Source organism: Streptomyces capparidis, assembly GCF_054782095.1.
In genome coordinates this window covers 1-54,924 of sequence record NZ_BAAGTD010000006.1, presented here as the reverse complement: position 1 = coordinate 54,924, position 54,924 = coordinate 1, and the positions used below count along the sequence as shown (strand labels likewise).

The following is a 54,924-nucleotide window of genomic DNA, read 5'->3' as shown; positions in this document are numbered from 1 at the left end:
CCCGTCCGACCGCGCCTCCGGACGGGAGGGGAGCAAGGGCGGTCCGTCCCGCTCCGCCGCGGACAAGCGGGAGAGGGACGAGCCCGCCGACCCCGGCCGCGGAGAGCGCCCGCGCGGCCGGGCGGACGCCCCCACCCCGTCGTCGCAGCCCCCCGCGCCCCGCCCGCCCGCCTCCTCCCCGAAGCCGCCGCCCCCGCCGCCCCCCAGCAGCGAGCCCCCGGCGCCCACGCCCGAGCCGACCCCCACCACCCCGGAGCCGACACCGACGGACTCCGCGGCGTCACCCTGAGCCGGGACGGCCGACGCGGAGGAGCCACGCAGCGTCACCGTCCGACCGCGCCGGGGCGGCCCGGCACCCGGCCCGGCGCCGGGTGTGACCACCCTCACCCCGAAACCGCCACCCCCGCGGCTTCAACAATTTGCCACTCGAACCAAACCCCGCGTACGATGAGAGATCGTTTGATCCCATCTGCCTGGCGCTGAAAGAACGCGCCCCTGGCCTGGCGCGTTCCGATCGTTCCGTGGCTGACCGCATCGAGGCGGTCTGTGCGAACTACGGGAGCTGGCGCGTGCCACTCTCCGGAAGGTTCTGCTTTCGCATGTCTGTAACCGCCGCTGACAGCTTCGTCATGCCCATCGACGAGCTGGCCGACGACGACACCCCCACCACCACCCCCGACACCCCCGCCGCCCTGGAGGAGACCCCCGCCGTCACCTTCGGCGACCTGGGCCTGCACGACGACATCGTGCGCGCCCTCGCCAAGCGCGGCGTGACCACCCCCTTCCCCATCCAGGCCGCCACCATCCCGGACGCCCTGGCCGGCAAGGACATCCTCGGCCGCGGCCGCACCGGCTCCGGCAAGACCCTCAGCTTCGGCCTGCCGCTGCTGACCCGGCTGGCCGACGGCGGCCGCACCCAGGCCAAGCGCCCCCGCGGCGTCATCCTGACCCCCACCCGCGAGCTGGCCATGCAGGTCTCCGACGCGCTCGAGCCCTACGGGGACGTGCTCGGCCTGGAGCTGAAGGTCGTCTGCGGCGGCACCTCGATGCCCCGTCAGATCTACGCGCTGGAGCGCGGTGTGGACATCCTCGTCGCCACCCCCGGCCGCCTGCGCGACCTGGTGGACCGCGGCGCCTGCTCCCTCGACCGGGTCGAGATCGCGGTGCTGGACGAGGCCGACCAGATGGCCGACATGGGCTTCCTGCCCGAGGTCACCGAGATCCTGGACCTGGTGCCGCCCGGCGGCCAGCGGATGCTCTTCTCCGCCACGCTGGAGAACGAGATCGACACGCTGGTCAAGCGGTACCTGTCCGAGCCGGTGACCCACGAGGTCGACCCGTCCGCGGGCGCGGTCACCACCATGACCCACCACGTCCTGGTGGTGAAGCCCAAGGACAAGGCCCCGGTCACCGCCGCGATCGCCGCCCGCAAGGGCCGCACGATCATCTTCGTGCGCACCCAGATGGGCGCCGACCGCGTGGCCGAGCAGTTGCGCGACGCCGGAGTGCGCGCCGACGCGCTGCACGGCGGCATGACCCAGGGCGCGCGCACCCGCACCCTGGCCGACTTCAAGGACGGCTACGTCAACGTCCTGGTCGCCACCGACGTCGCCGCGCGCGGCATCCACGTCGACGGCATCGACCTGGTGCTCAACGTGGACCCGGCCGGCGACCACAAGGACTACCTGCACCGCTCGGGCCGCACCGCCCGCGCGGGCCGCAGCGGCACGGTCGTCACCCTCGTCCTGCCCCACCAGCGCCGGTCCACCTTCCGGCTGCTGGAGGACGCGGGCGTGGAGGCGGCCCGGCACATCGTCGGCGGCGCGTTCGACGCGGAGCTGGCCCGGATCACCGGCGCCCGCTCGCTCACCGAGGTGCAGGCCGAGTCGGCGGCCAACGCCGCCAAGCAGGCCGAGCGCGAGGTCGAGGACCTGACCCGGCAACTGGAGAAGGTGCGCCGTCGCGCCGAGGAGCTGCGCGGGGACGCCGACCGCCTGGCGGCCCGGGCGGCCCGCGAGCGCGGCGACGACACCGAGGCCGGCGAGGCGCCGCAGGCCGCGGAGGAGCAGCAGGCGACCGAGCCGGAGGAGCCCCGCCGCGAGCGGGCCTACGACCGGCGGGACGAGCGCCGCGACGACCGGCGGGAAGACCGGCGCGACGAGCGCCGGGACGACCGCAGGGACGACCGGCGGGACGACCGTCCGCACCGCGGCGCCCACGACCGGGACCGGGAGCGCGGCGGGCGGCCCTACGGCCGCCGCGACGACCGGGGCGGCCGCCCCTACGAGCGCCGCGACGACCGCGGTGTCCGCAGCGGGCGCCCGTTCGACCGGGACCGCGCCCAGCGCCCGTACGACCGTCGCGAGACCGGCCGCTACGAGGACCGTCCGCACACCCGCGACCGCGGTGGGCGCCCGGGCGGCTTCGAGCGCCGTGACGACCGGGGCGGCCGGTCCTACGACCGTCCCTCGTACGACCGCCCCTCGTCGTCCTCCGACCGCCCCTCCTACGAGCGCCGCGAGCGCCCGACCGGCGTGGGCGAGCGCAAGCCGCGCTGGAAGCGCAACGGCTGAGCGAGTAGCGAGTAGTACGGCAGTCCCGAAGGGCCTGAAGTGAAGGGGCTGGGCGGCACCGAGACGGTGCCGCCCGGCCCCTTCGCCGTTCCCGCCGCCCCTCAGGCCAGCTTGAAGTCGTCGAAGTGGAAGCCCGGGGCCACCACGCAGGTCACCAGCACCGGCTCGTCCCCCGCGGGCTCCGCGGACTGCCACACCCCGCCGGGCACCAGCACCTGCGGCCGCTCCCCGCGCTCCACCGCCGCCCCCAGCAGCACCTCCTCCGCCTCCCCCGGCTCCTCCCCGCTTCCCCCGAGCCGCATCCGCAGCGGCCCGCCCCGGTGCCACAGCCACAGCTCGTCCGACCGGACCAGGTGCCAGCGCGACGCCTCACCGGGATGCAGCAGGAAGTAGATCCCGGTCGCGAACGCCCGCGGCCCCGGGTACCCCTCCGGCACGACCTCCCCCGGCGCCCGCCAGGTCTCCCGGTACCACCCGCCCTCGACATGCGGCTCGAGCCCGAGCAACTCCACCAGCTCAGAGGTATCACCCATGCCCCGCATCCTCGCGCAATGCCGTGGACGCCGCACCGGGTGGGACCGGTACTCTTGCCACGCGGGGCCGCTAGCTCAATTGGCAGAGCTGCGGACTTTTAATCCGTAGGTTCAGGGTTCGAGCCCCTGGCGGCCCACCCTTCTGCCCAGGTCAGGCAAGACGCTGACCTGGGCCTTCCGCTTTCCGCGGGGTGTGGTGCCCTGGCCCCGGACGCTCCGTCCGGTCCACGCCGGTCCAGGGGTGCGCGAGGCGAGCGCATCCGTGCGGCAACCGCCCAGGGGCGCGCGGCACTCCGGCCCGGTGCCCGTTCCGGCGGGCGCCCGGCCTTGTGGCGGTCCGACAACCACCGCCCCTTGGCCCGGTGGTGGGGCAGACGCGGCGGACACCGTGCTGGGCGCGGTGTCCGCGGAGCATTGGCGCATCGCGAAGACCGGGCACCTGCCGCGGATGGTCGACCCGGTCGGCGACATCATGTCGGTGACGGGCTCCTGACCCGCTCCGGCAGCTCGGCCCGGGTCCGGCCGTCGCGGTCGAAGAGGCTGCGTCGGCAGTAGTTCCTGCCCCGGTGCGGGTTCATGGCGCGCCGCACGGCAGCGGCATGGCCGCGGTGGGTGCGGGCGAGTCGGAGGATGGCGTGGCTCAATCGCCCCTCGGCCGCCGCGTTCGGCAGCTTCGACGAAGTGGGGGCGGACATCGCCGCTCCCTCGGCCACATGAGTGGGAGTGGTCGGTCAGTCGACGGTGAGGACGATCTTGCCGCGGTTGTGGCCGGCGTCGCTGGCCTGCTGCGCCCGGGCGGCTTGTGCCAGCGGGTAGGTGGCGCTGAGCGTGGTCACCAGGGTGCCGTCGGCCGCCTGCCGGGCGAGTTCGGCGAGGCGGGCGGCGGAGCGGCGCTGGGGCCCCTCGGCGAAGACGACGCCGAGTTCGCGGGCGCGGAAGTCGGCGGTGGTGACGATCCGGTCGGTGCCGCCGCGCAGGGTGATGGAGTCCTCCAGCGCGCCCTTGCCGGCGGCGTCGAAGACCGCGTCCACCCCTTCGGGGGCGAGCGCGCGGACCCGCTCGACGAGGTTGTCCCCGTAGGGCAGCGCGGTGGCGCCGAGCGAGGCGACGTAGTCCTGGTTGGCCGCTCCGGCGGTGCCGATGACACGGGCGCCGCGGGCGACGGCGAGCTGAACGGCGATGGTGCCGAGGGCGCCCGAGGCGCCGTGGATCAGCAGTGTCTCCCCCGCGCTGACGCCGAGCAGGTCCAGCACCCGTTCGGCGCCGTCGCTCGCCACGGGCAGTGCGGCGGCGTGCGTCCAGTCCAGACCGGCCGGCTTGGGAGCGAGGACCGCGGCCGAGGCCAAGGCGTACTGGGCGTAGGAGCCGGTGTCGGACCAGCCCAGCACCTCGTCGCCCACCTTCAGGTGGTCGACGCCCGCACCGAGCGCGTCGACCACGCCGGCGATCTCCCCGCCGGGCACGGCGGGCAGGGTGGTGGGGAATATGGCCTCCATGACACCGGAGCGGATCTTGCCGTCCACCGGGTTCACGCCGACGGCGTGAACCCGCACGCGGACCTGGCCGGGGCCGGGCCGGGGGGTCGCGACCTCCGCCTCGTGCAGGACCTCGGTGCCGCCGAACGTGTCGAAGACGATGGCCTTCATGACTGCTGTCTCCTCGAGTGGGGGTCGTCGCGCCGCCCACTTTTGTGGCCAGCCACATAAAAGTAGCAGCGATTCTGTGGCTGGCCAAGTAATTGCTTGGTGATGGCCCTCGCGAGTGATCCGTCCGCCGTCGAACGCCCCGTTCGCCGGCAGGCCGTCCGGGTGTCGGGGTGTCCGGGTGACCGGGTGTCCGGGGACACCGTGCGCCGCTCCGCGATGTTCCGCCTCGTGCGCGGCGGGCCGCTGTCCGCCATGGAGGTCTCGTCGTCCCCGGCCGGCGGCCGCCTAGCATGCCCCCTCATGGCGATGTTCGTGCACCTCACCTCCGCGGCGAACGCGGGGCGGATTCGGCGGTCCGGGATTCGGGCGGGTGGGCGGGGGGAGGGCGGGGCGCGAGGGGTGTACTGCTTTCCGGTGTTGGGGTCGTACACGTTGACGCATCAGTGGGTGCGGGAGCTGAGGCGGTTCGGGAGCCGGGGCGGGCTCGTGGCGGTTCATGTGCGGCTGGACGACGGTGAGCCGGTGCGGGTCGGGCGGTACATGGATCGGGCGCACGAGGTGCTGTCCGCGGCGGAGGCGGTGCGGCGGGTGGCGGGGCTCGAGGATCCGCGGGGGTGGGAGGTGTTCGTGCCGCGGGCGATCCCGCGGCGTGAGGTGCACCGGGTGCGGGTGGTGCCGCAGGTGGTGGGGTGGCGGTATCTGCCCGGGGCGCACGGGGTGCGGCCGTGCACCTGCTTCGGCTGCCGGGTGCGGGGCGGGTACGGGGCGCGGCGACTGCGTGAGCGGTTGCCGCATCCGCTGGACGGTCCGCCGCCGCCGGTGAGGGTGCTGCTCGCCCGGGTGGCGGCGGCCGGTGAGCCGGGGGACCCGGTGGTGCTGCGGGAGGTGCTGCACTGGTTCGGGATGCGGCGGCGGGGGCCGCTCGCCCAGGTGGGGCGGCTCGCCGCGCACCCGGATCCGGCGGTGCGGGAGGAGCTGGTGTGGGCGGTCGCGCGGTGGTCCACTCCCGGTGTGGCCGAGCTGCTGGACGGCCTCGCCGACGACCCGCATCCGGACGTGCGGGAGGCGGTGGAGGCGGTCCGGGAGGCGGAGTGACCGCCGTCTCGGGGCGGCGCGTCGCCGTGGCCGGAACGGGCGCGGCTCGCGGGGGGTGCGCGCGCCGCTGAGTGCCTCCGGTGCGGTGGGCTCACCACCGGCGGCGCACGGGCGTGTTCGGTGGGGGGCGCGCTCCCGCCGGGTGGGTGGGACGGGTGTGCGGGAGGTCGCCCCGGGGGTGGGGGTGGGGGGTGTGATGAGCTGCGCGGACGGCGCGGGGACGGCGTGCGGGTGGGCGGCGGGCTCTGGGGCGGGCTCCCCCGCGCCGGGGCGCCGCGTCTTGGCGGTTGGGCGGCGGAACGCGAGATTCGGCGGGGTCCGGCCGGTCCACGGCCGTCACGCGACATCGACCCGGGGAGGTCCCATGTCCGTCATACGCACCTGCGCCATCGCCGTCACGGCGTCCGCCGTGCTCGCCGGGGCGGGGGCGGTGGTCGCCGCTCCCGCCCAGGCCGCCGCCGCGGTCAGCCGGTTCGACGACGGCAGCTTCGAGACGCCCGTCGCCCCGGCCAACGCCTTCAACACCGTCACCGCCGGGCAGTCCATCGGCCCCTGGCAGGTCACCGCGGGGAACGTCGACCACATCGGCGCCGGCTTCTGGCAGGCCGCCGAGGGCGACCAGTCCGTGGACCTCAACGGCACCACCGCGGGGACGGTCGCCCAGACCTTCACCACCGTCCCGGGCCGCACCTACACGGTCACCTACTCGCTGGCCGGCAACGCGGGAGGCGGCGCGCCGGTCAAGACGGGCCGGGTCCTGGTGGACGGGCAGAACTTCCAGGACTTCTCCTTCGACATCACGGGGAAGACCTTCGCCGCCATGGGCTACGTGACCCGCCAGTTCACCTTCGTGGCCAGGAACCCCACCACGACCCTGGCGTTCGCCAGCACCACGCCCGCCAGCGCCCACGGACCGGTCGTCGACGACGTGCTGGTCCGGGACTGCCCGCCGGACCCCTGCTGCGGCTGACCCGGCACCCCGCCCCGGCCGTGCGGCCGGGGCGGGGCACTTCGCGCGGGGGGCGGGGGGCGGTCAGCGGGCCGGGTCGGGGATCCAGGAGCCGTGGATCATGGCGGGGACGCGGCGGGGGAGGTGGACGGTGGCGATCGGCGGGCGGGCCAGGTCGGAGGCGTCCAGGACGAGCAGCCGGGACGCGTCGGCGTTCAGGTCGCTGACGACGGTGAGCAGGTAACCGGCGTCCTCGTCGGCGGCGTCCTCGGCCGGGACGAAGACGGCCTCGCCGGGAAGCTGCCCGGTGCCGAAGGGCAGGCGGGTGCGGGCGCCGGTGGCGCGGTCGTACTTGACCAGGGTGTGGGTGCCGTCGCCGGGGGACTCGGGGAAGGACAGCGCGTACTGGTAGCGGTGCACGCGCCCGGTGAAGGCGTCGTTGATGGTGGGGAACTCCACGGTGAGGTCGTCGGTGCGCTCCTCGGTGACGCGGCCGGAGGCGGGGTCGACCGTCCAGCGGTGGCCGCGGGAGCCGGAGGCGGGCTCCGCGCCGCGGTCGGGGGCGCCGACCCACCAGTTCCAGGAGCGCTGCCAGCCGTCGCGGCCCACGGCGGGCCCCTCGACGACGATCCGGCCGAGGGCGTCCTCGTAGGCGTTGGCGATGTGCATGGCGAAGCCCGGCTCGACCTGGTGCCAGCGGACGTGGCGGGCGCCGCCGGCCGCGCGGGGCATGACACCGACGCGGGCGGGCGCCTCGTCGCTCCAGTTGTAGGGGATGCCGGAGTGCTCGGACGGGTCGAAGGCGACCGAGCCCTCGAGGAACACCACGTGGTGCCCGGTGATGGCGAAGTCGTGCTTGAGGGCGGCGCTCGCGCCGGGCACCTCCTGGCTCTCCAGGACCTCGCCGTCGGGGGAGGCGACGTGGTGGACCAGGAACGGCGGGAAGGGCGAGGACGAGAAGAAGTGCAGCTCGCCGGTGACCGGGTCCTGTTTGGGGTGCGCGGTCATGGCGGAGGTGAGCCGGCCGCCGAAGTCGTAGGGGCCCACGGTCTCCAGCTCGTCGGTCAGCTCGAACGGCAGGTTCGCCTCGCACAGCGCAAGCAGCCGCCCGCCGTGCTCGATGACATGGGTGCCCGCGGTGCTCGCGGTCAGGTCGGGGCCGTGCTCGGTCAGGTACGGGGCGCCGTCCAGGGCGGGGGTGCGGACCCAGCGGTTGCGGTACCACTCGGCGCGGCCGTCGCGCAGCCGGACACCGTGCACCATGCCGCTGCCCTTGAACCAGTGGGCGGGGGTGACGCCGGGCTTCGGGTTGTGGCCGTTGCGGATCAGCCGGCCCGTCAGCTCCGGCGGCAGGCTGCCCTCGACGGTGAGGCCGGTGGCGGTGATCTCGTCGGCGACGGGGGTGTAGTGGCCGGTGAGGTAGGGCTTGCGGGTCATGGGGGGCTCCTTCTGCGGGCTGGTGGGCGAGGGCTTGCGGGCTCGCGGGATCGGGGGGCGGGGCCGGGGTCAGCGGTTCTCGGCCGCGGACCTGAGGTGGGTGAGCCAGTCGGTGAGGGACCGCTCCAGGGCCTGCCGGAGCTCCTCGGGCCGGGCCTCGACCGGGGGGCCGCTCCAGGACTCCTCCGTGCGGACGGTCACACCGGTGCCGGTGGAGGTGAACGTCCACACGTGGATCCCGTCGATGCCGTGCGCCTCGCCGCCCCAGACGGTGCGCCGGCCGGGGAGGACCTGGTGGACGGTGGAGGTGATGTCCAGGCCGTGGGTGAGCCAGCGGAACGCGGCGCCCGGGGCGAACGGGCCGGTGGGCTCGGCCCGTTCGATGCCGGGGTTCCACCGGGGCCACGCGGCGACGTCGGTGTGCAGGGCCCAGACGCGGGCGAGGGGGGCGGCCACGGTGGTGGAGAGGCGGACGACGACGGGGGCGTCGCCGTCGACGGCGGTGATGCCGGGGACGGGGGCGGCGGCGGGGTGGGGCATGGCGGGGCTCCTTCCGGGGGTGGGTGGGTCAGGCGGAGGTGCGTTCGGGCGCGAGGTGCGCGGAGGGCGTGCGGCCGGTGGGCCGGCGGGTGAGGAGGGGGGTCAGGGCGGCGGCGGTGGCCAGGACGGCGGCGGAGGCGAGGAAGACGGCGCGGTGGCCTTCGGTGAGGGCCTCGGCGGAGGACGGCTCGTGCCCGGAGGCGGCCGTGGTGGTGGCGGCGAGGGTGCCCAGCAGGGCCAGGCCCACCGCGCCGCCGATCTGCCGGGTGGTGTTGACCAGGCCGCCGGCCAGCCCCGCGTCGGCGGGCCCGACCCCGGTGACGGCGGCGTCGGTGAGCCGGACGAACGCGGCGCCGAGCCCGAGGCCGATGACGACGGTGGGGCCGAGCAGGTCGCCGGTGAACGTGCCGTCGGCGGAGAGTCGGGCCAGCCACAGCAGCCCGACGGCCGTGGTGAGCAGGGCGGCGGCCAGGGTGACGCGCGGGCCCCGGGTGCGGGCCAGCCGCGGCGCGAGGGCGGCGCCGAGCATGTTGGCCGCCGCCAGCGGGAGCTGGGACAGGCCCGTCTCCAGCGGCCCGGCGCCCAGCACCCGCTGCTGGTGCAGGGGGAGGAAGAAGAACAGGGCCACCCACACCGAGCCGAGCAGCGCCATGAGGAGGTTGGCGGGCGCCACCAGTCCCGCGGTGAACAGGCGCGGCGGCATCAGGGGCGCGGAGCGGCGCCGCTCGACCAGCGGGAACAGCGTCAGCAGCACGGCCGCGGCGGCGAGCGGGCCCAGCACCGCCGGGTCCCCCCACCCGGCGCCGCGGGCCGAGGTGAGCCCGTGGACGAGGGCGACCAGGCCCGCGGTGACGGTGACCGTCCCCGCGATGTCCAGTCGCCCGGACGAGCCGTCGGGCGGCGCGGCGGGCACCAGGACCGCGGTCGCGGCCAGCACGGCGGCCGCGCCGAGCCCCGAGGCGTGGAAGACCCAGGGCCAGCCCATGGTCTGGGTGAGCAGCCCGCCCAGGAGCACCCCGGCGGCGCCGCCCGCCCCGGACACCGCGCCCCACACCCCGAGCGCCCTGCCGCGCCCGGGGCCGGGCGGGAACAGGTGCATGACCACGGCGAGCGCGGCGGGCGCCACCGCGGCGGCGCCGACGCCCTGGGCGGTGCGGGCGGTGATGAGCAGCCACGGGGACGTCGCCAGGCCCGCGGTGAACGAGGCGGCGGCGAACAGGCCGAGGCCCGCGAGCAGCACCCGGCGCCGTCCGGCGAGGTCGGCGGCCCGCCCGCCCAGCAGGAGCAGCGCGCCGAAGGCGAGGCCGTAGGCGTTGACGACCCACGCCGTGCCGCCGTCCGACAGGCCGACGCCGTCGCGGACCGCGGGCAGGGCGACGTTCACGACGGAGGTGCCGAGAGTGACGGTGAACTGCGCGCCCGCCAAGGCCGCCAGGGCGGCGCCGGCGCGCGCGGGCCGCGCGGCGCGGGGGCCCGCGGGGCGTCCGCCGGGGTGTGGGGACATCGTGATCCTCTTCTGTGCGGCGGTGACTGCGGTCGGGTTATGTGTGGTTGACCACTCACTAGGCGGTCCGGAAAAGAGGGGCGGCCTGGCCGTGAGGGCCGGAGGGCCGCCCCGCGCGGGTGCCCGGCTCAGTAGTGCCTGATGCCCGCGGTGAGCGTGCGCGTCCACGGGGCGTCCACCGACTCGGCGTCGACGGAGACCAGCAGGTGGCACAGCATGCCGACGGCGAAGAACTGCTGGACCTGCTGCTCGCTGCCGCCGGAGGCGCCGCGGACGTACTCCACGGTGCGGGCGTAGCCGGCCCGTACCGCCTGCCGGATCGCGGGCTCGGAGACCGCGGCGGCCTGGGCGTGCAACTGCACCAGCATCAGGTCGTTGTCGCTGATCAGGCGGGCGTAGGCGTCGCCCATCGCGGACAGGACCGCCTCCGGTGTGCTGCCCTCGGTCTCGGCGGCGCCCTCCTCCAGGGCCGCGCGCACCCGGACGAAGCAGTGCTCGACGACCGCGGTGAACAGGGCCTCCTTGTTCGGGAAGAGCCGGTACACGTACGCCTGGGAGATGCCGGCCGCCTTGGCCACCTCCGTGGTGGTGGTGCCGAAGTACCCCCGGGCGGCGAAGGCGCCGATGGCGGTGCGCAGCACCGTCTCCCGGCGCTCCTCGGCTGTGGACAGTTGGCGCTGCCGTTCCGCGTTCATGTGAGTACTTAACCACTCACACTTTGGGTCCGTCAACACCGGACGGGGAGGCGTTCGGTGAGGTCCGGTTGTCGCGGGGGCGGGCGGCGGGACGGGCCCCGCCCGGGGCGTACCCCGGGCGGGGTCCTCGCCGGTCAGCCCGCCAGGGCCAGCGGAGCCGGGCCGTGCGCCGTCTCCGCCTGGAGAAGCAGGGCCGTCATCTCCTCGCGGGCGCGCGCCACCCGCGAGCGCACCGTGCCGATCGGGCAGCCCAGGGCCGCCGCGGCCTCCGCGTACGGCAGCCCGCGGAGCTGGGTGAGCACGAACGCCTCGCGGCGCGGCGCGTCCAGGCGGCGCAGCAGGTCCACCAGGGCCACGCCCTCGTCGAAGCCGGGCAGGCCGCTGGGCTGGGCGCGCTCCGCCGTGGCCTGCCAGTCGGCGGTGTCGGCGATCCGGGGGCGGGCCGCGGCGGCGCGGTGCCGGTCGATGACCACGCGCCGGGCGATCGTCATCAGCCAGGTGCGGGCGCAGGACCGTCCCGCGAAGCGCGGCAGCGCGGTCACGGTGCGCAGATACGTTTCTTGCGTCAGGTCGTCCGCGCCGTGGTGGTCGCCGCAGAGGAAGGCGATGTAGCGGCGCACGTCGCCGCGGGTGGCGCGGACGAACTGGTCGAACGCCGCCTGGTCGCCGTCGCGTGCGGCCAGGGCCCACCGAGTGACCTGCGCGTCGTCGCGCGCGGTGGCGCGGACCCGCGGGGCGGGCGCCGGGGCGGTGGCCGGGGCGGGGGCCGGTATCAGGGCAGGGGACATCACAGGCTGTCCTTCGCGTGGGTGCGGACGGAAGGCGGCCCGCGGGCGGGCGCGTTCCGTCGGCGGAGGGCTCTCCCGGCGCCGCCCGGCGGGCGGCCGTCCGCGCCCGGCCGGGAGAGCCGGGGGATCCCCCGGCGGGGTCGGCACGGGCGGGGAGGGGCGCGGGAGGAGCCGCGGGATCGTGGGCCCGGCGCGGCCCGCCGCCGTACGGCGCGGACACGTGCCGGTGGTGCTGGTTCCCGGCGCCCGTGCGCGCCGTCCCCGGCCGGTCGGGGCGGGGGACGGGGCGGCGTCAGGCGCGGGCGGACGGCACCGGCGGACCCCGGCGCGTCAGGAGGTGGCGCAGCAGCAGGTCCCGCAGTCGCCGCGGCACGCGGACCGGTGGCCGCGGCGGGCGCGGCGGCCGGTGGACGGCCAGGCCGGTGAGGAACCGGCCCGCCAGTTCGAGGCGGGCGAGCAGGCAGGCGGCGAGCGCCCGCCCGAGGAGGAACACCGCGGCCTCGCCGCGCGCCAGCCACAGCCCGCACAGCAGCCCGGCCAGCACGTGCGCCAGCATCATCCCGGCGGACGAGCCCGGCTCCGTGGCGGTGTGCAGATGCCCGGACAGGGCGGCGGTGTGCGCCGCGTGGTGCGCGCCCGGCTCCGCGACGGCCGCCGCGGAGGCCGGGGCGGGCCCGGCGGGCGGCGCGGAGGCGGCGAACGCCGCGTGCAGCGTGAGCTGGGTGAGCACCGTCGCGGCCGTCACCGCGACGGGGCCGCGCTCCCGCCCGGTCAGCCACCAGGAGGCCGAGGCGACGGCCGCGAACGCGCCGCCGACGACCCAGCGCGGCACCGCGTCGTCGGACATCAGCGCGTGGCCGAGACCGGTCACCGCCACGCACACGGCCGCGAACACCGCGGAGCGCACGAGACGGAGGCCGGACCCGGTGGGCATGGCGTCATGGTGCCATCCGCCCCGCGGCGTGGACAGCGGCCGGTCGGGATCCGGGTGCCGGGAACCCGGCGGCGCTCCCGGCCGACTACCTGGTCACCGGCGCCACCGGTGGCGCCGCGGGAGCAGGGGAGTCGTCTCATGGCGGGAGTGGACCGCGGACGCCGCAGGCTGCTGCGGGCAGCGGCGGGCGGGATGGGCGCGGGTCTGGTGGCGGCCGGCGCCGCGGGGCCGGCGCGCGCCGAACAGCGGGAGCGCGCCGAGGAGCGGGGGGAGGAGCCGGGCCGGAAGGGCGCCACACGGGTCGCGCTGCTGCTGTACGACGGGTTCACCGCGCTGGACGCGGTCGGGCCCTACGAGATGCTGTGCCGGGTGCCCGGGGTCACCGTGACCACGGTGGCCGAGCGGGCCGGGCGGGTGCGCACCGACACCGGGGAGCTGTCGCTGATCGCCGAGCGCTCCCTGGGCGAGGTGGGCCGGGCCGAGGTGCTGCTGGTGCCCGGCGGCGGCAACCGGGGCACCACCGAGACGATGGCGAACACCGCGGTGCTGGAGTGGATCCGCCGCCTGCACCGGCACTCGGTGTGGACGGCGTCGGTGTGCACCGGCTCGCTGATCCTGGGCGCCGCGGGCCTGCTGCGCGGGCTGCCCGCCACCACGTACTGGGCGTCGCGGCCGTATCTGGCCGAGGTGGGCGCGGTCTGGACGCCGGGGCGGTTCGTCGTGTCGGGGAAGGTCGTCACCGCGGCCGGGGTGTCCGCGGGCATGGACATGGGGCTGTGGCTCGCCGGGCGCCTGTCGGACGAGCGGACCGCCCGGGCGATGCAGCTCGCCGTGGAGTACGACCCCGACCCGCCCTACGACACCGGCAGCCCGGAGAAGGCGGGGCCGGAACTCCAGGAACTGGCCCTGCGCCTGCTCGCGGACTCGGCCCGGTAGCGGCCCGCCGGCGCGCGACCCCACGCGGCGCCCCCCGGCCCGGGGCCTACGCCGGGTGGTCCTCCAGCGCGAAGGAGCCGTACTCGGGGCGGCCGGCGCGACGGTAGACGCAGTACTGGACGCCGGTGGAGGTGGTGCGGGCGCCCGCGAGGGCGAACGCGGCGGGCGTGGTGCCCTCGGCGAACAGCCGCTTGCCGGTGCCCAGCACCACCGGCTCGACCACCAGGCGGTACTCGTCCACCAGGTCGTGCCGCTGGAGGGTGCGGATCAGGTCGCTGCTGCCCTGGACGTTCAGCTCGCCGTCCAGGTCGCGCTTGAGGGCGGCGACGGCCTCGGGGACGTCGCCGGCGAGGAGCCGCGCGTTGTGCCACTCCACCGCGGTGAGGGTGCGGGAGGCCACGTACTTGGGCATGGCGTTGAGCCGGGTGGCGACGGGGTCGTCCTCGTCGGTGACCCGCGGCCAGTGCGCGGCGAAGATCTGGTAGGTCCTGCGGCCGAGCAGCAGCGCGTCGATGCCGGCGAACTGCTCCTCCATGATCCGGCCCAGGTCCTCGTCGAAGTACGGCACGGACCACCCGCCGTGCGGGAAGGCGCCGTCGCGGTCCTCGTCGGGCCCGCCGGGGGCCTGCATGACGCCGTCCAGGGTGACGAACGCGGAGACGACCAGCTTGCTCATGGGGTGCTCCTGTGGGGAGGGGGCGGACATCGTCGCCGCACCGGGGCGGACCCCGCGGAGGGCGGGACTCATCGGTGCCCGGAAGGAGGTGGCGGCAAAACGGGTTGCCGCTTTCGGGAACGGCGGGGTGCAATGGGCCCGTGAAGGACACCCCTCCGACAGACGCCGCCCCCCGGGGCCCCGGCTTGCGCGGCACCGCCTTGCGGGGCCCCGCCGCGCTGGACGCCGAGTGCCGGGACGGGGGCCGGGACGGGGGCGGGGCCGCGCCCGTGAGCCGGGTGCTCTCCGAGGTCGGGCCGCGGCTGAGGCGGCTGCGGACGAGCCGGGGCGTGACGCTGACGGCGCTCTCCGCGGCCACCGGCATCTCCAAGAGCACCCTGTCCCGGCTGGAGTCCGGGCAGCGGCGCCCCAGCCTGGAGCTGCTGCTGCCCATCGCGCAGGCCCACCAGGTGCCGCTGGACGAGCTGGTGGGCGCGCCCGAGGTGGGCGACCCCCGGGTGCGGATAGCGCCGATCCGGGCGAACGGCAGCACGGTGCTGCCGCTGACCCGGGTGCCGGGGCCGTTGCAGGCGTACAAGATGGTGATCCCGGCCGAGCGGAACACCCCGGACCCGTGCACCCACGAGGGGTACGAGTGGATGTACGTGCTGTCCGGGCGGCTGCGGCTGGTGCTGGCCGAGCACGACCTGGTGCTGGGGCCGGGCGAGGTGGCGGAGTTCGACACGCGGCTGCCGCACTGGTTCGGGACGGCCGGGGACGGGCCCGTGGAGATCCTCAGCCTGTTCGGGCGGCAGGGCGAGCGGATGCACGTGCGGGCCAGGCCCCGGCCCCGGGGCGGGTCAGGCGGTGACGGGTAGCGGGGTGCCCCCGGTGACGCGGCACAGCTCCTCGTAGGTGGTCGGGAAGATCGTGTGGGGGGTGCCGCCCGCGGCCCACAGGCGGGGGTGGTCGGCCAGGGCCACGTCGACGACCGTGCGCAGCGGCGCCGGGTGGCCGACGGGGGCGACGCCGCCGATGGCCTGTCCCGTGGCCTCGCGGACCTGCTCGGGGGTGGCGCGGCGCAGCGAGCCCACCCCGAGGCGGGCGGCCAGGGCGGCGGTGTCCACCCGGTGGCTGCCGCTGGTCATCACCAGTACGGGGCTGCCGTCGGCCATGAAGACCAGGCTGTTGGCGATCGCGCCGACCTCGCAGCCGAGCGCGGCGGCGGCCTCGGCCGCGGTGCGGGCGGACGTGGGCAGTTCGCGGATCTCGCCGGTGGCGCCCGCGGCGGCCAGGGCCTCGGCGACGGTGCGGCTGCGGGGCGGCAGGTGGGTGTGGGTCATGGCGGTGGGTCCTCGTGGCGTGGTGTCAGGTGCGGGCGGTGGCGGTGGCGCGTCCCCGGCCCGTGGCGGTGGCGGGGCCGGGGGAGGGGCCGCCGGGCCGACGGACCGGTGGGTCCGCCCGGCCGGGACGGCGCCGTCGGGCATGGGGGTGGTCTAGCAGGGACGGGGCGCGGGGCGCCACCGGATATGCGGGGGGCGGGCCGGCATGGCGCGGGGGCGGACGGGTACCCGGGGCCGTCCGAGGACGTGAAACCCCCAGGACACCGTGAGGTGGGGCCATGCAGTACGACCACTTCATCGGCCAGGTGCAGGCCAGGGCCAGGCTCGGCAGCCGCGGCGCGGCCGAGACGGCGACCCGGGCCAGCCTGGAGACGCTGGCCGAGCGCATTCCCGCCACGCTGGCGGAGAACCTCGCCGCGCAGTTGCCGCGAGAGGCGGGGGAGCACCTGCGCCGGGTGGCGCGGGCGCCCGACGAGCCGCACACCGGCCGGCGGATGAGCCGTCAGGAGTTCTTCCGGCACGTCGCCGAGCGGGCCCACGTCGATGTGCCGAAGGCCGTGCACGAGGCGCGCTGCGTGATGGAGGTGGTGGGGCAGGCCACGGAGGGCGGGCTGACCGACAAGGTCCGCAAGTCCATCGACGAGGAGCTGGCGAGCGTGCTGTTCGCGGGGAGCCAGGGGCACGTCTGAGTCCGGTGGGTCCGGCCCGCCCCGCCGTCACACGAACGGGTGCATTGGACCTCCCCCTCCCGGGGTACCCGCGAGGCGCGGTAGCCGCGGAACACGACGGAAAGGTCCCCGCCATGGCCGACGCCATCGAACTGATCACCTCCGACCATCGCGAGGTGGAACGGCTCTTCGAGCAGATGCAGAGCCGCAAGGACGACCGCGCCACCCTCGCCGAGGAGGTCGCGCACATGCTGATCGCCCACTCCCGGGCGGAGGAGGAGCAGGTCTACCCCGTCATCGCCCGGGAGGCGCCGGACGAGGAGGACCAGGTGCAGCACGGCGAGGAGGAGCACCAGCAGGCCGAGCGGTTGGCGCGCACGCTGAAGGACACCGACCCCGGGTCGGAGGAGTTCGACCGGGTGCTGGAGCAACTGGTGGAGGCCGTCACGCACCACGTCGAGACGGAGGAGAACGAGGTGCTGCCCGCCCTGCGGGAGGCGGTGGACGACAAGCGGCTGAACGAGCTCGGCGACGCGTTCTGGCGGAAGCGGCAGGAGGTGCTCACGGGCCTGGAGTCCGGCGGCGACATCGGCGACATGACCCGGGAGGAGCTGTACGAGAAGGCGAAGGAGGCGGACGTCCCCGGCCGGTCGGGGATGAAGAAGGACGAGCTCGTCGAGGCCCTGCGGGAGCAGGACCAAGGCGGTCGCTGACCCGCGGCCGCGGCGACCCGGCCCGGGCCCCCGCGCTCCCGTCGGCCGCCTGGACGGTGGGCGGCCGACGGGAGCGCGGGAAGCGGTGGACCGTGGCGCCCGGGCGGCGCGCACCCCCGTCGCCCCGCCCGGGTCGCTGCCACGGTGGTTCCAGGGTGGCCCGGGGTGGCGCACCGCGTCACGCGCCGGTCCGCTGAGCGGAACGGGCGGTGCGGTGGCGCAGCCCGGCGTCCACCGCGCGGCCCGCCCGGATCACCGCCTCCTCCACCCGCCGCAGCCGGGACGTCGCCGGGACCAGCGCCACCAGCGAGGCCACCGCCCGCCCGTCCCTGGCGTGCAGCGGCACGGCGACGCACATCACGCCCGGCACCACCTGCTGCGGGTCCACCGCGGCGCCGCGGTCCCTGATCGCCTCCGCCTCGCGCGGCCACTCGCCGGGCAGCGGGCCGAGCGGCAGCCCGGCGCCGTACGCCTCGGCCACCAGGATCTTGCCCGCCGCCGTGGTCCACGGCCACACCAGGCCCGCGTGGAACGGCGACAGCTCGTCCACCTCGCCCGGCACCCCGGTGACGGTCAGCGCGCCGCCCTCTCGCAGCACGCACACCGCCACGGTCGCCCCGGTGGCGCCGGCCAGGCCGCGCACCGGCCCCGAGGCGGCGGCCAGCAGCCCGGGGTGCGGCTGCCAGGCGCTGCCGAGCCGGAAGATCCGCGCCCCCACCCGGTACCGTCCGCCGCGCCGCTCCACGGCGCCGAGCGCCACGAGCTGGTCCAGCAGCCGGTGGGCGGTGGTCTTGGGCAGGCCGGTCGCGGCGGCCAGCCGGGTCAGGCCCGCCTCCCCGGCGCGTTCCACCGCGTCGAGCAGCGTGAAGGCGCCCTCCAGCACCCCCCGGCCGGAGTGCGGTCCGGCGGTCCTGCCCGCTGCGGGCGGTTGACCTGATTCCTCCATCGACGGCTCCCCGGGTGGGCCCAACTGGTCGACACGGGCCAGGACGGTCTGGTCCGACCGGTGCAACGAAGCGGTGGCCGTGGCCGGAACGGCCGTCCGGCCGGTCCCGAGGAGTGAGACCCGTCAAGGGGGGCACCAGGAACACAGGTACGAAATCCGCCGAGGAAGGACCATCGTGGAGATTTCCGGCATCATCAGTGCGCTGATCATCGGCATCATCATCGGTGCGCTAGGCCGCCTGGTGCTCCCCGGACGGCAGCGCATCGGCATCATCGCCACCATTCTGGTCGGCATCGTCGCCGCGTTCATCGGCTCGGCCATCGCGGCCGCGTTCGGGGTCGCGGACACCGACGGCGTGGACTGGATCGAATGGCTGTTCCAGATCGGCCTCGCCGCCCTCGGGGTGGCGGCCGTGCAGAAGGTCAAGGTCGCCAGGTAGCCCCTCGGCGGAAACGGGGACGCGGGACGGCGGGGACGCCGGGAGCGGGGCAGCAGCACCCGCGCCGGACGTCCCCGCCCGCGCGTCCGCGGCGGAGGGGTGGCTGTGCCCCGGCCGCCCGCCGCGCCCGCCCGGTCAGGCCGGCCCGGTCAGTCCCCGGGCACCTGCCGCCAGTACTGGCGCTTCTTCTCCTCGCGGACCACCACGCCGAGCGCGGCCAGCTCCCCGCGCAGTTCGGCCGCGTCGTCCTTGTCGCCCTTCTCCAGGGCCTTCTCCCTGGCCCGCAGCAGCGCGTCGGCGCCCGGCGGCAGGCCGTCGGCGCCGGGCACCCAGCGCCGGAACTCCGCCCGGTGCGGGTCGCCGTCCAGCCACCGGTAGCCGTGCGCGGCGAACGCGGGCCCCAGCTTGGCCGGGCCGTAGCCGGTCTTCTCCCTGAGCAGCTCCTCGGTGGCGTGGCCGAGCAGCACCAGCACCTCGCCCTCCGCGAACGCGGCGGCGATGTCGGAGCGCGGACAGGCGCGGGTCTCGCCCACCCGGCGCAGCGCCACCCCGTGACCCGAGACGGTGACGGTGACGTGCTCCAGCGCCCCGAGGCCGGCGAGCACCGCACCGGCGAGCGCGCCGACCGCCAGGCCGCCGACCGTGGACCACGGCTCGACGTCCGACACCTCGTCGATCGCCCGGAGCACACCGTCGAACGGCACGAACGGCACCTTCACCAGCCAGCCCGCCACGGCCTGGAGCAGCCAGCCGGCCCCGGCGCCGAGGAGCGGCAGGCCGATCCACATCGCGGCGAGCCAGCCGGGCGCGGACACCACCGTCTCGCCGTGGCGCGGCGACGCTGCCATTCCCGGGGTCCTCCTCGCGGTCACGTCCACCGTTCCTGTCCTGGTCGGTCCTTCTCGTCCCCGCACCGGGGCCTCACCAGGGGCGGGTGCGGTCCGCGGCGGTGGCCACGGCGCCACCGAGGACCGCGAGCACCAGGTTCGCGAAGACCTCGAGGCCCTCGGTGAAGGGCAGCAGATCGACGACGAAGAAACCGCCCCACAGGTGGTCCACCAGCCCGCCGACCCCCTGGAGGACGAGCGCGAACCCCGCCAGCTCGATCACTCTGCGCACCCGAAGAGGCTAGGCGCGGCGGCCCCGCGGCACGTCGGCCGACGGTCGGTGCCGGGTGCGACCAAAGTCGGTGCCGCGGCGGCCGCCCGGCCCCGGCGGGGCACCCCCGCCGGGGCCGGGCCCCGCGGCGCGGGGTCAGGCCGGGTCCTGCCGCGGGCCGGGGTCCGCCTCCGCCGCGGGCGCCGCCGCCTGCGCGGCCGCGGGCACCGCCGCCCCGTTCACGGCGGCGCCGCCCGCCCCGGCGCCGTTCGCCCTCCCGTCGCCGGACGTGCCGTTCGCGCCGTTCGCTGCCCCGCCGTTCATCGCCGACAGCAGGTGCCGGGCCAGGCCGAGGCCGGTGCCGCCCATGGTCAGCGCCTTGCCGAACAGGTCCGTCACGCCGTCGCCGCCGTTGAGCACCACCATGTTGTCGATGTTCCCCAGCGCCTGGGCGCCCGCGGAGACGATCTGCGGCCACTGCTCGGCGAGCTGCTGGGCGACGACCGCCTCCTGGTTCTCGGCCAGCGCCTGCGCCCTGGCCCGCAGCCCCTCGGCCTCCGCCAGGCCCTGCGCCCGCACCGCGTCCGCCTCGGCCAGGCCGCGCGCCCGGGTGGCCTCCGCCTCGGCCTCGCCGTTGACCCGGGTGGCCATCGCCTCGGCCGCGGCCCACAGCTCCCGCTCCTTGGCCCTGGCCTGTGCCGCCGAGATCTGCGCGTCCCGCTCCGCCTCACCGAGCGTGCGGGTCTCGTACGCCTTGGCGTCCGCGGGCTTGCGGATGTCCGCCTGGAGCTGCTGCTCGCGCCGCCGCGCCTCCAGTTCGGCGATGCGCGTCTCCTGGACGACGACCTCCTGGCGGGACTGCGCCTGCGCCAGCGGCCCGGCCTGGTCGGCCTGCGCCGAGGCCCGGTCGCGCTCGGCCTGGAAGCCGGCCTGGAGGATGGCGCTGTCCCGGGTCGCCTCGGCCATGCGGGCCGCGGCCTGCTGCTCGGCCTCGGTGGCGAGCCGGTCGGCCTCGGCCTGGGCGATCCGCGCGTCCCGCCGCACGGCCGCGGTGTGCGGGGCGGCGAGGTTCTTGATGTAGCCGGTCGGGTCGTCGATCTCCTGGATCTGCAACGAGTCGATGATCAGGCCGAGCTTCTCCATCTCGGTGCCGGAGGCCACCCGGGTCTGCCCGGTCAGCTTCTCCCGGTCCCGGATCATGTCCTCCACGGTCAGCCCGCCCACGATGGAGCGCAGATGGCCGGCGAAGACGTTGTGGACCCGCTCGGCCATGTGCTTCTGCTGGCCGAGGAAGCGCCGGGCCGCGTTCGCGATGGACACGTAGTCGTCGCCGACCTTGAAGATGACCACGCCCCGGACCTTGACCGGGATGCCCTGGTAGGTCACACAGTCCACGGAGAGCGCGGCCTCGTTCAGGTCCAGGGACAGCTTGCGCACGGCCTGCACGCCGGGCATGACGAGCGTTCCGCGGCCGGTGACGATGCGGAAGTTCATCCCCTCCTTCAGCCCGTCCGTGGCATGCCGCGACCCCGAGATGATCAGGGCCTCGTTCGGCTCGGCCACCCGCCACATCAGTTTGAAGACGATCAGCAGCACAAGGAACACGGCGAGGCCGATCCCCGCCAGCATGAGAACCATGGGCGCATCCCCCTTCACGGGGCCCCGCGGCCGCGGGCGCGGCGCGCGGGGCATGGGGCGATGGTCCGCCCGGGGCGAGGGGGGCGGGAGGTGCCGTGCGGGAGTTGCGACCGAGCCGGTGCGGTTCCATGGCGAAACGGTGACGGGCGGCGCGCCGCGGGGACCCGGGGGCGGTGGGCATGGGGGCGGGGGCGCCCGCCGGGTCAGCCGAAGGAGCGCGAGACGTACACCGTGCGCGGCGGCCGGTAGTCGACCACCACGATCATCGTGCCCACCTCGAAGACCTCGTCCGGCGACGACGGGTAGGCCAGGAACGCCTCCGCGCCCCCGCGCACCGAGACCATGACCTCGCCCACCAGACCGGGCCCCACCCTGCCGGTGACCCGGCCCTCGTTACCGACCATGGACGCGAGGCTAGCCCGGCACGGCCCGCCAGTCATGGCCGCGGGCGCGTTCACCGCGGCGGAGCCGTGCCCGGCGCCGTTCCGCCGGGCGGGACGGCCGGGACCGCGCGGCCGCCCCGGCAGGGGGTCACTCGCGGCGCATGGCGGTGCGCACGGCCGTCGGCTTCAGCGGGTCGTGGCCGAGCGACATCAGGCGGTGCCGCCACTCGGGGCGGCCCGCCCTGGGCTCGGACTCCGGGTCGGTCCGGCCGCGGACCGCCCGGACCACCTGCCGCATCACCTGCGCGTCCGCGGGCGTCAGGTCGCCCCGGCGCTTGCCGAGGATCTCCAGGACCCGGCGGCCCTCCGGGTCGCCCGCCCGGTCGGGGAACTCCTCGGCCCGCTCGCCCGCGTCGCGGGTGCGCAGCCAGTCCTCCAGCTCCCGCGAGGTCATGTTCACCACCTCGTGGAACTCCTGCCACAGCTCGTCGGGCACATGTGCTGTCATGGTGCTGCTCCTGGCCGTTCGGTACGTGGGCCCGCCCCCGCCCCCAGGATCGGCCCGGCGGCCGGGCCCCGCGACTCGGGGGAGCCGACGACAGGCCTCAGCGCCCGCCGTCCCCGGTCCCGGAGTTCCTCGGGCCCTGGTCGGGGCCGGTCGCTGCGGGCCCCGCCTGCGCCCGGTCCTTCGGCCTGCCGCCGTCGCCCGGCCCGGCGGAGCCGCCGGTCTCCCCGGCCCTCGGCTTGCCGCCGCCCGGCCGGGCGCCCTCGGGTCCGGGGTCCTTCGGCCCGGGCTTCCTCGCCCCCGGGTCCTTGGGCCGGGACTCCTTGGGCTGCGGGCCCTTGGGCCCGGGCCTCTCCGGGGCCCGTGGGCTGTCGGGGTCGGCGGCCCCGGGGCCGGGGCGGTCCGGCCCGGGGCGGTCCGATCCGGGGTCCGCGGGCCTCTGGCCCTGCTCCGCGCCCTCGCCCTTGCCGCCCTTGCCGTTCTGCTCCTTGTCCTTCCCGTTCTCCGAGTCCTTCCCGTTGTCCGGGTCCTTCCCCTTGCCGGGGCCCTTGCCGCCCTTCCCGTCACCGGGGGCGCGGTCGCCGGGCGCGGCACCGCCGCCCCGGTGCTCCTTCCCGCCGTCGCCGGGCGAAGCCTCGCCTTCGGCGGGCCGGGAGCGCCCGGAGTGGCCCCGCTCCGCGGGCGGCGAGCCGGGGCCGGGGCCGGGGGTGGCGGGCGCCGTGGTGCTGGTCGACGGCCTGACCGGGGCGCGGTCCTCGTCCCCGTCGGGTGACAGAAGCGGTCCCCCTCCGCCCGCCAGGGCCACCCCGCCGCCGAGCGCGCCCGCCACGAGCAGGGCGAGTGCGGTGGAGCGGGCCGCTCCCAGCCGCCCCACCACCCGGCCCACCAGCGAGCCGGGTCCCTGCTCCCGCGCGGCGTGGAACGCCGCGACGGCCCGTTCCTCCCCGCGGGGGTCGAGGCCGGCGGGGGGTCCTGCGGCGGCGGCGAGAAGCCGGGCCAGCTCTGCGGCCGCGCGCTCGTCCACCGGCGTGTCCCCGTCGTCCGCGCCGGCCAGTCGCCGCACCAGGTCGCCGTCGATCCTCTGCGGTCCCGCGGGCCCGCCGTCCGCGCCACGCGGGTCCGCTTCCCGGGGGCCCGTGCCCTCGGGTCCGCTGCTCCTGGGGTCCATCTCGTCGCTCACCTCCTCACCCCCGCCGATCCGGCGCGCCCGCGCCGTGACTCCCGCGGCGTTCCAGCGTCCGCGCGAGCTGCCGCAGCCCGCGGGACACCGCCATCCGCACCGCTCCCTGCCTCCTGCCCAGCACCGCGCTGGCGCCGGCCGCGTCCATCCCGAGCACCACCCGCAGCATCACCGCCTCGGCCTGCGCCCTCGGCAGGGTCGCTATGAACGCGATGGCCTGCTCGGTGGACAGGGCCTCCAGCACCGTCTCCGCCGCGTCCGCTCCCGTGTCCCTGGGCTCGGGCAGGTGCTCCGCCGGGAGCGTCACCTCCTCGCCCCTGGCCTTCCTGCGCCGCAGCAGGTCCCGCGCCCGGTCGCGGGTCTTCAGCAGCGCGAGGGAGCGGAAGGCCGCCCCGTCACCCCGGAACCGGGCGAGTTCCCTGGTGAGTTGCAGCCACGTCTCGGACACCACGTCCTCGGCGTCGTCGCCGACGATGACCCGGGCGTAGCGCACCAGCTCCGGATTGATCACGCGGTAGACGGTCCGGAAGCCCGTTTCGCTGCCGCGCTGCGCCTGGTGTAACGCGGCCGTGAGATCGTCCCCGGCAGCGCCCTGGCCCGGCGGGGCGGCAGCCCTGTCGTGATGCATACCGCGCATCCTGGCACGGATGATGATGACGCATCAGACCTCTCGGGGGTCGGCGACAACCACTGCCACGTAGAGCAGTTGGATGGAGTCCTCGATGCCGTTGGTGTACCGCCGCACCGCCCTGCCCAGCGGATTCCACGCCCGCCCGTCGGGAGTGCGCACCCCGAACGGCTGGCGGAACCAACTGCGCTGGGTGTCGTCGAAGTCCACCCACACGGCGTCCGCGTGCCGGACGAGGACCTCGCCCGCGTAGGCGCCGAAGCCCAGCAGGGTGTCCGCGACGGATTCGACAGGCGGCGACTCGTGGCGGATCCCCTCGATGATCCGGTCCACGATCGCCAGGCTCCTGACGGAGTAGTCGAGCTTGATCCCCGAGCGTTCCCAGACCATGGTGACGACATCGGCCGCGATCACCGGGCCGTTCGCCGCCACCAGCGGGTACTGACGCGTCTTCGGCGACGTCTGCACCGATTCTTCTCCTCCCCGGAGTGCCCAGCCGCACTCCTCGCCCACAGACCGCACGGCGCCGCGAAAGTGTCACTTCCGATCGCGCACCGGCCGGAAATCCGTCATCGCCGGGGCGGTTGCGGCGGCGCGGGACGGCGGGAGGGCGGGCTTAGGGTGTGGTCGCGCGGGAACGCGGGCGGGTCGGGCACGGCGACGGGAGCGGGCAGTGGCGGACGGCGGGCACGAGCACGGCGGGCACGGCCACGACGTGCTGGTGGTGGGCGGAGCCGGAGTGGACACCATCGTGCGGGTGGACGAACTGCGGGTCCCGGAGGGCGACTCCGCCGCGGTGCCGCCGGTGCGCGACCACGTGGGCCACACCGGCACCGGGGTGGCGCTGGGCTGCCACGCGCTGGGCCTGGCCGTGAAGTTCCTGGACTTCCTCGGCGACGACCTCCAGGGGCGGATGGTGCTGGAGGCGTTCGACCGCGCCGGTCTCGACTTCGCCCACCTGATCTCGCCCGCGGGGACGCCGCGCGGGGTGAACCTGGTGGACCGTCAGGGACGCAGGTTCTCCTTCTACGACGGGCGGCACCCCGCGGACCTGCGGCTGCCCCGCGAGTTCTGGCTGCCGTTCCTGGAGCGCTCCCGCCACGTCCACCTGTCGATCACCGGCCACAACCGGGAGATGTACGACGACATCGAGCGGCTCGGCCGGACCAGCTCCACCGACCTGCACGACTGGGACGGCCGCGCGGCGCACCACCTCACCTACGCGCTCCGCTCGGACCTGGTGTTCCTCAGCGACGCCGCCCTCGGGGAGCGCGCCGAGGAGGTGCTGCGCCGGATCCTCGACGAGGGGCGGGCCCGGGTGGTGGTGGCGATGGCGGGCGCCGCGGGGTGCCGGGTGCTGACCCGGGACGGCGGGCCGGTGCGGCGCTTTCCGGCGGTGCGGCCCCAGCGGCCGGTGGTGGACAGCAACGGCGCGGGCGACGCGTTCGTCTCCGGATTCCTGCACGCCTGGCTGCGGGGCCGGGACGTGGACGCGTGCGTGCGGGCGGGGGCCGTGGCCGGGGCGTACGCGTGCACGGGCGAGGGGACGCACACGGCGCTCATCGGCGCCGCGGAGCTGGCCGCCGAGTGTGCCGCGCTCGAAGGGGCCGGGGAGGCGGACCCGGCGGGCCGGTGACGACGCGGTCGGCTCCCATTCGGCCGAGTAGTCGGGTGAGGTGACGAGATGATCAGAAACATGGTCACTTTGTCCGCCAATAGGATGGGTTGCCTGGTCCGTTGGTGGTAAGAGGTGTGCTCGCTCCGTTTCCGGACGACCGCGAACGGTGACCGTTGGGGTCGAAAGACGAGGGCACGACGCCCCGTCGTTCAGCCTCGTAGCCCACCTCAGGGAGTCGGTTGCACATGTCCGCAAACAGAACCCTCAAGTCAGCCGCCGCCGTCAGCGTCGGTGCCCTCGCCCTCGGGGCGCTGGCCGCCACCTCAGCGACCGCTGCCGGGCCGGCCGAGCCGCGGCAGATGACCGCCCCGGCAGCGGAGCGCGACGGTGGCAACGGCCACAACGGCGGCAACGACCACAACGGCGGTGGCGGCAACGGCCGTGACGGCGGCAACGGTCACAACGGCGGCGGTGGCGGCAACGGCCACAACGGCGGCAGTGGCGGCAACGGCGAGGACCGGGGCCGGCACTACGACCCCAAGGGCAAGGTCGTCTCCGACATCGGCCTCAACGTGCGCGCCTACCCCTCCACCCGCGCCCAGAAGGTCGGCTTCGTGCCCAGCGGCAAGATCATCGAGCTGAAGTGCAAGAAGATCGGTGAGAACGTCCGCGGCAACAAGCGCTGGTACAAGCTCGACAAGCACGACGGCGGCTGGGTCGCGGCCCGGTACGTGAAGAACCTCGACCACGTGCCGTGGTGCTGAACAGACCGGCGACAGCCGCTTGAGGCTCCGCGCTGACGACGTCGTGACGGACGCCGCGACGGCCCGGGACACGGGTGCCCCCCGTGTTCCCGGGCCGTCCGGCGCGTGCGGGGCCCGCGACGGGCTCGGCGCGCGCGGTGCGGGACGGGCTCCTGGTGCGTGCCGGACGCCGGGTGCCGGGTGCCGCGCCAGGTCAGGGGTGGCCGGTCAGGGGGTGGCCGGGCCGGTGATCGGCCTGCCGTCCTCGTCGTACGGCCAGACGTTGGGCACACAGCCCTTCAGGCCCTTGATCTGCTGCATCATCACCGGCGCGGGGCGGCCCCGCCCGGGGCAGGACTCGTGGCCCCTGCCGAGGAAGTGCCCCACCTCGTGGTTGATGATCAGCGCCCGGTAGCCGGGAACGTCGTCGGTGTAGAACTCGGTGGCCAGCATCCACCGCTTGAGGTTGACCACCACCTCGCCGCCGACCCGGCAGTTCACCTCGCCGCCGGTGTCCAGGCCGTAGCGGCCGCAGATCTCGTCCACCGTGCCGGGCGTGGCCAGGCGGACCACGAAGTCGGGTTCGCCGCCGTCCACCCGCTGGAACGACCACTGCCCCCGCGCCGTCCAGCCGCGCTCGTGCCCGAGTATCCCCTCGACCTCCCGGGCGACCTCGTCGGCGGACAGGTCGATGCCGTCCTCCACGGTCACCTGGTACCGCATCAGCTCGCCGCCGTCGCCGCTCCTGGGGCCGCCGCCCGGCGCGACGGTGAAGGTGCCGGGGCCCGTCTCCGGTATGCCCGCGGCGTCGCCCCCGCGGTCCTTTCCGGCCGGGGGCGAGCCGTCGTCCGGCGAGCCGTCCCCGTCCCGGGCGGCGTCGTCCCGGGCGTCGGCATCCGCGGTGGAGGGGCTCGGGACGGCAACGCCGCGACCGGGGTCCTCCGCCGTGCGCTGCTGGAGCGCGACGGCCGCCGCGAGCACGGCGAGGCACACCAGCGCGGCGATCCCGAGGCTCAGGGACTGCCGGCGCGCCCGGCGCGCGCGCCGGGCCCGGGCACGGGCGCGGGTGCGGGAGCCCGAGGAGGCGGGACGGGGGGCTGTGCGGATCTGCGTGGGCACAAGCGCTCATCATGGGAGCGGAATGTGACCGGACGGTGATGGCGAGAGCCAGATCACAGACCCTTGGGGACTGTTTCGGTCACGCCGGTCACAGGCGTTTCGCCGGGATGGCGTGGGGTTGGGCGGCCCGGCGCGCGGACGCCGCAAGGGCGGGGGCGCCGCGGAAGGTGGGCGGGAAAAGGCTCCCGGCGGGGCGAGGGGCCGTCGGCCCGCCGCTCGGTGGCGGCGAGGGGCGGACGGCCCCGGCGAAGGCGCGGCGGCACCCGGCCCCGACCGGCCGTCAGGAGCCGTAGGGGCGCTTGGCGCGGGCCTCGCGCAGCGCGGTGCCCCACCACACCAACTGGTCGAGCATCACCTTGGCGGCGCCGTTCACCCGCTCCAGGTTCTTCGGCCCGCCGTCCTCGTCGAACTGCTCCCACGCCGCGTGGAAGCTCACCGTGTCCCGCATGGACACCGTGTGCGTCTCGGCGAAGACCTGCCGGAGCTGCTCCACCGCGCGCAGGCCCCCGGAGACCCCGCCGTAGGAGACGAAGCCCACGGCCTTGCCCTGCCAGCCGCCGTACACCGAGTCGATGGCGAGCTTCAGCGCGCCCGGGTACCCGTGGTTGTACTCCGGGGTGATGACGACGAACGCGTCGGCCCGCTCTATGCGCGCGGCGAACTCGTCCCCCACGGGCGTCTGCCGCATCGAGGCGGCCAGCGGCACGTCCGCGAGGTCGATCAGGTCCATCTCGATGTCGTCGTGCTGCTCCACCTGGGAGGCGAACCACTTGGCCACGGTCGGGGCGAAGCGGCCCTCGCGGACGCTGCCGACGATCACCGCGACGCGCAGGCGCCGGTCGGCCGCGTCGTCCCGTCCGGAGTCGTGGGCGGCGGTCTCGGCGGACTGGGTCACCTGGTCGCTGGACATGTCGGGTCCCTCTTCTCGGGTCGGTCGGGTCGGCCCCTTCGGCCGTGCCACAAGCTTGGAACCTCAACAAAACTTGAGGTCAAGCCCCGGCCCGAAACCCGCTCACTCCCGCGTCCAGCGGCCGTCCGTCCCGTACCCGTACCGCGGCAGTCCCGCCACGCCGCTGGTGCGGAACGGGCGGCCGCCGTCGTCGATCCGCACCGTGCCCGAGCGGCCCCCGCTGCTCCAGCCCAGCTCCAGGTACCAGTCGCAGTCACAGCCCGCCGTGCGCCCGGTGACCAGCAGCACCTCCGGGTCGCTCGCCGACACCCGGTAGGGGAACGACACCGCGGGGATGGGGTTCTCGCCGTCGTGGCCGGGCACCGCGCGCGCCACCGGGCGGGGGACGTCCAGGTCCACGTCGAACGAGCGCGGCGTCAGCGCGCCACCGCAGCCCGGGCTCATCAGGAAGACGTTGCCCCGCACCGGAGCGCGCCGCTCCACCACCCGCACCCGCAGCGACTCAAGCACCACCGCCCGGCCCGAGGTGCCCTGCACGGACACCTGCACATTGGTGTCGCCCCCGTGCACGGCGCCCAGCGAGCGCGCCCAGCTCCGCGCGTCCTGCTCCACGGGCGGCGGGGGGACCTCGTCGGCGGGACGGTCGATCACATAGGCGTGGTCGCAGCCGTTCTGCCACTCGTGGGAGCTGACCGTCCAGGCCAGCGGCACCGCGCCGCCGGTCCCGCCCGTGCGGTCGGGACCGGGGGAGGAGCTCCCGCCGGGCACCGATGCGTTGGGTGAGGCGGCCCCGGCGGGACGCGCGGAGGACGGACGGGCCTCCTTCCGCTTCGGCTTCGCCCGCGCGGACGGCGAGGAGGACGGGCTCGCGGCGGGCGGGCGGGACACGGCGGACGGCCCGGGGGAGGCGGCCCGCACCCGCTCGGCGCGCCCCGCCGCGGAGGGGTCGTCCCCGGAGTCCGGGGCGGCCCGGATGGCCACCAGGGTGGTCAGCGCCACGGCGGCGGCCGCCCCCGCGACCACCAGCGCCCGCGCCCGCCCGGCCGTCCCGGGACCCCGGCGGAGGGGACGGCGGGAGGGGGCGGGAGCGGGGGAGGCGGTGGGCCCGGCCGGGGCGGGGCGGTCGGCCGGGGTGGGGAGGGGGGCACTGGTCCGGGCCGCGCCGGGCTCGGCCCTGTCGGTCCCGGACCCGTGGGCCTCGACTGCGCCGGTCTCGACTGCGCCGGTCTCGGCCTCATCCGCCGCGCCTGCGTCAGCCTCAGCGGTTGCGCCCTCGGTCGCTCCGCTCTCGGCCGTCTCGTCACCGGCCGCCCGGGCCTCAACCGCTCCGCCCTCGCCCGCGGTCTCCCCGGCCGCCCCCTCTCCCGCCGCGCGCTCCCCCGCCGTGCCGCCCTCGCCCGCGGTCTCGCCGCCGCCCGCGGCCTGATCGCGACCCCCGTCACCCGCGGCGCCGCCCGCCGTCCCGTCCCCCGCCGTCTCCCGGCCCGGGATCCAGCGGGCCGCGTCGGCGGCGTTCCACGTCGTGTGCAGGGCGACCAGTTCCTCGGGGCCCGCCCCGCACAGGCGGGCGAAGCGCTCCAGCGGGGCGAACTCCACCGGCACCGTCTCGCCCGAGCAGTAGCGGTGCAGCGAGGACTGGCTGACGTTCAGCCGCCGCGCCAGCGCCGCGTACGAGCGCCCGGAGCGCTCCTTCAGCGCGCGCAGTCGCGCGGCGAGCTCCTCGACCTCGGCCTGCCTCGGCGCTCCCATGATCCTCCGTTGTCCTCGTCGTCCCGCTCCACCGGTGCCGGCCGGCCCGCCGCGGCGTTCCAGCCCTCCACGTCTTCCCACGTCAATGACCCTGGAACGGTTCCATGGCGGCCCGGCGTTGCGGGGCCCGGCCGCCGCCGTCCAGGCTGGTCCACATCGCCGCGGCGGCCGGTTCGGGGGTTCCGGCCGACGCGGCGCCATCAGCGGCACGGCCGCCCCCGGGACGCGGGTCCCGGGAGGCGGCGTGACCGCGCCGAGGGCTCCGCCGAACGCGGTGGAGCCGAACAGCCGACGAACCGCGGACCCGCCCGGCGGGCCCGGTTCCTGACACCCGGAACCCGGAATCACCCATTCCGGCCCAGGGGGGACACCACCATGTACCTGCGCAGGCGCCGCACCGCCGCCACCGGCCTGACCGCGCTCCTCGCCGCCGGCCTGACCGTCGCCGCCGCCTCGGCCGCCACGGCGCCGTCGTTCCTCGACCCGTCCGAGATGCCGCCGCACCCCTCCTCGTCCTGGCAGGCGGGCGAGGTGACCCAGGGGCTGCCCGACCCACTGCCGTTCTGCGTCGGCGAGGCGCTGCCCGCCGCGCAGACCAGCTACCGGCTGTACACGACTGAGCTGGACGCGGGCGGCGCCCAGTACGTCGTCGGCTCCGCGAACGAGGCGGAGGCCGAGCGGCTGGTGCGGGCGCTGCGCACCGCCGTCGAGAACTGCGCCGAGGAGTACGAGGCCGCCGACCCGGAGGCCGTCGCCGAGTACAAGTCGTTCGGCAAGGCGCTGGTGGCGGACGGCGCGTACGTCTACGGCGTGCACACCGCCCACCCCGAGGTCGGCTCGCAGGACATCGCGATGTTCGGCATCGGCAGGGACGGGCGGGACGTGACGGTCGTCCAGTGGGGGCAGATGGGCGACTTCGGCGACGCGCAGGTCGCCGACTTCAGGAAGACCACCAAGAGGGCGGTCGCCAAGCTGCGCTGACCGCCGTCCCAGTACGGGGCGGAGCCGCCACCCACCCGCGGCTCCGCCCTCCTCCTGTTCCCCGGGCGACCCGGGCGGGGCGACCCGGGCGGGGTGACCCGGTCCGGTGTCACCCGAGCCAGTGCACCGCCTGGCCGTGCGGCACCGTGAACGCGACCGGGCGCTCGTCCAGGGCCAGGGTGAGCAGGTGCGGGTCGTCCGGCACCGGGCCGCCCAGCCACGGCAGGACCGTGGGGTGCTCGTTCGACACCCAGTGCCCCGGCAGTCGGCGCACCGCCCTCGCGAAGCGCTCCCGCTCGGCGAGGGGCAGGTAGGTGAGCACGGCGGTGTGGAAGACCACGAGCGTGGCGTCGGGCGGGGCCTGGGCGGCGAGGCCGGGCAGCTCCGCTACGAGGTCGCCGCGCACGATCCGCGGCGGGGTGTCCCGGACGGTCTCGATCGCCGCCCGCAGCCGGTGGGTGCGCTCCGGGCGGCCCGGCCACACCAGCGCCTCCAGCCAGCGGCGGTCCTCCTCGTCGCGCACGTCCAGCGGGTTGAGGTCGATCCCGGCCCGCCACACCACCCGGGGGACCGCCTCCGGCACCGGGACGGGGCCCGACGTGCGGCACTCGAACACCACGCGGCTGTCGGACGGGCCGAACCCGCGCCCGCCGTCGTAGCGGTAGCGGTACCGGTCCGGGTGCAGGCAAAGGCCCGCGGAGGCGCCCACCTCCAGCAGGGCCAGGGGCTGCGGCAGGGCGGCGAGCAGCGGCAGCAGGACGGCGCAGCGGGCGGGCTCGTTGGTCTGGGTGTACCGGGCGAGCATGGTGGCCGCGACGTCGTCCCAGCGGTCGAGCACGAAGGAGCGGAACGCGGCGTAGTCGCCGTGCGGGCCGCCGAGGTGGCGGACGGCGGCGAACAGCAGGTTCGGCTGCCGCTTGTTGCCGCGGGGCAGCCGCGCGATCAGCGCCAGCACCGCGGGGTCGTCCGCGATGCCCTCGGCGAGCCGCTCGTACGCCTCGGACTGCCCTCGCGCGTGCTCGCGCGCGAAACTGCGGTAACTGCGCGCCAGGTCCTCCACCGGTGCCCCTTCCGTCACACGTGGCACTCAGTGCCCCGACGCCCGACGATACGTTCACGGCACGGGCCGGACCAGGGGGGAACGCGCACCGCCGCGCCGACGGCCCCGCCGACTCCCTCCTCCCCCCCCCCGCGGCGGCCCCCCGCCGCCCCGCCCCCGGGCCCCGCCCCCGGTGAAGAACCGGATGATAATCACCCCTCGAGCAATCATCATTCCCCAGTTTTTTCCTTTTTCCGTCCCGCCGCCACCCATCCACTACTCCCGTAATGCCGACCTCACTTTCCGTGCGAGCGCGAGGGTGGAATTCCCGCCCGGCCCACCCGTGAAAGATGCGCCGAGTAACGCCCGGGGCGGCACCCCCGGCATGGCGGCCGGAATTGTCCCGGTCGGGGTGCCACCCCCCGTGGCCTTTCACGACACCGGCACCGGCAGCACATTGCTCCCCTACAGAACGGGGGGCGTGCGTGCGCGGAAACAGGCCGCCCCGCCCCACGAAGATTCCCCCACATCGGCGGTTTCGCAGGAAATTCACTTTTCCAAGCCGAGGGATCCTTAAAGTGGTTCGGGTATTGGCGATCGTCGTGGTCGAGAAACGAGGTATCCATGCCCGTCACAGATCACCCAGCGATCCGCCGGGCCGCCGGCCGCCTTCCGGACGACCCCGCGGTCGCCGCCGCCCGCGTCCTGCGGGCGGCCGAGGCGGACGCGGCACGCCTGGCCGGCCACCTGCTGGCCCGGGGCCGGGAGTCCGCGGTGGACGCCCTGGCCGGGGCGATGTCCGCCGACAGGGCGTACGCCGCCGCGGTGGTGGACGCCATCGCCGCCCAGGCGCCCCCGCTCACCGGCGCCGAGACGGTGGCCGTGGTGCTGGCCGCCGCCGGCACCACCACCGTCTTCGGCTACCCGGGCACCAGCGAGCTGGCCCTGTGCGACGCGCTGGACCGCACCGCGGGCGTCGAGATGGTCAACGGCCGCGGGGACAAGGAGTCGGCGTTCCTGGCGGCCGGCGCCTGCCTGCTCGAACCGGGGCGCGGCGCCGCCGTCCTGCACGGCGCGCGGGGCCTGACCAACGCGACCGGCGCCATCGCGGACGCGCTGCGCAACGAGATCGGCGCGCTCTGCGTCGCCGGGCTGCCCACCACCGCGTCGGCGCCGTTCCTGCCGCCGCACGGCGAGGCCGGGCTGCTGCCCGCGGTGGGCGCGTTCACCGGCTGGTGGTGGCAGGCCCCCGCGGTGCCGGACGGCGCGGAGGCGGCGGCGGTGGCCGCGTCGGAGTTCGTGGCGCGGGTGCGCGAGGCCTGCCGCCGGGTGCGCGAGGCGCCGTACCGCCCGGTGCTGCTCGGCGTCCCGCAGGACGTGGCCGAGGCCCGCTGGGTGCCCGCCTCCGCGCTGCTGCCCGCCCCGGCGCCGCCCGCGACCCTGCGGGCGGGCTCCGCCGCGCTCGCCGCCGCCGCGGACGCGCTGCGGGCCGCGCGGCGGCCGGTGCTGCTGGTGGACGACTACGCGCTGCGCTTCGACGTCCGCCCCGGCCTGGACCTGATCGGCCGGGTGCTGGGCGCCGCCGTGCTCCAGATCCGCTACCGGCGCGGCCCGATGCTGTTCGAGCGGCTGCGGTTCGAGGAGGTCACCGGGTTCGCCGGCTGGCTCAACCCCTACAGCCACGCCCACGCCGAGCTGCTGGCCGGCTGCGACCTGCTCGTCACCGTCGAGGACCGCAACATGTACCCGCGGGTCACCGGGCCGCTGCCCGCCTGCCCCAAGGTGGTGATCGGCACCGACCCGGTCAAGGCCGCCAAGAACGGCTATCTGCGCCCCGGCGACCTGGTCGTGGCCGGGGACCCGGGCGCGGCCCTGCGCGAGGTGGCCGGGCTGCTGGAGCGGGACGCGCCCCGCCACGAGCCGTGGTTCGGCCCCGAGGTGGCCAAGGGCGCCGACGTGGGCCCCGAGCCGCCACCCGACCGGATCGTGCGGGCCCGCGGCGAGGTCGCGGCGGCGGTGGCCGGGCTGCTGGCCCGCTGGGAGCACCCGGTGCTGGTGGACGACAGCCAGATGTTCGGCGGCCTGCTCGCCGAGAGCTACGACGCCTTCCCCGCCGGGCTGCGGGTCTTCGGCGGGCACGGCGGCTTCGTCGGCGCCGGGCTGCCGCTGGCCACCGGCCTCGCCCTGGCCGAACCCGCCCGGCGGGTGCTGTGCACACTCGGCGACCAGGCGTTCACCAACTCCTTCCAGGGGCTGGTCGCCGCCGTGCAGCAGCGGGCGCGGGTGACATACCTGGTGTGCAACAACGGCCGCTCGGTGTCGCTGGCCAAGCAGGCCGCCGCCGGCGGACCCGAGTGGTTCGACCGGGGCCGCCGCCCGCTGCTGCGCAACGCCGACGGGCTCGACTACTGCGCCGTGGCGCGCGCCCTCGGCGTCCCGGCCGCCTCCGTCGGCGTGCCCGTGGGCGCCGCGCCCACCGAGGTGTCGGCGGCCGTCGGCGCCCTGGCGAAGGAGCTGGAGGCGGCGGCGGGCGCGGACGGGCCCGCGCTGGTGGAGCTGCGGCTGCCCGACGACCCGGTGGCCTGGCGGGGCATCTGGGTCACCCGGGGCTTCGACGAGCAGCGGGCGGTGGCCTCGTGACCGCCGCGGGAGCCGGGATCACCCGGCCCAGGAGCACCCTGCTGGTGGACACCGCGGACGCGGACGAGGCGGCCCTCGCCGTCGAGCTCGGCCTGGCGCGCGGCGTCACCACCAACCCGTCGCTGCTGCGCGCGGTGACCGACAAGCCGCTCGACCAGCTCGCGGTGCTGCTCGGCCTGCCGCTCACCGAGGTGTACTACCAGCCCACCGGCGCCTACGGCCGCGACCTGGAGGCCGAGGCGGAACGGGCCTTCCGGATGGCGCCGGGACGCGTGGTGGTCAAGGCCATGGCCACCCCGGAGGGCACCGCGCTCGCCCGCACCCTGGCCCGCCGCGGCATCCCCGTCGCCCTCACCGCCGCGCAGGCCCCGCAGGCCATGGTGGTGGGCATGGCCCTGGGCTGCCGGGCCGTCATCCCCTACCACGACCGGGGCCTGCGGGACCCGGACGTCTCCGACACGCTGGTCGCCGACCTCGTCGCCGTGCGCGGCACCCGCCCCGTCCCCCAGGTGCTGGCCGCCTCCGTCAAGAGCGTGGAGCAGGTGGTGGAGGTGCTGAAGCTGGGCGCGGACAGCGTCACCGCGCCGGTGTCCGTGCTGCGCGCCCTCACCGCGCACCCGTCGGCGCTGGCCGCGGAGCGGGAGTTCCTGGCCCGCTACGGCGACTGGCCGGGGCAGGCCGACGAGCAGGGCGGCGACCGGGCCGATCCGGCCCCACCGGGCGGGCCGTCCCCCGCGGGCCCGCCCGCACCCCCCGGCCGCACCCCCGCCGGCCTGCCCCGCCGCGCCACCCCGGCCGCCCCCGCCCCCACCGCCCCGCAGGACCCCCGCGTCCCCGCCGACCCCCGCGTCCCCCTCGCCCGCCGCGACCGGCCCACCCCCCGCCCGGGAAGCGCGGACCCCCAGCCGCGGGACCCGGCGTGAACCACGCCGCCCGCACCAAGGTGCTCGCCCCGCACGGCCTCGCCGGTGAGTACGCGGCGGTGCTGCTCGACCTCGACGGCACCCTCGTCGACTCCCGGGCGTCCGTGGACCGCGCCTGGCGCTCCTGGTGCGGGCGCTACGACGTCGAACCCCGTGAACTCACCCCCCACGTGCACGGGCGCACCGCCGCCGACGTCATCCGCAGGATCCGGCCGTCCTGGCCCGACGACCTCGTCGCCGCGGCGGCCAGGTTTCAGTTGCGAGTGCAGGAGCGGGACGACGAGCCGGGCACCGCCGCCCCCGGCGCCCGCGACCTGCTCGGCGCCCTGGCCGACGGCCACCGCTGGGCCGTGGTGACGGCCTGCTCGGCCCGGCTCGCCCGGCACCGCCTCACAAGGGCGGGGCTGCCCGGCCCCCCGGTGCTGGTCGCCGCGGAGGACACCGTCCGCGGCAAGCCCGACCCCCAGCCCTACCTGGCCGCGGCCCGCCGCCTGGCCGCCGACCCGGCCGACTGCCTCGCCGTCGAGGACGCCCCCGCCGGGGTGCGGTCGGCCAGGGCCGCCGGGTGCGCGGTGGCCGCGGTGGCCACCACGCACCCCGCCGACGACCTGCCGGACGCCACGGCCGTCGTCGAGGACCTGACCCGCCTCGTCCTCGCCCGCCGCCACCGCCCGTGACGCCTCCGGGCCCTCCCCCACCGGGCCCGGACCGGCCCCCGGGCCGAGTGGTGCGCGGCGGCACCCGGCACGAGGCGGCACCGCCCGGCGCGCCGGGCGGAGCACCAGGACCGGCGCGGACGCGCCCCGCGCCGGTCTCCCCCCACAGCACAGGAGAGCGCACATGGACTCGACCGGAACGGAACCGCACGCCGCGGCCCCTGTCGTCGTCACCGACCGGACCCGGCTGAAACGGGCCCGCTACGCCATCACCCTCACCTCGTTCCTGCACTCCGCCGTCTACACCACCTGGGTGCCGCGCATCCCGCAGGTCCAGGAGGACCTCGGCCTGGACACCGGCGACCTGACCCTGGCCTTCACCGGCGTCGCGGTCGGGCCGCTGCTGGCCATCCCGTTCGTCGGCCGGGCGTGCTGGCGCCACGGCAGCCGCCCGCCGGTGCGGCTCTCGCTCCTGGTGTACTGCCTGAGCCTGGCGCTGCCCGCGTTCGCCCCGGGGCTGCTCGGCCTCTTCCTGGCCATGGTGGTGCTCAGCGCCGCCAACGCCGGTCTCGCCGCCGCGATGAACGCGCACGGCGTCACCGTGCAGGCCCACTACGACCGGCCGATGTTCGCCTCCATCCACGCCGCCAACAGCTTCGGCGGCCTGGTCGGCTCCGGCTGCGGGGCGCTGGCCGTGGCCACCGGCGTGCCGACCCCGGTGCACCTGGGGCTGGCCGCGCTCACCGCCGCGGCGATCGGGGTGGTGGTGAGCAGGTGGCTGCTGCCCGCGTCCGCCGACCGTCGGCTGAGCGGCCAGCCGTGCCGCCCCGGCACCGCCCGCTGGAGCCTGCCGCCGTCCCTGGTCGGGCTCGGCGTGCTGGCGCTGTGCATCTTCCTCACCGAGAGCGCCGTCACCAACTGGATCACCGTGTACTTCCGGGACGCGCTGGACGCCCCGGCCGGGGTCGCCAGCGCGGTGTTCACCGTGTTCGCCGCCACCATGGGCATCGGGCGGCTGGCCGCCGACCCGCTGGCGTCCCGGTTCGGCATGGTCGCCACCGTGCGGGCGGGGACGCTGCTGGCCGCGGCGGGCTTCCTGCTGTCGGCGGCGTTCCACAGCATCCCCGTCGGCATCCTCGGCCTGGCCATGCTCGGCGCGGGCCTGGCCGCCGCGGTCCCGGCCGCGCTGTGCGCCGCGGGCGAGAACCCGGCGGTGCCCCGCGCCACCGGCGTCGCCGCGATCTGCGCCGTCGGCTACATCGGGTTCCTCGCCGGGCCCGCCGGGTTCGGGGCGCTCGCCGGGATGGTCGGCCTGTCCACCGCGTTCGGGTCGCTGGCCGTGCTCGCCGTGACCGCGGCCGCGTTCGCCGGGGCCGTCGCGCCCAGGGCCAGGCCCACCACCGTGGTCACCGTCGGCCAGGCGCCCGCCGCGCCCGGCGGGCAGGCCCCGATCGACAAGGAGACGCCGTGAGAAGCGTGCCCCTGGCCGAGCGCCCGCTGCGCACCCTGCTCCCGGTCCTCGGCGCGGAACGCTTCCACACCCTGGCCACCGCCGCCGACCGCGCCCGGCGGGCGCTCGGCGCCCGCACCGTGTGGCAGGTCAACACCACCGCGGCGGGCGGGGGAGTGGCCGAGCTGTCCCACGCCCTGCTGCCGTACGCCAGGGCGTCCGGGTTCGACGTGCGCTGGCTGGTGCTCGCCGGCGACGCCCGGTACGTGGGCATCGCCAAGCGGCTGTGCCTGCTGCTGTACGGGCACCGGGAGGTGCCCGACCCCCGGGAGGACGACTGGGCGCACTACACCGAGGTGTGCTCCGGCGCGGCGGCGCGGATGGCCGCGCGGCTGCGCCCCGGCGACGTGGTCGTGCTGCACGACCCGCAGGCCCTGGGCCTGGCCGCGCCGCTGCGGCGGTCCGGGGCCACGGTCGTGTGGCGCTGCCACATCGGCGCCGACACCCCCACGGCGGCGGCCGAGCGCACCTGGTACCGCCTGCTGCCGCATCTGGAGGCGGCCTCGCTGCTGGTGTTCTCCACCGCCCGCCACATCCCGCCCCCGTGCCGCCGCTGGTACCCGCCGGCCGCGGGGGAGGAGGACGGCGCGGAGGCGGACGCGGACACCGGCGCGGACAGGAGCGCCGCCGCGGCGCGGGCCGCCGCCGGCGCGCAGGCCGGGGCGCAGGCCGGGGCGCAGGCCGGGGCGGGCCTGCGGACGGCGGCGGTCCCGCGGCCCGGCGCCGGGTCGCCGGAGCGGGCCGGGCCCGGCGGCTCGCCCCTCGTCCGCGTCATCGCGCCCTGCATCGACCCGCTGTCCCCCAAGAACCGCGAGCTCGGCCTCGGCTCGGCCCGGGACCTGCTGGGCCTGGCCGGGGCGCTCGCCCCCGGCGCCCCGCGACCGGTCGCCGTCCCGCCGCCGCGGGTGCACCGGGTCTCCGAGGGGCCCCCGCCGCCCACCGACGCCCCGCTGGTCACCCAGGTCTCCCGGTGGGACGTGCTCAAGGACATGCGCGGCGTCATGGCGGCCTTCGCCGACCACGCCGCCGTCCTGGACGGCGCCCACCTGGTGCTCGCGGGCCCCGACGTCACCGGGGTCGCCGACGACCCCGGCGGCTCCAGGGTGCTGCGGGAGTGCCACGACGCCTGGCGGCGGCTGCCCGCCCGGGCGCGGGCACGGATCCACCTGTTCTCCCTGCCCATGTCCGACCTGACGGCGAACGCCCAGCTCACCGCCGCGTTCCAGCGCTACGCCACCGTGGTGGTGCAGAAGAGCCTCGCCGAGGGCTTCGGCCTGACCGTCACGGAGGCGATGTGGAAGTCCCGCCCGGTGATCGCCAGCGCCGTCGGCGGGATCACCGACCAGATCAGGCACGGGCAGGACGGCCTGCTGCTGCCGGACCCCCGGGACCGCGAGTCCCTCGGCCGCCACCTGGCCCGCCTGCTGTCCGACCCGTCCCTGGCCCGCCGCCTGGGCGCCGGCGCCCGGGAGCGGGTGCGCCGCGACTTCCTCCCCGACCGCCACCTCGTCCAGTGGGCCGACGCCCTGGCCCATCTGACGGCCTGACCCGCCGCCCCCCCCGGACCGCGCCCGCCTCCACCACCCACCCCACACCACGGAGGCGGGCGCACCCCGCCCTCGAGGCGCCCGCCCGCTGCTCCGGCCGGGTGAGCGGCCGCCTCCTCCCCGCCACCTGGCCCACACCCGCCCCCGCCCGGTCCCCCGCCCCCGCGCCCACTCCCGCGTCGCTTCCCGCGCACTGCCAACCGATTGCCCGTTTACGGGAGTTGATCTTCGGGTACTCGCAGACCACCCCGAAAGGGCGACAACCGGGACACATCATCATCGGGCGAACGGAGCCGGACATGACGACGCTCGGCGAGGCGGACGCAGGAACGGGTACCGGTGCTGGACGCACCGGCGGGGGCAGCACGGACGCGATCGGCCCCGAGCCCGGCGCCGCCGACGCCCGCGGCGCCGCCGCCGACGGGGGCACCGTCGCCACCACTGACGTCCCCGCCCGCCTGGACCGGCTCCCCTGGTCGCGCTGGCACTGGATGATCGTCATAGGGCTCGGCACCGTCTGGATCCTGGACGGGCTCGAGGTGACCGTCGTCGGCAACATCGCCAGCCGCCTGTCCGAGGAGGGCAGCGGCCTGCCCATCTCCGGCGCCCAGGTCACCGGCATGGCCGCCGCGCTCTATGTCGCCGGGGCCTGCTGCGGCGCGCTGTTCTTCGGCTGGCTCACCGACCGCTTCGGCCGCAAGAAGCTGTTCCTGATCACCCTGGCGGTCTACCTGGCCGCCACCGCCCTGACCGCGGTGTCGTTCTCCACCTGGTGGTTCTTCCTCTTCCGCTTCCTGACCGGCTTCGGCATCGGCGGCGAGTACGCGGCCATCAACTCCGCGATCGACGAGCTGATCCCCAGCGCCTACCGCGGCCGGGTGGACCTGATCATCAACGGCAGCTTCTGGCTCGGCGCGATGGGCGGCTCGCTGCTGTCCGTGCTGATGCTGAACACCGACATCTTCCCGGCGAACGTCGGCTGGCGGCTCACCTTCGCCCTCGGCGTGGTGCTGGGTCTGGCGATCCTGCTGGTGCGGCGGCACGTGCCGGAGAGTCCACGCTGGATGTTCATGCACGGCCGGGGCGAGGAGGCCGAGGCGCTGGTCGCCGACGTGGAGCGCGGCGTCGAGGCCGAGACCGGCAAGCCGCTGCCGGAGCCGCGCAGCCGCATCACCATCCGGCAGCGGGGCGCCGTGGGATTCGTCACCATCGGCCGCACCCTGTTCCGCTCCTATCCCCGGCGCGCGGTGCTGGGGCTCGCCCTGTTCATCGGCCAGGCGTTCCTCTACAACGCGATCACTTTCGGCTTCGGCTCGATCCTGCACACGTTCTACGACGTCCCGACCGGCAGCACCGGCTACTACTTCGTCGTCATCGCCTTCGGCAATTTCATGGGCCCCCTGCTACTCGGAAAGATGTTCGATACGTGGGGCCGCAGGCCGATGATCAGCGGCACCTACATCCTGTCCGGGCTGCTGCTCTTCGTCACCGCGTGGATGTTCGGCAATGGCTGGCTGAACGCGTTCACCCTCACCGCGTCCTGGTGCGTGGTGCTGTTCTTCGCCTCGGCCGGCGCCAGCTCCGCCTACCTCACCGTCAGCGAGATCTTCCCGATGGAGACCCGCGCGATGGCCATCGCGTTCTTCTACGCGATCGGCACGGCGGCGGGCGGCATCAGCGGCCCGCTGCTGTTCGCCGAGCTGACGGAGAGCGGTGTGGTGGCCGACACCGTGCTCGCCTTCCGGATCGGCGCCGCCCTGATGGTGGCCGCCGGGATCGTCGCCGCGGTGTTCGCGGTCAAGGCCGAGCGCCGCTCCCTGGAGGACATCGCCACCCCGCTGTCCTCGGAGGCCGTGGAACTGACGAACTGAGGGCGGCCCGGCGGGGGCCCGAACCCCGGCCCCGCGGGCCACGAAGAGGGCAACGGCACCCGCCGTTGCCCTCTTCGCCGTCACGGACCGTGTCCGACACACCCGCCTCCGTATAAACCACCGATACCGAGCCGAGTCCGTTTCGCAACCTGAGAGCCCTCTTCACCCCCAGAAAACACCGGCAACGCCCGATTGGTACCTAAAAATCCTTGGTCTCAATTCCCCGTTCCGCTTGGATTCTGAGCGGCCGTTCTATTAACGTCTGATAACGCAGCGCGGTCGGTAAGCCGTAGCCAACGGCACCGTGCGGCCATCGCTTAATCCCGAAGCGCCCCCAGCCGGGCGCCGAGGGAGCCGGGGAACCACCACCCTGCCTCGGCAGGGACCTGGGGTGAATCGGGCGCCGTCAGCCCGTAGGAGACCTTCCTGCTCCGAACCCGTCAGCTAACCCGGTAGGCGAGAAGGAAGGAAAGGAGTCCGCCGGTCGTGGCGCTCAATCAGCCTGCCCCGAGTTCCGCCGTGCCCGCCTGGAACCCCACGGAGGACGACCTCGCCCCCGTGCGCGGACGGCACCGCCTCCCCAAGTCGCGGACGGTGGGCCGGGGCTCGACCGTCCTCGGCGTCGCCACGATGGCGGCCATGGGCGTCGGCGGTGTGGCCACGGCCCAGGGCAAGAGCCCCGTCCCGATATCGATGCCGGACAGCCTGCCCGGCATCACCGAGGCCCCCGGCGCCGGCACCTCCTCGGCCGCGGACGAGGCGGCCGCGCCCTCCGCCGGGACCAAGGTCGCCCAGGTCGCCAACGCCGGCGAGCTGCTGCGCACCCGCATACTCGCCCAGGCCGAGCAGCAGCAGGCGTCCGCGCTCGACGCCGACCGGGCCACCGCCGAGAAGGAGGCGGCCGAGGCCGCCGCCAAGGAGGCCGCGGCCCGCAAGGTCCGCGAGGCCGCGGCGAAGAAGGCCGAGGAGAAGAAGGCCGCCGCCGAGAAGGCGGAGGCCGAGCGGAAGGCCAAGGAGGCGGCGGCGCGCGAGGCGGCCCGCAACAGCTTCGTGGTGCCGACCTCCAACTACACGATCACCGCCAGCTACGGCCAGGCGGGCGACCGCTGGTCCGCCAACCACACTGGCACGGACTTCGCCGCCCCCTCGGGCACCGCGGTCCGCGCCGCGGGCGCCGGCGAGATCACCTCCGCCGGCTGGGCGGGCGCCTACGGCTACCGCGTCATCGTCACCCACGAGGACGGCACCCAGACCTGGTACTGCCACCTGTCCTCCATGGTGCAGACCTCCGGCACCGTCGCCGCGGGCGACACCATCGGCCGGGTGGGCGCCACCGGCAACGTGACCGGCCCGCACCTGCACTTCGAGGTCCATGTCGGGGGCTCCCCGGTGGACCCGGCCGCCTGGCTGAACAGCAAGGGCGTCACCGTCTGACCGGGACCGCAGACCCCGGCGGTCCTGGTGGCTCACCCCCCGACATCAGGGCCGCCGGCCCTCCCCTGCCCGCACGCCGCCACCCCCGCTCCCGCTTCCGGTGGGGAACGGGGGATTCCGCGCGCCCGGGCAAGTATTGAATTGAGCGTTCCAAAACGTGTACCGTGCCGCCATGGCCCGACCGCGGAAGTTCGACGAGGAGCGGGCCCTGGACGCGGTAATGCGGGTCTTCTGGCGGCAGGGGTACGACGCCACCTCCACCCAGGACCTGTGCGACGCCACCGGTCTGGGGCGCAGCAGCATCTACAACACCTTCAGCAGCAAGCACGAGCTGTTCGTGCGGGCGCTGGCGCGCTACATCCAGGGAATGACGACACGTCAGGTGCAGATCCTGGAGGACGGCACCCTGACCGCCGCCGAGCGGATCGGGGCCCTGTTCGTCAGCGTCCTCGAAGGCGACCTGCGGGACCGCTGGGAGGGGCGCAGCGTCGGCTGCCTGACCGTCAACAGCACCGTTGAGCTGGCCGGCCGCGACCCCGAGGTGGCCAGGATGCTGCGGCTCGACCTGGAGCGGCGCCTGGACTCCCTGCGGGCCGTGGTGTCCGCCGGACGCCGGGACGGCACCATCACCTCCCCGCGGGACGACGCGGCCCTCGCCCGCTTCCTCAACGCCGTGATCGCCGGCCTGCGGGTGTCCGCGCAGGGCGGCGCCGGCCGCGCGGAACTCGAGGCCGTCGCGGCCACGGCGATGGACGCCCTGACGGGCGGCCCGCCGGACGGGACGGCGGAAGGACCGCCGGGCGGGGCGCCCGGCGGGGTGGCGGCGCGGGGGGTGGCGACGTGATGCCGCCGGTTCGCTGACCGGCCGGCGGGGGCGGGCGGGTCCGATGGCCCGGCGGTTCGGCGGCCCGGCGGCCCGGCGGCCTGACGGCTTGGCGGCCCGGCGGCCCGGCGGCCTGACGGCTTGGCGGCCTGACGGCTTGGTGGCTTGGTGGCGTGGCGGTCCGGCTGATGGCTCGGCGGTCCGGCTGATGGCCTGACGGCCTGATGGCCGCCGGCCGACGGCCCGCTGACTCGAGGGACTGGCGGCCTGAGGCCCCGAAGGCCCGAAGTCCCGAAGTCCCGCACGGTCCGGCGACTTGGCGGCCCGGCCCGCCGCGGGCGGGGCCCTTGGGGTGAGTCCGGGGGGTGCCGGGATACAGCCGCCCTGCTCCGGCCGGACTTCCGGGCCGCCGGCCTCCGGCCGAGGGCTCTCCGGCCTGGGTGTTCCCGGCCGTCCGGCCGCCCGCCTGCCCGGCCCTCCGCCTGCCCCAGTCCTCCCGCTGCCCGGTCCTCGGGCTTCCGGCCGGAGCCGTTGCCCGCCTCGGGGTCTCCCGCCCCGGCCTCCGGCTCCCAGTCCCCGGCCTCTCCGCTTCCCGCGTCCGAATTCGTAGGTTCTCCGGCCTCCGGGCGACCGCCCGGGCCCTCTCACGCCCTAGTTTTGGAATGGACGGTACATAATCGTGATCGAGACCACCGCACCCACCCCCACCGACGGAGAGGCGGCCACCGTGCCACGCGCCGTCCACATCCTGGCGATGGGCATCTTCGCCATGGTGACCAGCGAGTTCGTCGTCGCCGGGCTGATGCCCCAACTGGCCGAGGGGCTGGACGTCAGCCTCTCCCGGGTGGGCTACCTGATCACCGCGTTCTCGGTGGCCATGGCCGTGGGCGGTCCGCTGCTGACCGTGGCCGTCGTGCGCATCCCGCCGCGGACCGCGCTGATGCTGCTGTTCGCGGTCTTCCTCGCGGGGAACGTGCTCGCCGCCGTCGCGACCGGCTACGGGGCGATGCTGGTGGCCCGCATCGTCAGCGGCACCGCCTCGCAGGCGTTCTTCGGCGTCGCCATCTCGCTGTGCGTCCGCCTCACCGCCCCGGCCGTGCGGGGGCGGGCCATCGCCGTCGTCATGAACGGGCTGATGCTCGGCACGCTGCTCGGGCTGCCGCTGTCCACGCTGGTCGGCGAGCGCTGGGGGTGGCGCGCCGCGTTCTGGGCCATCTCCGCGCTGACGCTGCTCGCCGCGCTCGCCTCCCTCGCCGGGGTGCCGCGGATCGCCCCCGAGCCGGGCGGCGGCGACCTGCGCCGGCAGGTGCGGGTGTTCACCCGGCCCCGGCTGTGGCTGGCCATGGCCACCAGCACCCTGATCATCGGGGCGACGTTCTCCGCGTTCAGCTACCTCAACCCGATCCTCACCGACCTGTCCGGGTTCGGCAGCGGCACCGTCCCGCTGCTGCTCATCGCCTACGGCGCGGCCACGGTGGTGGGCAACACCGTGGTGGGGCGCCTCGCGGACCGGCACACCGTCGCCGTGCTGGCGTGGGGTCTCGCGCTGAACGCCGCCTTCCTCGCCGGGTTCGCGCTGCTGGCCCACCTGAGCGTGCCCGCGGTGGCGTTCATGCTGGGCATCGGCCTGGTGGGGGTGACGATGAACCCGGCAATGGTCACCCGGGTGCAGCGCGCGGGCAACGCCGGGCCGCTGGTGAACACCGTGCACTCGTCCTTCATCACCACCGGGGTCGTCATCGGCTCCGCCGCGGGCGGGCTGGCCGTGGACCACTTCGGGCTGCGCTCCCCGCTGTGGCTCGGGGCCGCCCTGGCCGTGGCCGGGCTGCTGACGGTGCTGCCCGAGCTGACGCGCGGGTCCGCCGGCTGGGCCGGGGCGGGCGACGCGGAGCCGTCCGGCGCCGGGGCGGGCCCCGAGGCGGCGCCCGCGCTCGCCCGCGACGGCGGCCGGGCCGGGTGACGGCGCCCGGCGCCGGGTGAACCGCGGGCCGGACCGGACGGGACCGCTACGGGTTCCCGTCCGGCCCGGCCCCGGTCTCGCCCGCCATCGTGTAGGCGCCGCCCTCCAGGCGGGCGATCAGGCCGCGGGTCCACTCGGCGCCGCTCTCCGCGGTGTGCACCCAGAAGTTCATGACCTCGCCGATGTGCCCGACGTCGTCCCCCGGCGTCCAGTGGCGGCCGATCTCGCGGTGCCAGCCCTCCAGCGCGGCCACCCGCCGCCGCAGCAGGGCCACCGCCTCCTCGCGGGACAGGGCGACCAGGAAGCCCAGGCCCGCGGTGAGCATGTCCTGCCGCTCGTCGATCGCAGTGAGCGCGTGGCGCAGCAGCCGCATGAACTCCGCCTCGCCCGCCTCGGTGAGCTCGTACTCGGTGCGCGGCGGCCCGCCGGCCGGGCTCGGGGCCGTGTCGTGGGCGCGCAGCAGCCCCTGCCCGGTCATCTGCTTCAGCGCGTGGTAGACGGACCCGGGCTTGGCGGTGGACCACTCGTGGGCGCCCCAGGACTCCAGGTCACCGCGGACCACGTAGCCGTGCGCGCGCCCGTGGTCGCGCACCGCGCCGAGGACCAGCAGCCGGATCGCCGACATCGTCGCCTTCCGTGCGTCGTACGGATGTGGGGCCGGGGAGTGGGGGCCGGGGTGGGGCCGAGCCTAACGGGACCGCCGCCGGAGCCATCCGCCCCGGGGTCGCTAATCAAATTTGACTAGTGGTCTCCCGCGGCCTAGCGTCGGAGCATGGGTGAACAGGCGATACCGATCCTTCCGTGCCCTTCCGTCCCCGAGGTGCTGCGCTTCTACAACGCGCTCGGCTTCGAGACGACCTTCGAGCAGACCCGCCCCAACCCCTTCGCCTCGCTGCGGTACGGCGAGGTCGACCTCCAGTTCTTCGGCCACCGCGCGGTGGTCCCCGAGGAGTCGTGGAGCACCTGCTACCTGGTCACCGACCGGGTGGACGAGCTGTACGCGGCGTTCCGGGCGGGGCTGAAGGCGGCGTACGGCCGCGTCCCCACCCGCGGCATCCCGCGCGTCGGGCAGATCAGGGACACCTCCTACGGGATGCGGCAGTTCGTGGTGACCGACCCCGGCGGCAACTGCCTCCGGGTCGGGCAGGCCATCGGGGACGACATGCGCCACGGGCCCGTGCCGAAGGCGAGGTTCGCCCGGGCGCTGCACAACGCCTGGTTGCAGGGCATCTCCAAACAGGAGCCCGCCCGCGGGGCGCGGATCCTCGACCACGCGCTGGCGCACGAGACCCCGGCGACGCCCGTCGAGCGGATCAGGGCGCTGGTGCTCCGCGCCGACCTGGCCGACCAACTGGGGGAGGACGGCCTCGCCGTCCGCCTGCTCGCCGAGGCGCGGGCCGCGGCGCCCGGGCTCGGCGCGGCCGACCGGGAGGCGCTGCGGGACGACCTGCTGCGGGCGGCGGACCTGGAGCAGTCCCTGCGCGAGGAGTGAGCCGGGGCGTCGCCGTCCTGGCCGGGGCGGCGAGATCCTCGTTGACGCCCCTCGGCGGGCCGGGGGAGGATCGGGCGGCCGGAGCATGATCACCGATGTGAAGGGCAGCCGCGCATGTCACCCACCGCAGTCGTCACCGGAGCCAGCAGCGGGATCGGCGCGGCCACCGCGCGCCGCCTCGCCGAGCAGGGGTACCGCGTGGTGCTGGCCGCCCGCCGCGCGGAGCGGATCGAGGCGCTCGCCGCCGAGCTCACCGGGCGCGGCCTGGACGCCGTCGCGCGGCCGCTCGACGTCACCGACCGGGCCGCCGTGGACTCCTTCGCCGCCGGGCTCGACCGCTGCGACGTGCTGGTGAACAACGCGGGCGGCGCGTTCGGCACCGAGCCGGTGGCCACCGCCGACCCGGCCGACTGGACGGCGATGTACGAGATCAACGTCCTGGGCACGCTGCACGTCACCCAGGCGCTGCTGCCCGCGCTGCGGGCCGGCGGCGACGGGACGATCGTGGTGCTGTCGTCCACCGCGGGCTTCGTCGCCTACGAGGGCGGCGGCGGGTACGTGGCCGCCAAGCACGCCGAGCACGCGATGGCGGCCACGCTGCGCCTGGAGCTGTGCGGCGAGCCGGTCCGGGTGATCGAGGTGGCGCCGGGCATGGTCCGCACCGACGAGTTCGCGGTCAAGCGGTTCCGCGGCGACGCGGAGGCGGCGGCAGCGGTGTACCAGGGCGTCGCCGAGCCGCTGACCGCCGACGACGTGGCCGACACGGTGGCGTGGGCGGTCACCCGGCCGAGCCACGTCAACATCGACCTGCTGGTGGTCCGCCCGCGCGCCCAGGCCGCGCAGCACAAGGTGCACCGCGAGACGACCACCGACTAGCCGGACGCCCGTTTCCCGGTGTGCGTCCGTTTCGTCCGGTATTCGTCGGGGCAGGCGTGTGCTCGCGGACGAATCAGTCGCATCCGACACCGGAAGGGACGGTAACCGATCGTGGAGTACACGCTTCAGGGCAAGAAGATCGCCTTCGTCACGGCTCCCGAGGGTGTCGAGCAGGTCGAGCTGACCGACCCGTGGAACGCCGTGCAGGAGGCCGGCGGCACCCCGCGGCTGCTGTCCACCAAGGAGGGCCGCGTCCAGGGCTTCAACCACCTGGACAAGGCGGACACCTTCCCGGTGGACGGGACCGTGCGGGACGCGCGGGTCGAGGACTACGACGCGCTGGTGCTGCCGGGCGGCGTGGCGAACCCGGACTTCCTGCGCATGGACGCCGACGCCGTCGCGTTCGTGAAGGGCTTCTTCGACGCGGGCAAGCCGGTCGCCGCGATCTGCCACGGGCCGTGGACGCTGGTGGAGGCGGACGTGGTCCGCGGCCGGACCCTCACCTCCTGGCCGAGCCTGCGCACCGACCTGGTCAACGCGGGCGCCAACTGGGTGGACGAGCAGGTCAGGGTGGACGACAGCGGGCCGAACACGCTGATCACCAGCCGCAAGCCGGACGACCTCAAGGCGTTCGAGGAGGCGCTGGTGACCCAGTTCTCCAAGCGGCGGGAGGCCGTCCACCGCCGGTGAGCCGGCCCCGCGGCGCCACGGCCCCCGGCGGGTGGGCGACCCCCCGCCGGGGGCCGCGGCCTGTCCGCGTATCTCCTGGTCAGCGCGTGGTTGCGGGAAGACTGCGGGGGCGGTAAAAGCGGTTCCGGCAGCCATGCGAAACTTTTCACATGAGTCAGACGCGCGCCCACCGCAGCCCCACGTCACGAGCCGTGGCCATGGCCGGAGCCGCGGCGCTCGCCGCGGCCGTCCTGGCCGGATGCGGCGACTCGGGCAACTCGGACGGGGGCGGCGGACAGGGCTTCATCGGCGGCAAGGCCGGCTCCGCCGGGGTCGACTCCTACGCGCGCGGCGACCGCAAGGCCGCCCCCGACCTGTCCGGCGAGACCCTCCAGGGCGAGAAGCTGAAGCTGGCCGACTACCGCGGCAGCGTCGTCGTGCTCAACGTGTGGGGCTCGTGGTGCCCGCCGTGCCGCGCCGAGGCCAAGCACCTGGAGAAGGTCGCCAAGGACACCAAGGCCCAGGGCGTGCGGTTCCTCGGCATCAACACCCGCGACCTGGACCCGTCCAACGCCAGGGCCTTCGAGCGCAAGTACGGCGTGACGTACCCGAGCCTGTACGACCCGGCGGGCAAGCTCCTGGCCCGATTCCACGGCTCGGTGCCGCCGCAGACCATCCCCACCACCCTCGTCCTGGACCGTGAGGGGAAGATCGCCGTGCGGGCGCTGAAGCCGCTCGGCGAGGAGGACCTCCGCGAGATGCTCGACCCGGTGATCGCGGAGAAGGCGTGAACGAGACGGTCCTGAACGGAGCCCTGCTCCTGGCCGCGCCGGTGGCGCTGCTGGGCGGCCTGGTGTCGTTCTTCTCACCGTGCGTACTGCCGCTGGTGCCCGGCTACCTCTCCTATGTGACCGGTGTCACCGGCACCGACCTGGCCGGCGCCAGGCGGGGGCGGATGGTCGCGGGGGCGGCGCTGTTCGTCCTCGGATTCTCCGCCGTGTTCATCTCCGGAGGGGCGTTCTTCGGCGGGTTCGGCTCCCGGCTCATCGAGCACCAGGACGTCATCACCCGGGTGCTGGGCGCCCTGACCATCGTGCTCGGGCTGTCCTTCATGGGGCTGCTCGGCGTGCTGTCCGGGGTGCTCCAGCGGGAGGTGCGCTGGCACCGGCGGCCCACGGCCGGCCTGGCCGGGGCGCCGATGCTCGGGGTGCTGTTCGGCCTCGGCTGGGTGCCGTGCACCGGGCCCACCCTGGCCGCCGTCAACACCCTGGCGTACACCGAGGCCAGCGCGGGGCGCGGCGCGTTCCTCACCGCCGTGTACTGCCTGGGCCTCGGGCTGCCGTTCATCGTCGCCGCCGTCGCCTTCCGGCGTACGCTCGGCGCGTTCGCGTTCGTCAAGAAACACTACGCGTGGGTCATGCGCATCGGCGGCGGCATGCTGGTCGCCGTCGGCGTTCTGCTGGTCACCGGCGTCTGGAACGAGATCGTCGGCGAGATGCAAGCGTGGTCCCTCGACTACACGGTGGGAATCTGAGCCATGGCCGAGACGACCCGCACCGACCGCACCGCCACGGCCGCGCCCGGAGCGGCCGCGACCGCGCCCGCCCCGGAGGCCGACGACCTCACGCTCGCCGAGGCCGAGCGGCTGAGCAGCGCGCCCCGGGAGGAGGACGCCCCGGACGGGGACGGCGAAGGGCCCGTCGGCATCGGGCTGCTCGGCTGGCTGCGCTGGTTCTGGCGGCAGTTGACCTCGATGCGGGTGGCGCTGCTCCTGCTGTTCCTGCTGTCGATCGCCGCGATCCCCGGCTCGCTGGTGCCGCAGGAGGCGCAGAGCCCGGTCAAGGTGGAGGACTTCCGCGCCGAGCACGAGACGCTGGGACCGCTGTACGACAAGCTGGGCCTGTTCGACGTCTACAGCTCGGTGTGGTTCTCCGCGATCTACATCCTGCTGTTCATCTCCCTCGCGGGCTGCATCCTGCCGCGCAGTTGGCAGTTCGTGGGCGCGCTGCGCGGCCGCCCCCCGGCCGCCCCCCGCAACTTCACCCGGCTGCCCGTCCACACCGCGTGGACCACCGGCGCCGACCGCGACCAGGTCCTCACCGCCGCCCAGCGGGTGCTGCGGCGCCGCCGCTTCCGCGCCCACCTCGCCGGCGACGCCGTCGCCTCCGAGAAGGGCTATCTGCGCGAGGCCGGGAACCTGGTGTTCCACATCTCCCTGTTCGGGCTGCTGGTCGCGGTGGCCTGGGGGCACCTGTACACGGCGTCCGGCGGCAAGCTGGTCGTGGAGGGCGACGGCTTCTCCAACAGCCTCACCCAGTACGACGACTTCAAGGCCGGGCCGCTGTTCGACACCGAGAAGGACCTGGACGGGTTCGGCTTCACCCTGGACGACTTCAGGGCCACCTTCGACCGGTCCGGCAGCCAGCGCGGCACCGCCCGCGTCTTCGAGGCGCACATCACCTACTGGACCGGCGACGGCACCCGCACCGAGAAGACCACCATCAAGCCCAACGAGCCGCTGAAGGTCGGCGGCACCAAGGTCTACCTCAACGGCCACGGCTACGCGCCGGAGGTCCTGCTGCGGGACGGCAAGGGCGAGGTCGCCTACCGCGGCGCGGTGCCGTGCCTGCCGCAGGACGGCTTCCTCACCTCCACCTGCGTCATCAAGGTGCCCGACGCGCTGGACGAGGACGGGAAGCCGGACCAGCTCGGCTTCACCGGCAGCTTCGTGCCCACCTTCGGCGGCGCCACCGAGCAGGGCATGATCTCGCAGTTCCCCGCGCTGGACTTCCCGGCGCTGTTCCTCACCGCCTACCACGGCGACCTCGGCATCGACTCCGGACTGCCGCAGAACGTCTACCAGCTCAAGACCGACAACATGGAGCAGTTCAAGAAGCCCAACGGCGACCCGTTCGCCGAGTACCTGCGGCCCGGGGAGAAGATGACCCTGCCGGACGGCGCGGGCACCCTGGAGTTCACCGGCATCAAGCAGTGGGCCCAGTTCGAGGTGTCCGAGCGGCCCGGCAAGCCGCTGGCGCTGGGCAGCGCGGTGCTGGCGCTGCTCGGGCTCATCGCCTCGCTGTTCGTCCAGCGCCGCCGGGTGTGGGTGCGCGCCACCGGGGCCGAGGGCGGGGGCACCGTCGTGGAGATGGCCGGACTCGGACGCAGCGAGTCGGCCCGGATCGCGGACGAGCTCGCCGACATCGCGGTCGAACTGCGCGGCGACGCGCCGGTCGCAGGCACCGACGAAGGTTCCGAGAAGGAGTGAGTGTGGTCATCGCCGCCGCGGCCAACGAGGACTTGGCCCAGATCAGCAATGTGTTGATGTACTCGGCCATGGCCGTGTACACGCTGTCGTTCCTGGCGCACTGCCTGGAGTGGGTCTTCGGCAGCCGCGGCAGGATCGCGGTGCGCTCCGCGGCGGTGGCCGTGCCCGAGGACGCCGCGGGGGCCGGCGGCGAGCCCGCCGTCACCGTCACCGTGAACAAGGCGGGCGGCACCACCACCCTGGAGCGGCCCAGGGTCGTCACCCGCAGCGAGGGCAGGCCCGCGCAGGACGGCCCCGGCGCCGCGGGCACGGACGAGCGGGCCGACCTGCTCGGCCGCATGGCCGTGTCGCTGATGACGCTGGCGTTCCTGCTGCACTTCGGTTCTGTGCTCACCCGGGGCCTTTCGGTGTCGCGTCCGCCGTGGGGCAACATGTACGAGTTCTCCACCGCGTTCGCGCTGATGGCCGTGGGCACCTACCTCGGGCTGCTGCTGGCGAGGAAGCCCGTGCGCTGGCTCGGGCTGCCGGTGGCCACGGCGGTGCTGCTGGACCTCGGGCTCGCGGTGAGCGTGCTGTACACCGAGTCCGACCAGTTGGTGCCCGCGCTGGACTCGTACTGGCTGTGGATCCACGTCTCCACCGCGATCGTCTCCGGCGCGGCGCTGTACCTGGGCGCGGTGGCCACGGTGCTGTACCTGTTCAAGGACCGCTACGAGGTGGCGCGGCTCGCCGGCAAGCAGGACGCGCGCTGGGCGACGGTCTGGGAGCGGCTGCCGTCGGCGGCGTCCCTGGACAAGTTCGCCTACCGGATCAACGCGCTGATCTTCCCGCTCTACACCTTCGCGATCATCGCGGGCGCGATCTGGGCGGAGGCGGCGTGGGGCCGCTTCTGGGGCTGGGACCCCAAGGAGATCTGGTCCTTCATCACCTGGGTGGCGTACGCCGCCTACCTGCACGCCCGCGCCACGGCCGGCTGGAAGGGCCGCAAGGCGGCGTACCTGGCCCTGCTGGCGTTCGCGTGCTTCCTCTTCAACTACTACGGCGTCAACATCTTCATCACCGGCAAGCACTCGTACGCCGGCGTCTGAGCCGCCCCTCGGGCCGGGGAGGCGGACCCCTCCCGGGAGCGGACGCGCACCGGGCCCGGCCAGGCACCGACGCCCGCCCGGCAGACCTTCGCGGTCTGCCGGGCGGGCGTCTTTCGTCTGCCCGGGCGGGACGGGCGCCTCACCGCCCTCTCCCTCACCGCCCTCTCCCCCACCGGTCGCTGGCTTCCCGGCGCGGGATGTGCGAAGCTGAGTTAGTACAGTGTTCAACTATCTGGAGGGTCCGCATGAGCACCCCTGTCAAGGTCGCCGTCATCTACTACTCCTCCACCGGCACCATCGCCGAGATCGCCAAGGAGATAGGTGACGCCGCGGAGAAGGCCGGGGCCGAGGTCCGGGTGCGCAAGGTCGCCGAGCTCGCGCCGCAGGCCGCCATCGACGCCAACCCCGCCTGGGCCGCGCACGCCGCCGCCAGCGCCGACGTGCCGGTGGCCCAGCCGGACGACCTGGCGTGGGCGGACGCGGTGCTCTTCGGCTCGCCGACCCGCTTCGGCAACATAGCCTCGCAGCTCAAGCAGTACCTCGACACCCTCGGCGGCCTGTGGCAGCAGGGCGCGCTCGCCGACAAGGTCTACAGCGGCTTCACCTCCTCGGCCACCGCCCACGGCGGCCAGGAGACCACCCTCCAGGCGCTGTACACCACGATCCACCACTTCGGCGGCATCCTGGTCGCCCCCGGCTTCACCGACCCGGCGAAGTTCGTGGACGGCAACCCCTACGGCACCTCCCACGTGGCCGGCCAGGGCGACAAGCCGGTGGACGACGTGACCAGGAACGCGGCCCGGGTGCAGGCCGAGCGCGTGGTGCGCGTCGCGCGGAAGCTCCAGGGCTGATCCGGGCCCGCGGGGCGCGGCGGACCACCGCCCGCCGCGCCCGCGGGTTCAGCGGACCGCCCGCGCCAGGTCCCACAGGCGCACCCCGCCGCCCGAGTCTGTGGTGACGGCGACCGGGACGCCCGCCACCTCGGTGAGCATCCGCAGCCGGTGCCCGGCGAACGGCTCCCCGAGCTGCTCGCCGCGGGCCAGGTCCCACACCCGGGTGGTCTCGTCGCGGCCGCCGCTCACGGCTATCGCGCGCCCCGCGACGGTCGCGGTGGCCAGGGTCTCGACGACGTCCTCGTGGCCCGCCATCGCGGACCCCAGCGGCTCCCGGGTGGCGAGGTCCCACATCCGCAGGGCGCCCCCGCCGTCACCGGCCACCACCACGGCGCGGCCGTCCACCCCGGCGAGCGCCACCGCCCCCGCGGCGGGCTCCACACCGGTGAGCGGCTGCCCCAGCTCCTCGCCGCGCAGCAGGTCCCACACCTGGAGGAACGGGTCGCCGCCCCCGGTGACGGCGATCGGCCGGCCGTCCACGAGCGCCGCACCCATCGCCCCGTCGTAGCCGCCCGACACGTTCGCCACGGGCGTGCCGCCGGGCAGGTCCCACGCCAGCAGCCTGCCCTCCTCGCTGCTGCTGACGACGAGCAGCCCCCGCCCGTGCGGGAGGGTGGTGAGGGAGCGCACGCCCAGGCCGTGCCCGGTCAGCGTCCCGCCGACCTTGCGACCGGTGCGCAGGTCCCACACGCGCACCGCCCCGCCCATGGTCTCCAGGTCGGGGTGGGACAGGTCGAAGCGCCCGCCGCCGGTGACCACCACGGGCCGCCCGCCGAGGTGCGCCACGGTCAGGGTGGAGACGACCTCGTAGGCGTCGGCCTCCCACGCCGGGGGCCACTCCTCGTCCGGGTCCTCCCCGTACTCCGCGTCCTCCCCGTCCTCCCCGTCCTCCGCGGACCCGTCGTCCCCCAGCGCGTGCTCGCGCCACCAGTCGTCGTCGGGCCCCGCCGCGTCCAGCTCCAGGGGCCGCTCCTCGCACTCGCCGCCGCGCAGGTCGCAGGTCCACAGCACGCCGTCGTGGTCGACGCTGACCACGACGGGCACACCGTCGAGCTCGGCGACGGCGGTCGTCTCGTCGTGGGCGGCGTGGGAATGGCCGTGCCGGCCGGCCACAAGAAGATCATCGGTCATGCGCACCCACGCTAGGCGCGGGCGCCGACACTCCCGCAACCGGAGCCGGGCGACGACGGGGATCCGACGACAGGCCCTAGGTGTGTTGTTCGGACAGGTTGGTGACGCGGCTCGCTGGTGGATGGCCGCCGAGGCCGGTGTGGGGTCGGTGGTGGTTG

At 75.5% G+C, this 54,924-nt stretch carries 54 protein-coding genes, 1 tRNA gene and 1 riboswitch (1 of these 56 only partly in view); of the genes, 30 read left to right on the top strand and 25 right to left on the bottom strand.

Annotated features, from left to right (window positions below):
* Both ACYVO2_RS07325 and ACYVO2_RS07320 read left to right on the top strand, forming a co-directional pair.
* Positions 1-289, top strand: partial view of a hypothetical protein gene (locus ACYVO2_RS07325; protein WP_461006790.1) — the 3' portion only. It extends 164 nt beyond the left edge of the window; only the last 289 of its 453 coding nucleotides appear in the window; its start codon lies off the left edge, out of view; it ends in the stop codon at positions 287-289.
* A 310-nt stretch (positions 290-599) separates the two neighbouring features.
* Entirely contained in the window at positions 600-2,573 is a 1,974-nt protein-coding gene (locus tag ACYVO2_RS07320) for a DEAD/DEAH box helicase (RefSeq protein WP_461006789.1), read from the top strand.
* Positions 2,574-2,674: 101 nt separating this feature from the next.
* On the opposite strand, the gene ACYVO2_RS07315 is transcribed toward ACYVO2_RS07320, so the two are convergent.
* The gene (locus ACYVO2_RS07315) at positions 2,675-3,106 is read right to left on the bottom strand and encodes a cupin domain-containing protein (protein ID WP_461006788.1); all 432 of its coding nucleotides are present in this window, start codon (positions 3,104-3,106) and stop codon (positions 2,675-2,677) included.
* 64 nt (positions 3,107-3,170) lie between these two features.
* Between ACYVO2_RS07315 and ACYVO2_RS07310 the strand changes: the two genes are divergently transcribed.
* A tRNA-Lys gene (locus tag ACYVO2_RS07310) sits at positions 3,171-3,243 on the top strand.
* A 594-nt stretch (positions 3,244-3,837) separates the two neighbouring features.
* On the opposite strand, the gene ACYVO2_RS07305 is transcribed toward ACYVO2_RS07310, so the two are convergent.
* Positions 3,838-4,752 (bottom strand): NADP-dependent oxidoreductase, encoded by a 915-nt coding sequence (locus tag ACYVO2_RS07305; protein ID WP_461006787.1) that lies wholly within the window; start codon positions 4,750-4,752, stop codon positions 3,838-3,840.
* A 300-nt stretch (positions 4,753-5,052) separates the two neighbouring features.
* Here ACYVO2_RS07305 and ACYVO2_RS07300 point away from each other — a divergent pair, with 300 nt between their 5' ends.
* Together ACYVO2_RS07300 and ACYVO2_RS07295 are read left to right on the top strand one after the other, a co-directional pair.
* Positions 5,053-5,847, top strand: coding sequence for a HEAT repeat domain-containing protein (locus ACYVO2_RS07300; protein ID WP_461006786.1), 795 nt, complete (start codon positions 5,053-5,055; stop codon positions 5,845-5,847).
* A gap of 364 nt (positions 5,848-6,211) precedes the next feature.
* Complete coding sequence (locus ACYVO2_RS07295) at positions 6,212-6,817, top strand: choice-of-anchor C family protein (RefSeq protein ID WP_461006785.1); 606 nt, start codon at positions 6,212-6,214, stop codon at positions 6,815-6,817.
* Between the two features lie 63 nt (positions 6,818-6,880).
* Here the strand turns inward: ACYVO2_RS07295 and ACYVO2_RS07290 are convergent, their stop codons facing one another.
* The 6 genes from ACYVO2_RS07290 to ACYVO2_RS07265 form a co-directional block, all read right to left on the bottom strand.
* Complete coding sequence (locus ACYVO2_RS07290) at positions 6,881-8,233, bottom strand: carotenoid oxygenase family protein (RefSeq protein ID WP_461006784.1); 1,353 nt, start codon at positions 8,231-8,233, stop codon at positions 6,881-6,883.
* A gap of 69 nt (positions 8,234-8,302) precedes the next feature.
* On the bottom strand, positions 8,303-8,773 hold the full coding sequence (locus ACYVO2_RS07285) for an SRPBCC family protein (RefSeq protein ID WP_461006783.1): 471 nt from the start codon (positions 8,771-8,773) through the stop codon (positions 8,303-8,305).
* Positions 8,774-8,801: 28 nt separating this feature from the next.
* Complete coding sequence (locus tag ACYVO2_RS07280) at positions 8,802-10,277, bottom strand: MFS transporter (protein ID WP_461006782.1); 1,476 nt, start codon at positions 10,275-10,277, stop codon at positions 8,802-8,804.
* 128 nt (positions 10,278-10,405) lie between these two features.
* The gene (locus ACYVO2_RS07275) at positions 10,406-10,972 is read right to left on the bottom strand and encodes a TetR/AcrR family transcriptional regulator (RefSeq protein ID WP_461006781.1); all 567 of its coding nucleotides are present in this window, start codon (positions 10,970-10,972) and stop codon (positions 10,406-10,408) included.
* Positions 10,973-11,106: 134 nt separating this feature from the next.
* Positions 11,107-11,760 (bottom strand): sigma-70 family RNA polymerase sigma factor, encoded by a 654-nt coding sequence (locus ACYVO2_RS07270; protein WP_461006780.1) that lies wholly within the window; start codon positions 11,758-11,760, stop codon positions 11,107-11,109.
* Positions 11,761-12,052: 292 nt separating this feature from the next.
* Positions 12,053-12,694 (bottom strand): hypothetical protein, encoded by a 642-nt coding sequence (locus ACYVO2_RS07265; RefSeq protein ID WP_461006779.1) that lies wholly within the window; start codon positions 12,692-12,694, stop codon positions 12,053-12,055.
* Positions 12,695-12,832: 138 nt separating this feature from the next.
* On the opposite strand from ACYVO2_RS07265, the gene ACYVO2_RS07260 reads away from it, so the two are divergent.
* Complete coding sequence (locus ACYVO2_RS07260) at positions 12,833-13,630, top strand: DJ-1/PfpI family protein (protein WP_461006778.1); 798 nt, start codon at positions 12,833-12,835, stop codon at positions 13,628-13,630.
* A 46-nt stretch (positions 13,631-13,676) separates the two neighbouring features.
* On the opposite strand, the gene ACYVO2_RS07255 is transcribed toward ACYVO2_RS07260, so the two are convergent.
* Positions 13,677-14,306 (bottom strand): dihydrofolate reductase family protein, encoded by a 630-nt coding sequence (locus tag ACYVO2_RS07255; protein ID WP_461006777.1) that lies wholly within the window; start codon positions 14,304-14,306, stop codon positions 13,677-13,679.
* Between the two features lie 269 nt (positions 14,307-14,575).
* Here ACYVO2_RS07255 and ACYVO2_RS07250 point away from each other — a divergent pair, with 269 nt between their 5' ends.
* Positions 14,576-15,163, top strand: coding sequence for a helix-turn-helix domain-containing protein (locus ACYVO2_RS07250; RefSeq protein ID WP_461006935.1), 588 nt, complete (start codon positions 14,576-14,578; stop codon positions 15,161-15,163).
* Here ACYVO2_RS07250 and ACYVO2_RS07245 read toward each other — a convergent pair.
* Positions 15,146-15,628, bottom strand: coding sequence for a YbaK/EbsC family protein (locus ACYVO2_RS07245; RefSeq protein ID WP_461006776.1), 483 nt, complete (start codon positions 15,626-15,628; stop codon positions 15,146-15,148). The genes ACYVO2_RS07250 and ACYVO2_RS07245 overlap by 18 nt on opposite strands.
* Positions 15,629-15,906: 278 nt before the next feature.
* On the opposite strand from ACYVO2_RS07245, the gene ACYVO2_RS07240 reads away from it, so the two are divergent.
* Both ACYVO2_RS07240 and ACYVO2_RS07235 read left to right on the top strand, forming a co-directional pair.
* Positions 15,907-16,317 carry a DUF2267 domain-containing protein gene (locus ACYVO2_RS07240; RefSeq protein ID WP_461006775.1) on the top strand — a complete coding sequence of 137 codons (411 nt, stop codon included), beginning with the start codon at positions 15,907-15,909 and terminating at the stop codon, positions 16,315-16,317.
* Positions 16,318-16,430: 113 nt separating this feature from the next.
* A complete protein-coding gene (locus ACYVO2_RS07235; RefSeq protein ID WP_461006774.1) occupies positions 16,431-17,009 on the top strand; it encodes a hemerythrin domain-containing protein in 579 nt (192 codons plus the stop codon).
* A 178-nt stretch (positions 17,010-17,187) separates the two neighbouring features.
* Here the strand turns inward: ACYVO2_RS07235 and ACYVO2_RS07230 are convergent, their stop codons facing one another.
* Positions 17,188-17,955 (bottom strand): IclR family transcriptional regulator, encoded by a 768-nt coding sequence (locus ACYVO2_RS07230; protein WP_461006773.1) that lies wholly within the window; start codon positions 17,953-17,955, stop codon positions 17,188-17,190.
* A gap of 175 nt (positions 17,956-18,130) precedes the next feature.
* Between ACYVO2_RS07230 and ACYVO2_RS07225 the strand changes: the two genes are divergently transcribed.
* The gene (locus ACYVO2_RS07225; protein ID WP_461006772.1) at positions 18,131-18,394 is read left to right on the top strand and encodes a GlsB/YeaQ/YmgE family stress response membrane protein; all 264 of its coding nucleotides are present in this window, start codon (positions 18,131-18,133) and stop codon (positions 18,392-18,394) included.
* Positions 18,395-18,543: 149 nt separating this feature from the next.
* On the opposite strand, the gene ACYVO2_RS07220 is transcribed toward ACYVO2_RS07225, so the two are convergent.
* The 8 genes from ACYVO2_RS07220 to ACYVO2_RS07185 all read right to left on the bottom strand — a co-directional run bounded on the left by ACYVO2_RS07220 (position 18,544) and on the right by ACYVO2_RS07185 (position 24,294).
* Positions 18,544-19,242 (bottom strand): YqeB family protein, encoded by a 699-nt coding sequence (locus ACYVO2_RS07220; protein ID WP_461006771.1) that lies wholly within the window; start codon positions 19,240-19,242, stop codon positions 18,544-18,546.
* Between the two features lie 73 nt (positions 19,243-19,315).
* Positions 19,316-19,513 (bottom strand): hypothetical protein, encoded by a 198-nt coding sequence (locus ACYVO2_RS07215; RefSeq protein ID WP_461006770.1) that lies wholly within the window; start codon positions 19,511-19,513, stop codon positions 19,316-19,318.
* A 135-nt stretch (positions 19,514-19,648) separates the two neighbouring features.
* Positions 19,649-21,130, bottom strand: coding sequence for a flotillin family protein (locus tag ACYVO2_RS07210; RefSeq protein ID WP_461006769.1), 1,482 nt, complete (start codon positions 21,128-21,130; stop codon positions 19,649-19,651).
* A gap of 203 nt (positions 21,131-21,333) precedes the next feature.
* On the bottom strand, positions 21,334-21,534 hold the full coding sequence (locus ACYVO2_RS07205; RefSeq protein WP_461006768.1) for a hypothetical protein: 201 nt from the start codon (positions 21,532-21,534) through the stop codon (positions 21,334-21,336).
* Between the two features lie 127 nt (positions 21,535-21,661).
* Positions 21,662-22,021: a DUF3140 domain-containing protein gene (locus ACYVO2_RS07200; protein ID WP_461006767.1), complete on the bottom strand. Its 360-nt coding sequence runs from the start codon at positions 22,019-22,021 to the stop codon at positions 21,662-21,664.
* 97 nt (positions 22,022-22,118) lie between these two features.
* A complete protein-coding gene (locus ACYVO2_RS07195) occupies positions 22,119-23,198 on the bottom strand; it encodes a hypothetical protein (protein ID WP_461006766.1) in 1,080 nt (359 codons plus the stop codon).
* Positions 23,199-23,202: 4 nt separating this feature from the next.
* Positions 23,203-23,709: an RNA polymerase sigma factor gene (locus ACYVO2_RS07190; RefSeq protein ID WP_461006765.1), complete on the bottom strand. Its 507-nt coding sequence runs from the start codon at positions 23,707-23,709 to the stop codon at positions 23,203-23,205.
* A gap of 150 nt (positions 23,710-23,859) precedes the next feature.
* Positions 23,860-24,294, bottom strand: coding sequence for a hypothetical protein (locus ACYVO2_RS07185; protein ID WP_461006764.1), 435 nt, complete (start codon positions 24,292-24,294; stop codon positions 23,860-23,862).
* A gap of 205 nt (positions 24,295-24,499) precedes the next feature.
* Here ACYVO2_RS07185 and ACYVO2_RS07180 point away from each other — a divergent pair, with 205 nt between their 5' ends.
* Both ACYVO2_RS07180 and ACYVO2_RS07175 read left to right on the top strand, forming a co-directional pair.
* Positions 24,500-25,462 carry a carbohydrate kinase family protein gene (locus ACYVO2_RS07180; protein ID WP_461006763.1) on the top strand — a complete coding sequence of 321 codons (963 nt, stop codon included), beginning with the start codon at positions 24,500-24,502 and terminating at the stop codon, positions 25,460-25,462.
* Between the two features lie 227 nt (positions 25,463-25,689).
* Positions 25,690-26,208: an SH3 domain-containing protein gene (locus ACYVO2_RS07175; RefSeq protein ID WP_461006762.1), complete on the top strand. Its 519-nt coding sequence runs from the start codon at positions 25,690-25,692 to the stop codon at positions 26,206-26,208.
* A gap of 207 nt (positions 26,209-26,415) precedes the next feature.
* Here the strand turns inward: ACYVO2_RS07175 and ACYVO2_RS07170 are convergent, their stop codons facing one another.
* The 3 genes from ACYVO2_RS07170 to ACYVO2_RS07160 form a co-directional block, all read right to left on the bottom strand.
* Positions 26,416-27,306 (bottom strand): DUF3152 domain-containing protein, encoded by an 891-nt coding sequence (locus ACYVO2_RS07170; protein ID WP_461006761.1) that lies wholly within the window; start codon positions 27,304-27,306, stop codon positions 26,416-26,418.
* A 280-nt stretch (positions 27,307-27,586) separates the two neighbouring features.
* On the bottom strand, positions 27,587-28,216 hold the full coding sequence (locus ACYVO2_RS07165) for an NADPH-dependent FMN reductase (protein ID WP_461006760.1): 630 nt from the start codon (positions 28,214-28,216) through the stop codon (positions 27,587-27,589).
* 102 nt (positions 28,217-28,318) lie between these two features.
* Positions 28,319-29,965: a helix-turn-helix domain-containing protein gene (locus ACYVO2_RS07160; protein ID WP_461006759.1), complete on the bottom strand. Its 1,647-nt coding sequence runs from the start codon at positions 29,963-29,965 to the stop codon at positions 28,319-28,321.
* Between the two features lie 375 nt (positions 29,966-30,340).
* Here ACYVO2_RS07160 and ACYVO2_RS07155 point away from each other — a divergent pair, with 375 nt between their 5' ends.
* A complete protein-coding gene (locus tag ACYVO2_RS07155) occupies positions 30,341-30,946 on the top strand; it encodes a hypothetical protein (protein WP_461006758.1) in 606 nt (201 codons plus the stop codon).
* Positions 30,947-31,055: 109 nt separating this feature from the next.
* Here ACYVO2_RS07155 and ACYVO2_RS07150 read toward each other — a convergent pair whose 3' ends face one another.
* On the bottom strand, positions 31,056-32,024 hold the full coding sequence (locus ACYVO2_RS07150; RefSeq protein ID WP_461006757.1) for a DUF2332 domain-containing protein: 969 nt from the start codon (positions 32,022-32,024) through the stop codon (positions 31,056-31,058).
* 585 nt (positions 32,025-32,609) lie between these two features.
* Between ACYVO2_RS07150 and ACYVO2_RS07145 the strand changes: the two genes are divergently transcribed.
* The 9 genes from ACYVO2_RS07145 to ACYVO2_RS07105 all read left to right on the top strand — a co-directional run bounded on the left by ACYVO2_RS07145 (position 32,610) and on the right by ACYVO2_RS07105 (position 45,349).
* Entirely contained in the window at positions 32,610-34,625 is a 2,016-nt protein-coding gene (locus ACYVO2_RS07145) for a thiamine pyrophosphate-dependent enzyme (protein ID WP_461006756.1), read from the top strand.
* Positions 34,622-35,548: a transaldolase family protein gene (locus tag ACYVO2_RS07140; protein ID WP_461006755.1), complete on the top strand. Its 927-nt coding sequence runs from the start codon at positions 34,622-34,624 to the stop codon at positions 35,546-35,548. Before ACYVO2_RS07145 ends, ACYVO2_RS07140 begins: the two co-directional genes overlap by 4 nt.
* On the top strand, positions 35,545-36,225 hold the full coding sequence (locus ACYVO2_RS07135) for an HAD-IA family hydrolase (RefSeq protein ID WP_461006754.1): 681 nt from the start codon (positions 35,545-35,547) through the stop codon (positions 36,223-36,225). The genes ACYVO2_RS07140 and ACYVO2_RS07135 overlap by 4 nt, the downstream gene beginning before the upstream one ends.
* Before the next feature lie 163 nt (positions 36,226-36,388).
* Positions 36,389-37,675: an MFS transporter gene (locus tag ACYVO2_RS07130; RefSeq protein ID WP_461006753.1), complete on the top strand. Its 1,287-nt coding sequence runs from the start codon at positions 36,389-36,391 to the stop codon at positions 37,673-37,675.
* On the top strand, positions 37,672-39,261 hold the full coding sequence (locus ACYVO2_RS07125) for a glycosyltransferase (RefSeq protein ID WP_461006752.1): 1,590 nt from the start codon (positions 37,672-37,674) through the stop codon (positions 39,259-39,261). The genes ACYVO2_RS07130 and ACYVO2_RS07125 overlap by 4 nt, the downstream gene beginning before the upstream one ends.
* 299 nt (positions 39,262-39,560) lie before the next feature.
* Positions 39,561-41,132, top strand: coding sequence for an MFS transporter (locus ACYVO2_RS07120; RefSeq protein ID WP_461006751.1), 1,572 nt, complete (start codon positions 39,561-39,563; stop codon positions 41,130-41,132).
* Positions 41,133-41,436: 304 nt separating this feature from the next.
* Positions 41,437-41,605, top strand: a riboswitch (cyclic di-AMP (ydaO/yuaA leader).
* 13 nt (positions 41,606-41,618) lie between these two features.
* Entirely contained in the window at positions 41,619-42,566 is a 948-nt protein-coding gene (locus ACYVO2_RS07115; protein ID WP_461006750.1) for a M23 family metallopeptidase, read from the top strand.
* A 172-nt stretch (positions 42,567-42,738) separates the two neighbouring features.
* Positions 42,739-43,410, top strand: a complete 672-nt coding sequence (locus ACYVO2_RS07110; RefSeq protein ID WP_461006749.1) for a TetR/AcrR family transcriptional regulator — start codon at positions 42,739-42,741, stop codon at positions 43,408-43,410.
* A 706-nt stretch (positions 43,411-44,116) separates the two neighbouring features.
* Positions 44,117-45,349 (top strand): MFS transporter, encoded by a 1,233-nt coding sequence (locus ACYVO2_RS07105; RefSeq protein ID WP_461006934.1) that lies wholly within the window; start codon positions 44,117-44,119, stop codon positions 45,347-45,349.
* 46 nt (positions 45,350-45,395) lie between these two features.
* On the opposite strand, the gene ACYVO2_RS07100 is transcribed toward ACYVO2_RS07105, so the two are convergent.
* Complete coding sequence (locus tag ACYVO2_RS07100) at positions 45,396-45,974, bottom strand: PadR family transcriptional regulator (RefSeq protein ID WP_461006748.1); 579 nt, start codon at positions 45,972-45,974, stop codon at positions 45,396-45,398.
* Between the two features lie 147 nt (positions 45,975-46,121).
* Between ACYVO2_RS07100 and ACYVO2_RS07095 the strand changes: the two genes are divergently transcribed.
* The 8 genes from ACYVO2_RS07095 (at position 46,122) to wrbA (ending at position 53,593) form a co-directional block, all read left to right on the top strand.
* A complete protein-coding gene (locus ACYVO2_RS07095) occupies positions 46,122-46,841 on the top strand; it encodes a bleomycin resistance protein (protein ID WP_461006747.1) in 720 nt (239 codons plus the stop codon).
* 114 nt (positions 46,842-46,955) lie between these two features.
* Entirely contained in the window at positions 46,956-47,717 is a 762-nt protein-coding gene (locus tag ACYVO2_RS07090) for an SDR family NAD(P)-dependent oxidoreductase (protein WP_461006746.1), read from the top strand.
* 111 nt (positions 47,718-47,828) lie between these two features.
* Complete coding sequence (locus ACYVO2_RS07085; protein WP_461006745.1) at positions 47,829-48,407, top strand: type 1 glutamine amidotransferase domain-containing protein; 579 nt, start codon at positions 47,829-47,831, stop codon at positions 48,405-48,407.
* Between the two features lie 149 nt (positions 48,408-48,556).
* Positions 48,557-49,177 carry a TlpA family protein disulfide reductase gene (locus tag ACYVO2_RS07080; protein ID WP_461006744.1) on the top strand — a complete coding sequence of 207 codons (621 nt, stop codon included), beginning with the start codon at positions 48,557-48,559 and terminating at the stop codon, positions 49,175-49,177.
* Complete coding sequence (locus ACYVO2_RS07075; RefSeq protein WP_461006743.1) at positions 49,174-49,920, top strand: cytochrome c biogenesis CcdA family protein; 747 nt, start codon at positions 49,174-49,176, stop codon at positions 49,918-49,920. The genes ACYVO2_RS07080 and ACYVO2_RS07075 overlap by 4 nt, the downstream gene beginning before the upstream one ends.
* 3 nt (positions 49,921-49,923) lie before the next feature.
* Positions 49,924-51,654, top strand: coding sequence for a cytochrome c biogenesis protein ResB (gene resB / locus ACYVO2_RS07070; RefSeq protein ID WP_461006742.1), 1,731 nt, complete (start codon positions 49,924-49,926; stop codon positions 51,652-51,654).
* Between the two features lie 2 nt (positions 51,655-51,656).
* Positions 51,657-52,742 carry a c-type cytochrome biogenesis protein CcsB gene (ccsB, locus tag ACYVO2_RS07065; protein ID WP_461006741.1) on the top strand — a complete coding sequence of 362 codons (1,086 nt, stop codon included), beginning with the start codon at positions 51,657-51,659 and terminating at the stop codon, positions 52,740-52,742.
* A 245-nt stretch (positions 52,743-52,987) separates the two neighbouring features.
* A complete protein-coding gene (wrbA, locus tag ACYVO2_RS07060) occupies positions 52,988-53,593 on the top strand; it encodes an NAD(P)H:quinone oxidoreductase (protein ID WP_461006740.1) in 606 nt (201 codons plus the stop codon).
* A 48-nt stretch (positions 53,594-53,641) separates the two neighbouring features.
* Here wrbA and ACYVO2_RS07055 read toward each other — a convergent pair whose 3' ends face one another.
* A complete protein-coding gene (locus tag ACYVO2_RS07055; RefSeq protein ID WP_461006739.1) occupies positions 53,642-54,766 on the bottom strand; it encodes a WD40 repeat domain-containing protein in 1,125 nt (374 codons plus the stop codon).
* Positions 54,767-54,924: the final 158 nt, after the last annotated feature.

Excerpts from the sequence above, each read along its gene's own strand:
- ACYVO2_RS07320 (WP_461006789.1), top strand. The coding sequence starts at position 600 with ATGTCTGTAACCGCCGCTGACAGCTTCGTCATGCCCATCGACGAGCTG.
- ACYVO2_RS07315 (WP_461006788.1), bottom strand. The coding sequence starts at position 3,106 with ATGGGTGATACCTCTGAGCTGGTGGAGTTGCTCGGGCTCGAGCCGCAT.
- ACYVO2_RS07305 (WP_461006787.1), bottom strand. The coding sequence starts at position 4,752 with ATGAAGGCCATCGTCTTCGACACGTTCGGCGGCACCGAGGTCCTGCAC.
- ACYVO2_RS07300 (WP_461006786.1), top strand. The coding sequence starts at position 5,053 with ATGGCGATGTTCGTGCACCTCACCTCCGCGGCGAACGCGGGGCGGATT.
- ACYVO2_RS07295 (WP_461006785.1), top strand. The coding sequence starts at position 6,212 with ATGTCCGTCATACGCACCTGCGCCATCGCCGTCACGGCGTCCGCCGTG.
- ACYVO2_RS07290 (WP_461006784.1), bottom strand. The coding sequence starts at position 8,233 with ATGACCCGCAAGCCCTACCTCACCGGCCACTACACCCCCGTCGCCGAC.
- ACYVO2_RS07285 (WP_461006783.1), bottom strand. The coding sequence starts at position 8,773 with ATGCCCCACCCCGCCGCCGCCCCCGTCCCCGGCATCACCGCCGTCGAC.
- ACYVO2_RS07280 (WP_461006782.1), bottom strand. The coding sequence starts at position 10,277 with ATGTCCCCACACCCCGGCGGACGCCCCGCGGGCCCCCGCGCCGCGCGG.
- ACYVO2_RS07275 (WP_461006781.1), bottom strand. The coding sequence starts at position 10,972 with ATGAACGCGGAACGGCAGCGCCAACTGTCCACAGCCGAGGAGCGCCGG.
- ACYVO2_RS07270 (WP_461006780.1), bottom strand. The coding sequence starts at position 11,760 with ATGTCCCCTGCCCTGATACCGGCCCCCGCCCCGGCCACCGCCCCGGCG.
- ACYVO2_RS07265 (WP_461006779.1), bottom strand. The coding sequence starts at position 12,694 with ATGCCCACCGGGTCCGGCCTCCGTCTCGTGCGCTCCGCGGTGTTCGCG.
- ACYVO2_RS07260 (WP_461006778.1), top strand. The coding sequence starts at position 12,833 with ATGGCGGGAGTGGACCGCGGACGCCGCAGGCTGCTGCGGGCAGCGGCG.
- ACYVO2_RS07255 (WP_461006777.1), bottom strand. The coding sequence starts at position 14,306 with ATGAGCAAGCTGGTCGTCTCCGCGTTCGTCACCCTGGACGGCGTCATG.
- ACYVO2_RS07245 (WP_461006776.1), bottom strand. The coding sequence starts at position 15,628 with ATGACCCACACCCACCTGCCGCCCCGCAGCCGCACCGTCGCCGAGGCC.
- ACYVO2_RS07240 (WP_461006775.1), top strand. The coding sequence starts at position 15,907 with ATGCAGTACGACCACTTCATCGGCCAGGTGCAGGCCAGGGCCAGGCTC.
- ACYVO2_RS07235 (WP_461006774.1), top strand. The coding sequence starts at position 16,431 with ATGGCCGACGCCATCGAACTGATCACCTCCGACCATCGCGAGGTGGAA.
- ACYVO2_RS07230 (WP_461006773.1), bottom strand. The coding sequence starts at position 17,955 with ATGGAGGAATCAGGTCAACCGCCCGCAGCGGGCAGGACCGCCGGACCG.
- ACYVO2_RS07220 (WP_461006771.1), bottom strand. The coding sequence starts at position 19,242 with ATGGCAGCGTCGCCGCGCCACGGCGAGACGGTGGTGTCCGCGCCCGGC.
- ACYVO2_RS07210 (WP_461006769.1), bottom strand. The coding sequence starts at position 21,130 with ATGGTTCTCATGCTGGCGGGGATCGGCCTCGCCGTGTTCCTTGTGCTG.
- ACYVO2_RS07205 (WP_461006768.1), bottom strand. The coding sequence starts at position 21,534 with ATGGTCGGTAACGAGGGCCGGGTCACCGGCAGGGTGGGGCCCGGTCTG.
- ACYVO2_RS07200 (WP_461006767.1), bottom strand. The coding sequence starts at position 22,021 with ATGACAGCACATGTGCCCGACGAGCTGTGGCAGGAGTTCCACGAGGTG.
- ACYVO2_RS07175 (WP_461006762.1), top strand. The coding sequence starts at position 25,690 with ATGTCCGCAAACAGAACCCTCAAGTCAGCCGCCGCCGTCAGCGTCGGT.
- ACYVO2_RS07165 (WP_461006760.1), bottom strand. The coding sequence starts at position 28,216 with ATGTCCAGCGACCAGGTGACCCAGTCCGCCGAGACCGCCGCCCACGAC.
- ACYVO2_RS07160 (WP_461006759.1), bottom strand. The coding sequence starts at position 29,965 with ATGGGAGCGCCGAGGCAGGCCGAGGTCGAGGAGCTCGCCGCGCGACTG.
- ACYVO2_RS07155 (WP_461006758.1), top strand. The coding sequence starts at position 30,341 with ATGTACCTGCGCAGGCGCCGCACCGCCGCCACCGGCCTGACCGCGCTC.
- ACYVO2_RS07145 (WP_461006756.1), top strand. The coding sequence starts at position 32,610 with ATGCCCGTCACAGATCACCCAGCGATCCGCCGGGCCGCCGGCCGCCTT.
- ACYVO2_RS07130 (WP_461006753.1), top strand. The coding sequence starts at position 36,389 with ATGGACTCGACCGGAACGGAACCGCACGCCGCGGCCCCTGTCGTCGTC.
- ACYVO2_RS07120 (WP_461006751.1), top strand. The coding sequence starts at position 39,561 with ATGACGACGCTCGGCGAGGCGGACGCAGGAACGGGTACCGGTGCTGGA.
- ACYVO2_RS07110 (WP_461006749.1), top strand. The coding sequence starts at position 42,739 with ATGGCCCGACCGCGGAAGTTCGACGAGGAGCGGGCCCTGGACGCGGTA.
- ACYVO2_RS07100 (WP_461006748.1), bottom strand. The coding sequence starts at position 45,974 with ATGTCGGCGATCCGGCTGCTGGTCCTCGGCGCGGTGCGCGACCACGGG.
- ACYVO2_RS07095 (WP_461006747.1), top strand. The coding sequence starts at position 46,122 with ATGGGTGAACAGGCGATACCGATCCTTCCGTGCCCTTCCGTCCCCGAG.
- ACYVO2_RS07090 (WP_461006746.1), top strand. The coding sequence starts at position 46,956 with ATGTCACCCACCGCAGTCGTCACCGGAGCCAGCAGCGGGATCGGCGCG.
- ACYVO2_RS07080 (WP_461006744.1), top strand. The coding sequence starts at position 48,557 with ATGAGTCAGACGCGCGCCCACCGCAGCCCCACGTCACGAGCCGTGGCC.
- resB (WP_461006742.1), top strand. The coding sequence starts at position 49,924 with ATGGCCGAGACGACCCGCACCGACCGCACCGCCACGGCCGCGCCCGGA.
- wrbA (WP_461006740.1), top strand. The coding sequence starts at position 52,988 with ATGAGCACCCCTGTCAAGGTCGCCGTCATCTACTACTCCTCCACCGGC.
- ACYVO2_RS07055 (WP_461006739.1), bottom strand. The coding sequence starts at position 54,766 with ATGACCGATGATCTTCTTGTGGCCGGCCGGCACGGCCATTCCCACGCC.